This is a genomic window from Streptomyces sp. NPDC058985 (assembly GCF_042740985.1).
Classification (GTDB): domain Bacteria; phylum Actinomycetota; class Actinomycetes; order Streptomycetales; family Streptomycetaceae; genus Streptomyces.
Genome location: NZ_JBHYJX010000015.1, coordinates 1 through 57098, shown reverse-complemented (window position 1 = coordinate 57098; position 57098 = coordinate 1). Strand labels below are relative to the sequence as shown.

General features: G+C 72.6%; 52 protein-coding genes, 1 rRNA gene and 1 pseudogene (1 of these 54 running past the window's edge). 32 read left to right on the top strand and 22 right to left on the bottom strand.

Going from position 1 to position 57098, the window contains the following annotated elements; genetic code table 11:
• Positions 1-441, bottom strand: the 5' end (the start) of a protein-coding gene (locus ACFW01_RS16075) for a DUF5937 family protein (protein WP_384504100.1). The gene continues 666 nt to the left of window position 1, outside the view; 441 of the gene's 1107 nt are visible here — the first part of the coding sequence; its start codon is at positions 439-441; its stop codon lies beyond the left edge, outside the window.
• 180 nt (positions 442-621) lie between these two features.
• Here ACFW01_RS16075 and ACFW01_RS16070 point away from each other — a divergent pair, with 180 nt between their 5' ends.
• Positions 622-837: a hypothetical protein gene (locus ACFW01_RS16070; RefSeq protein WP_234959484.1), complete on the top strand. Its 216-nt coding sequence runs from the start codon at positions 622-624 to the stop codon at positions 835-837.
• 121 nt (positions 838-958) lie between these two features.
• On the opposite strand, the gene ACFW01_RS16065 is transcribed toward ACFW01_RS16070, so the two are convergent.
• A complete protein-coding gene (locus tag ACFW01_RS16065) occupies positions 959-2146 on the bottom strand; it encodes a threonine aldolase family protein (RefSeq protein WP_384504098.1) in 1188 nt (395 codons plus the stop codon).
• 134 nt (positions 2147-2280) lie between these two features.
• Here ACFW01_RS16065 and ACFW01_RS16060 point away from each other — a divergent pair, with 134 nt between their 5' ends.
• The 10 genes from ACFW01_RS16060 (at position 2281) to ACFW01_RS16015 (ending at position 10520) form a co-directional block, all read left to right on the top strand.
• Positions 2281-3495 carry a DUF2520 domain-containing protein gene (locus ACFW01_RS16060; protein ID WP_384504096.1) on the top strand — a complete coding sequence of 405 codons (1215 nt, stop codon included), beginning with the start codon at positions 2281-2283 and terminating at the stop codon, positions 3493-3495.
• A complete protein-coding gene (gene panC, locus ACFW01_RS16055; protein ID WP_234959487.1) occupies positions 3492-4493 on the top strand; it encodes a pantoate--beta-alanine ligase in 1002 nt (333 codons plus the stop codon). Before ACFW01_RS16060 ends, panC begins: the two co-directional genes overlap by 4 nt.
• Entirely contained in the window at positions 4490-6223 is a 1734-nt protein-coding gene (locus ACFW01_RS16050) for an L-aspartate oxidase (RefSeq protein ID WP_384504094.1), read from the top strand. The genes panC and ACFW01_RS16050 overlap by 4 nt, the downstream gene beginning before the upstream one ends.
• A gap of 5 nt (positions 6224-6228) precedes the next feature.
• Positions 6229-7209 (top strand): carboxylating nicotinate-nucleotide diphosphorylase, encoded by a 981-nt coding sequence (nadC, locus tag ACFW01_RS16045; protein WP_384504092.1) that lies wholly within the window; start codon positions 6229-6231, stop codon positions 7207-7209.
• 4 nt (positions 7210-7213) lie between these two features.
• Positions 7214-8011: a type III pantothenate kinase gene (locus ACFW01_RS16040; RefSeq protein ID WP_234959490.1), complete on the top strand. Its 798-nt coding sequence runs from the start codon at positions 7214-7216 to the stop codon at positions 8009-8011.
• A gap of 90 nt (positions 8012-8101) precedes the next feature.
• The gene (locus ACFW01_RS16035; protein ID WP_384504090.1) at positions 8102-8704 is read left to right on the top strand and encodes a hypothetical protein; all 603 of its coding nucleotides are present in this window, start codon (positions 8102-8104) and stop codon (positions 8702-8704) included.
• A 23-nt stretch (positions 8705-8727) separates the two neighbouring features.
• Positions 8728-8907, top strand: coding sequence for a hypothetical protein (locus tag ACFW01_RS16030; RefSeq protein ID WP_384504088.1), 180 nt, complete (start codon positions 8728-8730; stop codon positions 8905-8907).
• A gap of 133 nt (positions 8908-9040) precedes the next feature.
• Complete coding sequence (locus ACFW01_RS16025; RefSeq protein WP_384504187.1) at positions 9041-9460, top strand: BlaI/MecI/CopY family transcriptional regulator; 420 nt, start codon at positions 9041-9043, stop codon at positions 9458-9460.
• Positions 9461-9469: 9 nt separating this feature from the next.
• Positions 9470-9979, top strand: a complete 510-nt coding sequence (locus ACFW01_RS16020; RefSeq protein WP_234959493.1) for an amino-acid N-acetyltransferase — start codon at positions 9470-9472, stop codon at positions 9977-9979.
• Between the two features lie 205 nt (positions 9980-10184).
• The gene (locus tag ACFW01_RS16015) at positions 10185-10520 is read left to right on the top strand and encodes an Lsr2 family protein (protein WP_064729127.1); all 336 of its coding nucleotides are present in this window, start codon (positions 10185-10187) and stop codon (positions 10518-10520) included.
• A gap of 44 nt (positions 10521-10564) precedes the next feature.
• Here the strand turns inward: ACFW01_RS16015 and ACFW01_RS16010 are convergent, their stop codons facing one another.
• Positions 10565-11209, bottom strand: a complete 645-nt coding sequence (locus ACFW01_RS16010) for an SCO3374 family protein (RefSeq protein ID WP_384504086.1) — start codon at positions 11207-11209, stop codon at positions 10565-10567.
• A gap of 430 nt (positions 11210-11639) precedes the next feature.
• On the opposite strand from ACFW01_RS16010, the gene ACFW01_RS16005 reads away from it, so the two are divergent.
• Positions 11640-14165: an ATP-dependent Clp protease ATP-binding subunit gene (locus tag ACFW01_RS16005; RefSeq protein ID WP_125493174.1), complete on the top strand. Its 2526-nt coding sequence runs from the start codon at positions 11640-11642 to the stop codon at positions 14163-14165.
• A gap of 74 nt (positions 14166-14239) precedes the next feature.
• Here ACFW01_RS16005 and ACFW01_RS16000 read toward each other — a convergent pair whose 3' ends face one another.
• From ACFW01_RS16000 to ACFW01_RS15985, 4 genes are all read right to left on the bottom strand, one after another.
• The gene (locus tag ACFW01_RS16000; RefSeq protein WP_384504084.1) at positions 14240-17281 is read right to left on the bottom strand and encodes an NACHT domain-containing protein; all 3042 of its coding nucleotides are present in this window, start codon (positions 17279-17281) and stop codon (positions 14240-14242) included.
• 99 nt (positions 17282-17380) lie between these two features.
• Positions 17381-18052, bottom strand: coding sequence for an HAD family acid phosphatase (locus tag ACFW01_RS15995; protein ID WP_234959496.1), 672 nt, complete (start codon positions 18050-18052; stop codon positions 17381-17383).
• Positions 18053-18185: 133 nt separating this feature from the next.
• On the bottom strand, positions 18186-20744 hold the full coding sequence (locus tag ACFW01_RS15990; RefSeq protein WP_384504082.1) for an NACHT domain-containing protein: 2559 nt from the start codon (positions 20742-20744) through the stop codon (positions 18186-18188).
• A gap of 9 nt (positions 20745-20753) precedes the next feature.
• On the bottom strand, positions 20754-23360 hold the full coding sequence (locus tag ACFW01_RS15985) for an NACHT domain-containing protein (protein ID WP_384504080.1): 2607 nt from the start codon (positions 23358-23360) through the stop codon (positions 20754-20756).
• A 400-nt stretch (positions 23361-23760) separates the two neighbouring features.
• On the opposite strand from ACFW01_RS15985, the gene ACFW01_RS15980 reads away from it, so the two are divergent.
• Positions 23761-24438, top strand: a complete 678-nt coding sequence (locus ACFW01_RS15980) for a M23 family metallopeptidase (protein ID WP_234959499.1) — start codon at positions 23761-23763, stop codon at positions 24436-24438.
• 57 nt (positions 24439-24495) lie between these two features.
• Here the strand turns inward: ACFW01_RS15980 and ACFW01_RS15975 are convergent, their stop codons facing one another.
• The gene (locus ACFW01_RS15975; protein ID WP_234959500.1) at positions 24496-25095 is read right to left on the bottom strand and encodes a TetR/AcrR family transcriptional regulator; all 600 of its coding nucleotides are present in this window, start codon (positions 25093-25095) and stop codon (positions 24496-24498) included.
• A gap of 167 nt (positions 25096-25262) precedes the next feature.
• Here ACFW01_RS15975 and ACFW01_RS15970 point away from each other — a divergent pair, with 167 nt between their 5' ends.
• Positions 25263-26861: an MDR family MFS transporter gene (locus ACFW01_RS15970; RefSeq protein WP_384504078.1), complete on the top strand. Its 1599-nt coding sequence runs from the start codon at positions 25263-25265 to the stop codon at positions 26859-26861.
• Between the two features lie 64 nt (positions 26862-26925).
• Here ACFW01_RS15970 and ACFW01_RS15965 read toward each other — a convergent pair whose 3' ends face one another.
• The gene (locus ACFW01_RS15965) at positions 26926-27363 is read right to left on the bottom strand and encodes an ATP-binding protein (protein WP_384504076.1); all 438 of its coding nucleotides are present in this window, start codon (positions 27361-27363) and stop codon (positions 26926-26928) included.
• A 95-nt stretch (positions 27364-27458) separates the two neighbouring features.
• Between ACFW01_RS15965 and ACFW01_RS15960 the strand changes: the two genes are divergently transcribed.
• Both ACFW01_RS15960 and ACFW01_RS15955 read left to right on the top strand, forming a co-directional pair.
• Positions 27459-28307: a helix-turn-helix domain-containing protein gene (locus ACFW01_RS15960; RefSeq protein WP_384504074.1), complete on the top strand. Its 849-nt coding sequence runs from the start codon at positions 27459-27461 to the stop codon at positions 28305-28307.
• Complete coding sequence (locus ACFW01_RS15955) at positions 28267-28464, top strand: DUF397 domain-containing protein (RefSeq protein WP_384504072.1); 198 nt, start codon at positions 28267-28269, stop codon at positions 28462-28464. Before ACFW01_RS15960 ends, ACFW01_RS15955 begins: the two co-directional genes overlap by 41 nt.
• A 7-nt stretch (positions 28465-28471) precedes the next feature.
• Here ACFW01_RS15955 and ACFW01_RS15950 read toward each other — a convergent pair whose 3' ends face one another.
• Positions 28472-28912, bottom strand: a complete 441-nt coding sequence (locus tag ACFW01_RS15950; protein ID WP_234959504.1) for a GNAT family N-acetyltransferase — start codon at positions 28910-28912, stop codon at positions 28472-28474.
• 35 nt (positions 28913-28947) lie between these two features.
• Between ACFW01_RS15950 and ACFW01_RS15945 the strand changes: the two genes are divergently transcribed.
• Both ACFW01_RS15945 and ACFW01_RS15940 read left to right on the top strand, forming a co-directional pair.
• A complete protein-coding gene (locus ACFW01_RS15945) occupies positions 28948-29388 on the top strand; it encodes a helix-turn-helix transcriptional regulator (RefSeq protein WP_384504070.1) in 441 nt (146 codons plus the stop codon).
• Positions 29389-29456: 68 nt separating this feature from the next.
• Positions 29457-29903, top strand: coding sequence for a VOC family protein (locus ACFW01_RS15940; RefSeq protein WP_234959538.1), 447 nt, complete (start codon positions 29457-29459; stop codon positions 29901-29903).
• Here the strand turns inward: ACFW01_RS15940 and cseC are convergent.
• The 6 genes and pseudogenes from cseC to ACFW01_RS15910 form a co-directional block, all read right to left on the bottom strand.
• On the bottom strand, positions 29900-31489 hold the full coding sequence (gene cseC / locus ACFW01_RS15935) for a two-component system sensor histidine kinase CseC (RefSeq protein WP_384504185.1): 1590 nt from the start codon (positions 31487-31489) through the stop codon (positions 29900-29902). The two genes, ACFW01_RS15940 and cseC, sit on opposite strands and share 4 nt — an antisense overlap.
• On the bottom strand, positions 31378-32082 hold the full coding sequence (cseB, locus tag ACFW01_RS15930; RefSeq protein ID WP_161326591.1) for a two-component system response regulator CseB: 705 nt from the start codon (positions 32080-32082) through the stop codon (positions 31378-31380). Before cseB ends, cseC begins: the two co-directional genes overlap by 112 nt.
• Positions 32083-32261: 179 nt before the next feature.
• Positions 32262-32927: a hypothetical protein gene (locus ACFW01_RS15925; RefSeq protein WP_234959506.1), complete on the bottom strand. Its 666-nt coding sequence runs from the start codon at positions 32925-32927 to the stop codon at positions 32262-32264.
• Positions 32915-33454: a SigE family RNA polymerase sigma factor gene (locus ACFW01_RS15920; protein WP_234959507.1), complete on the bottom strand. Its 540-nt coding sequence runs from the start codon at positions 33452-33454 to the stop codon at positions 32915-32917. The genes ACFW01_RS15925 and ACFW01_RS15920 overlap by 13 nt, the downstream gene beginning before the upstream one ends.
• Before the next feature lie 309 nt (positions 33455-33763).
• The gene (locus tag ACFW01_RS15915; RefSeq protein ID WP_161326593.1) at positions 33764-34696 is read right to left on the bottom strand and encodes an A/G-specific adenine glycosylase; all 933 of its coding nucleotides are present in this window, start codon (positions 34694-34696) and stop codon (positions 33764-33766) included.
• Positions 34697-35113: 417 nt separating this feature from the next.
• A pseudogene (locus ACFW01_RS15910) lies at positions 35114-35617 on the bottom strand (phosphatase PAP2 family protein); the annotation flags it as partial.
• Positions 35618-35791: 174 nt separating this feature from the next.
• Between ACFW01_RS15910 and ACFW01_RS15905 the strand changes: the two are divergent.
• Positions 35792-36634: a hypothetical protein gene (locus tag ACFW01_RS15905; protein WP_234959508.1), complete on the top strand. Its 843-nt coding sequence runs from the start codon at positions 35792-35794 to the stop codon at positions 36632-36634.
• Positions 36635-36683: 49 nt separating this feature from the next.
• Here the strand turns inward: ACFW01_RS15905 and disA are convergent, their stop codons facing one another.
• Positions 36684-37808 carry a DNA integrity scanning diadenylate cyclase DisA gene (gene disA / locus ACFW01_RS15900; protein WP_073726741.1) on the bottom strand — a complete coding sequence of 375 codons (1125 nt, stop codon included), beginning with the start codon at positions 37806-37808 and terminating at the stop codon, positions 36684-36686.
• 81 nt (positions 37809-37889) lie between these two features.
• Entirely contained in the window at positions 37890-39299 is a 1410-nt protein-coding gene (gene radA, locus ACFW01_RS15895; RefSeq protein WP_161326595.1) for a DNA repair protein RadA, read from the bottom strand.
• 175 nt (positions 39300-39474) lie between these two features.
• Here radA and ACFW01_RS15890 point away from each other — a divergent pair, with 175 nt between their 5' ends.
• On the top strand, positions 39475-41226 hold the full coding sequence (locus tag ACFW01_RS15890) for a hypothetical protein (RefSeq protein ID WP_384504066.1): 1752 nt from the start codon (positions 39475-39477) through the stop codon (positions 41224-41226).
• Positions 41227-41304: 78 nt separating this feature from the next.
• Here the strand turns inward: ACFW01_RS15890 and ACFW01_RS15885 are convergent, their stop codons facing one another.
• Complete coding sequence (locus tag ACFW01_RS15885) at positions 41305-42117, bottom strand: hypothetical protein (RefSeq protein WP_384504064.1); 813 nt, start codon at positions 42115-42117, stop codon at positions 41305-41307.
• A 71-nt stretch (positions 42118-42188) separates the two neighbouring features.
• Here ACFW01_RS15885 and ACFW01_RS15880 point away from each other — a divergent pair, with 71 nt between their 5' ends.
• The 4 genes from ACFW01_RS15880 (at position 42189) to ilvD (ending at position 46679) form a co-directional block, all read left to right on the top strand.
• Positions 42189-43121 (top strand): Ppx/GppA phosphatase family protein, encoded by a 933-nt coding sequence (locus ACFW01_RS15880; protein ID WP_234959511.1) that lies wholly within the window; start codon positions 42189-42191, stop codon positions 43119-43121.
• Between the two features lie 129 nt (positions 43122-43250).
• Positions 43251-44096 carry a sugar phosphate isomerase/epimerase gene (locus tag ACFW01_RS15875; protein ID WP_234959512.1) on the top strand — a complete coding sequence of 282 codons (846 nt, stop codon included), beginning with the start codon at positions 43251-43253 and terminating at the stop codon, positions 44094-44096.
• Positions 44093-44704: a TetR family transcriptional regulator gene (locus ACFW01_RS15870; RefSeq protein ID WP_234959513.1), complete on the top strand. Its 612-nt coding sequence runs from the start codon at positions 44093-44095 to the stop codon at positions 44702-44704. Before ACFW01_RS15875 ends, ACFW01_RS15870 begins: the two co-directional genes overlap by 4 nt.
• A gap of 121 nt (positions 44705-44825) precedes the next feature.
• The gene (gene ilvD / locus ACFW01_RS15865) at positions 44826-46679 is read left to right on the top strand and encodes a dihydroxy-acid dehydratase (RefSeq protein ID WP_234959514.1); all 1854 of its coding nucleotides are present in this window, start codon (positions 44826-44828) and stop codon (positions 46677-46679) included.
• Positions 46680-46700: 21 nt separating this feature from the next.
• On the opposite strand, the gene ACFW01_RS15860 is transcribed toward ilvD, so the two are convergent.
• Positions 46701-48839, bottom strand: coding sequence for a PQQ-binding-like beta-propeller repeat protein (locus tag ACFW01_RS15860; RefSeq protein WP_384504061.1), 2139 nt, complete (start codon positions 48837-48839; stop codon positions 46701-46703).
• Positions 48840-49021: 182 nt separating this feature from the next.
• Between ACFW01_RS15860 and ACFW01_RS15855 the strand changes: the two genes are divergently transcribed.
• The 6 genes from ACFW01_RS15855 to proC all read left to right on the top strand — a co-directional run bounded on the left by ACFW01_RS15855 (position 49022) and on the right by proC (position 53415).
• Positions 49022-49351: an SH3 domain-containing protein gene (locus ACFW01_RS15855; RefSeq protein ID WP_234959516.1), complete on the top strand. Its 330-nt coding sequence runs from the start codon at positions 49022-49024 to the stop codon at positions 49349-49351.
• Positions 49352-49394: 43 nt separating this feature from the next.
• Complete coding sequence (locus tag ACFW01_RS15850; protein WP_234959517.1) at positions 49395-49907, top strand: EamA/RhaT family transporter; 513 nt, start codon at positions 49395-49397, stop codon at positions 49905-49907.
• 24 nt (positions 49908-49931) lie between these two features.
• Positions 49932-50729 carry a class I SAM-dependent methyltransferase gene (locus ACFW01_RS15845; RefSeq protein WP_384504058.1) on the top strand — a complete coding sequence of 266 codons (798 nt, stop codon included), beginning with the start codon at positions 49932-49934 and terminating at the stop codon, positions 50727-50729.
• Between the two features lie 32 nt (positions 50730-50761).
• Positions 50762-51574, top strand: coding sequence for an ABC transporter ATP-binding protein (locus tag ACFW01_RS15840; RefSeq protein ID WP_234959519.1), 813 nt, complete (start codon positions 50762-50764; stop codon positions 51572-51574).
• Positions 51571-52362 carry an ABC transporter permease gene (locus ACFW01_RS15835; protein ID WP_234959520.1) on the top strand — a complete coding sequence of 264 codons (792 nt, stop codon included), beginning with the start codon at positions 51571-51573 and terminating at the stop codon, positions 52360-52362. Before ACFW01_RS15840 ends, ACFW01_RS15835 begins: the two co-directional genes overlap by 4 nt.
• A 240-nt stretch (positions 52363-52602) precedes the next feature.
• Positions 52603-53415, top strand: a complete 813-nt coding sequence (gene proC / locus ACFW01_RS15830) for a pyrroline-5-carboxylate reductase (RefSeq protein ID WP_234959521.1) — start codon at positions 52603-52605, stop codon at positions 53413-53415.
• A gap of 5 nt (positions 53416-53420) precedes the next feature.
• On the opposite strand, the gene ACFW01_RS15825 is transcribed toward proC, so the two are convergent.
• Entirely contained in the window at positions 53421-54005 is a 585-nt protein-coding gene (locus ACFW01_RS15825) for a cysteine hydrolase family protein (RefSeq protein ID WP_234959522.1), read from the bottom strand.
• Positions 54006-54097: 92 nt separating this feature from the next.
• Between ACFW01_RS15825 and ACFW01_RS15820 the strand changes: the two genes are divergently transcribed.
• Positions 54098-55126 (top strand): GlxA family transcriptional regulator, encoded by a 1029-nt coding sequence (locus tag ACFW01_RS15820; RefSeq protein ID WP_384504182.1) that lies wholly within the window; start codon positions 54098-54100, stop codon positions 55124-55126.
• Here ACFW01_RS15820 and trpS read toward each other — a convergent pair.
• Positions 55081-56091 (bottom strand): tryptophan--tRNA ligase, encoded by a 1011-nt coding sequence (trpS, locus tag ACFW01_RS15815; protein WP_384504055.1) that lies wholly within the window; start codon positions 56089-56091, stop codon positions 55081-55083. The two genes, ACFW01_RS15820 and trpS, sit on opposite strands and share 46 nt — an antisense overlap.
• An 827-nt stretch (positions 56092-56918) precedes the next feature.
• Here trpS and ACFW01_RS15810 point away from each other — a divergent pair.
• Positions 56919-57098: ribosomal RNA gene (locus ACFW01_RS15810) — 16S ribosomal RNA — on the top strand; the annotation flags it as partial.

Here is a 57098-nt window from a genome sequence, read left to right as displayed (position 1 = left end):
CTGCGGGCCGCGCGCGGCGGCGAGGTCCAGGGCGCGCCGGCGCACCTGGGCGCTGGCGAGCGCGGAGACCCCGTCCGTGCTGTACGGCAGCGCGCAGGTGAACTCCAGGGCCGCGTCCACGAACTGCTCGTCGGACAGCTTGTCCAGCAGGTCGAGGTCCTCGGCGAGGGTGGCGCCGGGCAGCGTGCTGCGGCCCGGCACCCCGGCGAACGGCATGAACAGGTCCGAGAAGGTGGTCCGCCACAGGAAGTCCGCCTCGCACATCCGGTCGGCCAGATGCGAGTCGAGCCGGGCGGTCACGCCCGTGGCCCAGCCCTGCAGACCGGGGTGGTGCCCCGGCTCGGACAGCGCGTGCAGCGCCATGCCCAGCTCGGCCAGGGGAGAGGGCACGACGGCGACCCTCTCCGGCCGCAGCCCCGCGATGTCGATGCGCACGCTCATGCCCCCATGGTGCACGCCGCCACCGACAACGCCGCCGCCGATTGACCGCGCCCGTCAATCGGCGCGACCGCGGGCCGGGACCGGAGCAGGGTGGGGTCACCGGGGCAGCCGCGGAGCCCCCTCCGCGGAGCCCCTCCTCACCGCTGTCTCCGACCCGTCTCCGGGAGAAGGCGATCCGCCATGAGCATCACGCAGCAGTACCTCCTCGACACCTACCGTGCCCGGCAGCTCGGCGAGCCCGCCCCGCCCCCGCCCGGCACCCACGACCGGCAGGTCGTGCGCGAGTGGCGCGAACGCCGCCGGTTCCGGGCCGTACTCGCCGGCCGCCCCGCCCACGGCCGCCTGCGGCGCGCACTGCGCGGGTGGTGGTCCCGGCGGCCACGCGCCCTGGGCTGAGCCGGCCGCCGCCCGGTCGCGCGGTCCGGCCGCGAGGTCCGGCCGCGAGGTGAGCGGCCGTTCTAGACGTGCCCCGCGCGGGCGGTGGCGCCGGGTGTCCCGGGCCGACGTGGTCCGCCGCTCAGTCCGCCAGCCCGGCCACGAAGTCCGCGACCGCCGCCCGCACGTCGTCGGGCGTCCACTCCAGGCCCGCCGTCCCCACGCCGACCTCCGCGACGGCGATCCCGGGCCCGGCGGGGTCCCAGGGCCCGGCGAACAGCAGGACGCCGGTCTCCTCGCCCTGCCGGAGCGCGGCCTCGCCCAGGACCTCGGCGTCGTACGGCAGCCAGACCCGGAACTGGTGGGTGTGCGGCACCTCGGGCTGCACGCGTGCCCACGGGACGCCTGCCGCCGCGAACCCCTCGTGCAGCGCGGCGGCCACCACGCGTGCGTGCGCGACCTGTTCGGGCAGTCGCGGCAGTGTCCGCTCCAGTCCCGCCAGCGCCGACAGGGCGGTGGGGAACTGCTGGAACAGGGCGCCGCCGTAGCGGTGCCGCCACGCGCGCGCCTCCTCCACCAGCGTGCGCGGACCGGCGAGCGCGGCGCCGCCGAAGCCGCCGAGCGACTTGTAGAACGACACGTAGACGCTGTCCGCGAGGCCCGCGATCTCCGCCAGGGGCCGGCCGAAGTGCACGGTGGTCTCCCACAGCCGGGCGCCGTCGAAGTGGACCACCGCGTCCCGCTCCCGCGCCGCGGCGACGACCTCGGTCAGCTCCTCCCAGGCGGGCAGCACGTAACCGGCGTCCCTCAGGGGCAGCTCCAGCATCAGTGCCCCGAAGGGCTCCTCGAAGTCGCGCACCTCCGCCGCGGTCGGCAGCCGGGGCTCACTGGTCACCCGCACCGGCCGCAACCCGCTGACCCGGCTGAACGCGTTCCGCTCGTGCACCTCGGGATGGCTCAGGCCGTGCAGGGCGACCGTCGGGTCGCCGGTGCGGCCGGCCCAGCAGCGCAGGGCCACCTGCTGGGCCATCGTGCCCGTCGGGAAGAAGGCGGCGGCCTCGAGGCCGAGCAGCAGGGCGGTCCGCTCCTCCAGGGCCTCGACGACGCCGTTGCCGTACATGTCCACCGGCTCGTCCAGGTCGTAGAGGTCCTGGACGTCGTCGAGCAGCGCCAGCCGTTCGCGGACGGTCCGCAGGTGGCCGGGGCGGTCCAGCACCCGGCGGGCGGCCCGCTGGACGGCGACCCGCCGCTCCCGCGTCCGCCGGTTCCGCTCCGCCGGGGGCGCCTCCTGCCCGGCCGGTCCGCCACTTTCCTCCACGGTGTCAGTCATGACGGGATCATGCCGGGTACGGGCCGGAAACCCACAGCCTGTGGACAACCGAACGTCCCCCGAACCAATCGCGTTAACATGACGAGAAATCGTCCGGTACCCCGAGCGGACTGGAACGGGAAGGCCGTCCTCGCGTGAACACAACCCCCCAGCCAGATCCCAGGGACCGCCCCGCGCGGCTCACCGTAGGCGTTGTCGGCGCCGGACGCGTGGGCCCCGCGCTGGCCGCGTCCCTCCAGCTCGCCGGGCACCGCCCGGTGGCCGTCTCCGGGGTCTCCGACGCCTCCAGGCGGCGCGCCGCCGCACTCCTGCCCGACGTGCCCCTCATGGCGCCCGCCGAGGTCCTGCAGCGCGCCGAACTGGTCCTGCTGACCGTCCCCGACGACGCCCTGCCCGGCCTGGTGACCGGCCTCGCCGAGACCGGCGCGGTGCGGCCGGGCCAGCTGCTGGTGCACACCTCCGGACGGTACGGCGCGAGGGTCCTGGACCCCGCGCTGCGGGCCGGCGCCCTGCCGCTCGCCCTGCACCCGGCGATGACCTTCACCGGCACTCCCGTGGACGTCCAGCGGCTGGCCGGCTGCTCCTTCGGCGTCACCGCTCCCGAGGAGCTGCGGCTGGCCGCCGAGGCCCTGGTCATCGAGATGGGCGGCGAGCCGGAGTGGATCGCCGAGGACCGGCGCCCGCTCTACCACGCGGCGCTCGCCCTGGGCGCCAACCACCTGGTCACCCTGGTCGCCCAGTCCATGGAGCTGCTGCGCGCGGCCGGCGTGGCGGCCCCCGACCGGATGCTCGGCCCCCTGCTGGGCGCCTCCCTCGACAACGCCCTGCGCTCCGGCGACGCGGCCCTCACCGGCCCCGTCGCGCGCGGCGACGCGGGCACGGTCGCCGCGCACATCGTGGAGCTGCGCGAGCACGCGCCGCAGGCCGTGGCCGGCTACCTGGCGATGGCCCGCGCGACGGCCGACCGCGCGCTGGCCCACGGACTGCTGAAGGCCGAACTGGCCGAGGACCTGCTCGGGGTACTCGCCGAAGCAAGGCCGGGCCCCACCGGCCCCGCGGGACCGACCGGCCCTGACCGCTCCGGGGGACCCGTCGGCTCCGACGGCCGTGAGGGGCCCGCAGGCTCCGACGGCCGAGGAGAATCCGCGGGCCCCCAGCGACCCACCGGGCCCGGCAGCCCCGACGGACCCACCGGGCCCGGCAGCCCCGACGGACCCACCGGGCCCGGCAGCCCCGACGGACCCACCGGCCCCGACGAGAGACCCACCGGCCCCGACCGCCCCGACGGACCCAGCGACCCCGACGAGGGGCCCAGCGGCCCCACCGGCCCCGAGGGAGACGCCCGATGACCACCACCCCGCCCGTCCTGCTGCGCACCGCCGGCGAACTCCACGCGCGTGTGCGGCGCGGCCGCCGGGCCGTCGTGATGACCATGGGCGCCCTGCACGAGGGCCACGCCACCCTGATCCGCACGGCGCGCGATCTGGCCGGCCCGGACGGCGAGGTCGTCGCCACGGTCTTCGTCAACCCGCTCCAGTTCGGCGCCGGCGAGGACCTGGACCGCTACCCGCGCACCCTGGACGCCGACCTGGAGATCGCCGCGCGGGCGGGCGCGGACGCCGTCTTCGCCCCCTCGGCCGACGAGGTCTACCCCGGCGGCGAACCCCAGGTGCGCGTCACCGCCGGCCCGATGGGCGAACGCCTGGAGGGCGCCTCCCGCCCCGGCCACTTCGACGGCATGCTCACCGTCGTCGCCAAGCTGCTCCACCTCACCCGCCCGGACCTCGCCCTGTACGGCCAGAAGGACGCCCAGCAGCTCGCGCTCATCCGCCGCATGGTCCGCGACCTGAACTTCGGCGTGGAGATCATCGGCGTCCCCACGGTGCGCGAGGACGACGGCCTGGCCCTGTCCAGCCGCAACCGCTACCTCTCCGCCCCGGAGCGCCGCACGGCCCTCGCGCTCTCCCAGGCGCTCTTCGCGGGCCTGGACCGGCACGCCGCCCAGGAGGCGCTGTGCGCGCGTGCCCGCGAGGTCCCGGCCACCCGGGCCCGCGCCGAGGCCCTCAGCGCCCTGGGCGAGTCCCGCGCGGCGGCCGACGCCCACGCCGTCGCCACGTCCGCCCCCCGCAGCGCCACGGCCGTCCGGGCCGCCGCCCGCCTGATCCTGGACGACGCCGCCCGCGCCACCCCGCCGCTGGAGCTGGACTACCTCGCCCTCGTCGACCCCGCCGACTTCACCGAGATCGACGACGACCACACCGGCGAGGCGATCCTCGCCGTCGCCGCCCGGGTCGGCGCGACCCGGCTGATCGACAACGTCCCCCTCACCTTCGGAGCCGCCTCGTGACCAGCACAGGCATACGTCTGCACGCCCCCGCGCCCGGCTGGGCCCTCGACGCGGACGTGGTGGTCGTCGGCTCCGGCGTGGCGGGCCTCACCGCGGCCCTGCGCTGCGAGGCGGCCGGACTGCGCACGGTGGTGGTCACCAAGGCCCGCCTCGACGACGGCTCCACCCGCTGGGCCCAGGGCGGCATCGCCGCGGCCCTCGGCGAGGGCGACACCCCCGAGCAGCACCTGGACGACACCCTGGTCGCAGGGGCGGGCCTGTGCGACCCGGAGGCGGTCCGCATCCTGGTCACCGAGGGCCCCGACGCCGTACGCCGCCTCATCGAGACCGGCGCGCACTTCGACGAGTCCACCGAGGGCGGTCTGGCACTCACCCGCGAGGGCGGCCACCACCGCCGCCGCATCGCGCACGCCGGCGGCGACGCCACTGGTGCGGAGATCTCCCGCGCCCTGGTCGAGGCGGTACGCGCGCGTGGACTGCGCACCGTCGAGAACGCCCTGGTGCTCGACCTCCTCACGGACACCGAGGGCCGCACCGCGGGCGTCACCCTGCACGTGATGGGCGAGGGCCAGCACGACGGCGTGGGGGCCGTGCAGGCCCCCGCGGTGGTCCTGGCGACCGGCGGCATGGGGCAGGTCTTCTCGGCGACGACCAACCCGTCCGTCTCGACCGGCGACGGCGTCGCGCTCGCCCTGCGCGCGGGCGCCGAGGTGAGCGACCTCGAATTCGTCCAGTTCCACCCCACGGTCCTCTTCCTCGGCCCGGACGCGGAGGGCCAGCAGCCCCTCGTCTCGGAGGCGGTACGCGGTGAGGGCGCCCACCTGGTGGACGCGGACGGCGTGCGCTTCATGGAGGGGCAGCACGAACTCGCGGAACTCGCCCCCCGGGACATCGTCGCCAAGGGCATCCTGCGCCGCATGCTGGAGGGCGACGCCGAGCACATGTACCTGGACGCCCGGCACTTCGGGGCGGAGATGTGGGAGAGCCGCTTCCCCACGATCCTCGCCGCCTGCCGGTCGCACGGCACCGACCCGGTCACCGAGCCGATCCCGGTCGCCCCGGCCGCCCACTACGCCTCCGGCGGCGTCCGCACCGACGCCGCGGGCCGCACCACGGTCCCCGGCCTCTACGCGTGCGGCGAGGTCGCCTGCACCGGCGTGCACGGCGCCAACCGGCTCGCCTCCAACTCCCTCCTCGAAGGGCTGGTCTACGCCGAGCGCATCGCGGCCGACATCGCGGCGAGCCACGCGGACGACGTTCTCCACGCGCGCGTGCCCGCCCCGCTCCCGCACCCCGCGCACCCGGCGCACCCCCTGCTCCCCCCGGAGTCCCGCCTCGCCATCCAGCGGATCATGACCGAGGGCGCGGGCGTCCTGCGCTCGGCGGACTCCCTCGCCCGGGCCGCCGACCGCCTGGACCACCTCCACACCGAGGCCCGCGAGGCCCTGCGGGACCACGGCAAGACGTCCGAGCCCGGCGTCGACACCTGGGAGGCCACCAACCTCATGTGCGTGGCCCGCGTCCTGGTGGCCGCCGCGGCCCGGCGCGAGGAGACGCGCGGCTGCCACTGGCGCGAGGACCACCCGGACCGCGACGACACCGCCTGGGCCCGCCACATCGTCGTACGCCTGAACCCGGACCGCACCCTCGCCGTGCACACCACGGACACGCCAGAATTCCCCCCGACCGTCCACGGCCGCCGGCCGACGCAGCGTCCCCAGGAGCAGTGAGAGCAGTGAACACCCCCGACCTTCCCCTCGCCTCCTCCGGAGGCTGCGGCGACGGCTGCGCCTGCGGCGCGGAAACCGACGAAGACGCGTACCTGGAGTGCGGCCTCGACCCCGCTCTCGCCGCGCTCCTGCTGGACTCCGGACTGGACCCGGTGGAGGTCGAGGACATCGCGAACCTCGCCGTCCAGGAGGACCTGGCGGGCGGCGTGGACGTGACGACGGTCGCGACCATCCCCGAGGAGGCCGTGGCCACCGGCGACCTCACCGCGCGGGAGGCGGGCACGGTGGCGGGCCTCAGGGTCGCCGAGGCGGTCCTCTCGGTCGTCTGCACGGACGAGTTCGAGGTGGAACGCCACGTCGAGGACGGCGACCGCGTGGAGCCCGGTCAGAAGCTCCTCTCCGTCACCACCCGCACCCGCGACATCCTCACCGCCGAACGCAGCGCGCTGAACCTCCTGTGCCGCATGTCGGGCATCGCGACGGCCACGCGTGCGTGGGCGGACGCTCTGGACGGCACGAAGGCCAAGGTCCGCGACACCCGCAAGACGACGCCCGGCCTGCGCGGCCTCGAGAAGTTCGCCGTCCGCTGCGGCGGCGGCGTCAACCACCGCATGTCCCTGTCGGACGCGGCCCTGGTCAAGGACAACCACGTGGTGGCCGCCGGCGGCGTCGCGCAGGCGTTCCAGGCCGTCCGCGACCGCTTCCCCGAGGTCCCCATCGAGGTCGAGGTCGACACCCTGCACCAGCTCCGCGAGGTGCTGGACGCGGGCGCCGACCTGATCCTGCTGGACAACTTCACCCCGTCCGAGTGCGAGGAGGCGGTCGCCCTGGTGGCCGGCCGGGCGGCCCTGGAGGCCTCGGGCCGCCTGACGCTGACCAACGCCAAGGCGTACGCCGACACCGGCGTCGACTACCTGGCCGTGGGCGCCCTCACGCACAGCTCCCCGATCCTGGACATCGGCCTGGACCTGCGAGCGGCGGAGTAGGGCCATGCTGCTGACGATCGACGTAGGCAACACGCACACCGTCCTGGGCCTCTTCGACGGCGAGGACATCGTCGAGCACTGGCGCATCTCCACGGACTCGCGCCGCACGGCCGACGAGCTGGCGGTCCTCCTCCAGGGCCTGATGGGCATGCACCCGCTCCTCGGCGACGAGCTGGGCGACGGCATCGACGGCATCGCCATCTGCGCGACGGTCCCCTCGGTCCTGCACGAACTGCGCGAGGTCACCCGCCGCTACTACGGCGACGTCCCCGCCGTCCTGGTCGAACCGGGCGTCAAGACCGGCGTCCCCATCCTCACCGACCACCCCAAGGAGGTCGGCGCCGACCGCATCATCAACGCCGTCGCGGCCGTCGAGCTGTACGGCGGCCCGGCGGTCGTCGTGGACTTCGGCACGGCGACGACGTTCGACGCGGTCAGCGCGCGCGGGGAGTACGTCGGCGGGGTCATCGCCCCCGGCATCGAGATCTCGGTCGAGGCACTCGGCGTGAAGGGCGCGCAGCTCCGCAAGATCGAGGTGGCCCGCCCGCGCAGTGTGATCGGCAAGAACACGGTGGAGGCGATGCAGTCGGGCATCGTCTACGGCTTCGCGGGACAGGTGGACGGCGTCGTCAGCCGCATGGCCCGCGAGCTGGCCGACGACCCCGAGGACGTCACGGTCATCGCGACGGGCGGACTCGCGCCGATGGTGCTGGGCGAGGCCTCGGTCATCGACGAGCACGAGCCCTGGCTGACCCTGATCGGCCTCCGGCTGGTCTACGAACGGAACGTGTCCCGTCTGTAGGGGCGCCCGGGGTGTGGCGCGGTGGGCATCCCGCCGCGCCACACCCGTCCCCTATGCCGAGTTTGTCTGATTAGCGCGTATCGTCACCACATGCCCACGCCCTACGGAACCCGCGGCGGCATGGCGTTCGGTGCTCAGGAGCTGTGTGTGCTCCGGCGCGCTCTCGCCCGTGCCCTGAACCCCAGTCCCGTCTCGGCGGAGGAGGCCCAGGACTGCCTCCGCCTCGCAGAGTCGCTCGACGAGGCGATGCGGGAGAGCGCCCGGCTACGTGCCTTCCTGGTGGCCGACCTCGCCCGGTACCGCGCCGCACTCCCCGGCACCGCCACCGGCTACCTCGCACTGCTGGACGAGGCCCTGGGCGCCGGCCACCGCCCCCACGCGGACGATCTGGCCGCCCTCGGTGCCCTGCGCGGCAACCCCACCGCGGCCGCGCTGCTGGCCCGCTGCGCACCCCCGGCGCCCCCCGGCGCCCCCACCGTCAGGCTCCCCGCCGCCCGCACCCACCTGCACGCCCTCCCCGGCGGCCAGCAGCCCGGCAAGCCCGCCCAGAAGCCCGCCCAGAAGCCGGCCCCCCGACCGGCCCCGGCCCCGGCCACCCCGAAACGCCCCGTCCCGACCCCCGGCGAGGTCTTCCCCCGCCGCAAGCCGGCCCCGCCCGCCCCCGGCTCGCGGCACCACCTCGTGGCCGGCTGACTCCCCCTGGCTACCCTGGGTCCATGGACTACGTCTCCGCGCTCCTGCCCCCGGCCGTCATGGCCGTGTTCTTCATCGGCTTGATCCGGGTGATCGTGAAGACCCAGGGCGGCGCCAACAAGGCCAAGGAGGACGCGGCCGTGGACGCCGCCCTCGCCCGGGCGGAGGGCGCCCGGCAGCACTCCCCCCGCGCCGAAGGCTGACCCCACCGCGCGGACGGCTCCCGCACGACCACGGGAGCCGTACGCCCTTTCCACGCCCGTTTGCCCGCAAAACCGCACGTCCGGCACGCGATCGGCCAGATCTCCCACTATCGTTCGGAACGTGCCTCGCCCATTGGGAGAACTCGAAGACGCGGTCATGACGAGGGTGTGGAAGTGGAACCGCCCCGTGACCGTTCGAGAAGTCCTGGAAGACCTCCAGCAGGAACGGTCCATCGCGTACACCACCGTGATGACCGTTCTGGACAATCTCCATCAGAAGGGCTGGGTCCGCCGCGAGTCGGAAGGCCGGGCCTATCGATATGAGGCGGTCTCCACCCGCGCCGCCTACGCCGCCGCGCTGATGAACGACGCGTGGTCGCAGAGTGACAACCCCGCAGCCGCCCTCATCGCCTTCTTCGGCATGATGAGTGAGGAACAGCGGCAGGCACTCAGAGACGCCATCCGCATCGTGCAGGGACCGGAAACCTCCGCGCAGGGACCGGAAACCTCCGCCCCCAACCCCGGCTCGGTACCGGACGGCGGCGAGCGATAGCGTCCCCACATGTCAAATGCCATCACCGTCCGGCGGGCCCGTACCAGGGATGTCCCGGACGTACGCCGGCTCCTCGACGCGTACGTCCGCGACCGTATCCTGCTCGACAAAGCGATGGTGACGCTTTACGAGAGCATCCAGGAGTTCTGGGTCGCGGAACGGGACGACAACGCCGAGGTGGTCGGCTGCGGTGCCCTGCACGTGATGTGGGAAGACCTCGCGGAAGTGCGCACTCTCGCGGTGAAGCCGGGCCTGAAGGGGGCCGGCGTGGGACATCACTTGCTGGGGAAGTTGCTGGACACCGCGCGCTGGCTCGGTGTTCGCCGCGTTTTCTGTCTGACCTTCGAAGTGGACTTCTTCGTCAAGCACGGCTTCGTGGAGATCGGGGAGACGCCGGTCGACGCCGATGTCTACGCGGAGCTGCTGCGTTCCTATGACGAGGGCGTTGCGGAGTTCCTCGGTCTCGAACGAGTGAAACCGAACACCTTGGGTAACAGTCGGATGCTTCTGCATCTGTGATCGCCGGACAGGGCCAGACCCTATGTCCGAAACGCGCATGTTTCCGGCCCGGAGGCGGGCTGCCGGTCTCCGCCGGGGGTTTGTGTTTTTCCGGCAAAAGCGGTTTGCTTTCCGGCGTAGTGCAGTACTGCATATAACAAGGGACGGCGATACGGCGGACGCCGACGGACCTCCGGCCCTCACGTTATCGATGAAAGGAAATCCGGTGGCACAGAAGGTTCAGGTCCTTCTTGTCGATGACCTCGACGGCGGCGAGGCAGACGAGACCGTGACGTTCGCACTTGACGGCAAGACGTACGAGATCGACCTCACCACCGCCAACGCGGACAAGCTCCGTGGTCTTCTCGATGCCTACGTCAAGGGTGGCCGCCGTACCGGAGGCCGTGCCTCGGGCGGTCGCGGCAAGGCGCGCGCCTCTTCCGGTGGCAGCCAGGACACCGCGGCGATCCGCGCCTGGGCGAAGGAGAACGGTTACGAGGTCAACGACCGCGGCCGTGTTCCCGCGATCATCCGCGAGGCGTACGAGAAGGCCAACGGCTGATCACCCGGCCCGCGACACCGCCCGCGTCCTCGCCCGCTCCACCGTCACCGGCCGCGCCCGGCGCCGAGCCGGACCCGGTGGCACTGGGTGGCCAGTGTGCGGACGAGCCGTGCGAGATCCGGGGCGTTTCCGGTGCCCCCGAGGACCGACAGCGTCGGCAGCGAGGTCTCGACCTCGTACCCCGGCTGCGGGGGCCGCAGCCAGCAGGCGGCCCCCCGCGTGCCGTCCCGGCCGGACCCCGGCCCGGTGGCGGGCGCGAGGGGCGCGTCCATGAGGCCGCCCGTGCCCACCGCGGTCAGATCGAGCGGCAGCGAGCCCCACTCCAGCCACTCCAGCAGCCCCGGCACCTCCTCCGCGCCGCCCGCCGCCACGAGCAGCAGCATCCGCTCGCCCCGGACGGCCACCGGGCCCGTCGGTCCGAGCCGCTCCAGCGTCGCGCGACCGGCCTCGGCCGGGACCTCCAGGACGTCGAAGCGGACGCCCACGCGCAGCCGGGGCGGAACTCCGGGCGCCGTCGGCCACCCGAGCACCTCCTCGTACCAGGACCGCACCCCTTCCCACCGCCCGCCGCCCGCCTCCAGCGACCGGCGCGGCGGCGGCACGACGGCGGAAGCCGGGGGGACGGGCGGGGCCAGAGGGCCGGGAGCGGCCGGAGGGACGACGGGTACCGGGGGCAGGGCGCCAACCATGCCAAGCGCAACAGTCGAAAGTACGCTGGAGTTACGCTTGGCGCCGGAACGATTACTCAGAGTGCCGGTGATGGGGGCGTGCGGGGGTGCGGGGAGGTGCGAGGTTGTTCGCCCGTAGCGGAGGGAACCGGTGCACGCGGCATGGAGTGTCAGTCCCAGCGGGTAAGACATCCCTAGTGGGAGGGGGCGACACGCAGTCCGGGCCGTCTCGCGTTCGCCATCGGCGTACTGGCGAGTGGGGTAAGTGCCTGGCCTGCGGGAACATCGTCTCGCACCATCGGGTTGTGGCAGATGTCGGCGTCAGGGGTCAGGAGGCCATCGACGGTGTCGGCAGTTGGAATGAGCGGTCCCCGCTTGCGGGACTAAGCTGCGGAAGGACAGGGAGGGGAAGTTCCCCTTACTGCCTGACCGCTCTGAGGAGCGATTAACGATGTTCGAGAGGTTCACCGACCGCGCGCGGCGGGTTGTCGTCCTGGCTCAGGAAGAAGCCCGGATGCTCAACCACAACTACATCGGCACCGAGCACATCCTCCTGGGCCTGATCCACGAGGGTGAGGGTGTCGCCGCCAAGGCCCTTGAGAGCCTCGGGATTTCGCTCGAGGCGGTCCGCCAGCAGGTGGAGGAGATCATCGGGCAGGGCCAGCAGGCCCCGTCGGGTCACATCCCCTTCACCCCCCGTGCCAAGAAGGTCCTGGAGCTGTCGCTCCGCGAGGCCCTCCAGCTGGGTCACAACTACATCGGCACGGAGCACATCCTGCTCGGCCTGATCCGTGAGGGCGAGGGCGTCGCCGCCCAGGTCCTGGTCAAGCTGGGCGCCGATCTCAACCGGGTGCGGCAGCAGGTCATCCAGCTGCTCTCCGGTTACCAGGGCAAGGAGACCGCCACCGCCGGCGGTCCTGCGGAGGGCACGCCTTCCACGTCCCTGGTCCTCGACCAGTTCGGCCGGAACCTCACCCAGGCCGCTCGTGAGTCCAAGCTCGACCCGGTCATCGGGCGCGAGAAGGAGATCGAGCGGGTCATGCAGGTGCTGTCCCGCCGCACCAAGAACAACCCGGTGCTCATCGGTGAGCCCGGCGTCGGCAAGACCGCCGTCGTCGAGGGCCTCGCGCAGGCCATCGTCAAGGGCGAGGTGCCCGAGACCCTCAAGGACAAGCACCTCTACACCCTGGACCTCGGCGCGCTGGTCGCCGGCTCCCGCTACCGCGGTGACTTCGAGGAGCGCCTGAAGAAGGTGCTCAAGGAGATCCGCACGCGCGGCGACATCATCCTGTTCATCGACGAGCTGCACACGCTGGTCGGTGCGGGTGCCGCCGAGGGCGCCATCGACGCCGCGTCGATCCTGAAGCCGATGCTGGCCCGCGGTGAGCTGCAGACCATCGGTGCGACCACGCTGGACGAGTACCGCAAGCACCTGGAGAAGGACGCGGCCCTGGAGCGCCGCTTCCAGCCCATCCAGGTCGCGGAGCCGTCGCTGCCGCACACGATCGAGATCCTCAAGGGTCTCCGTGACCGGTACGAGGCGCACCACCGCGTCTCGATCACGGACGAGGCCCTGGTGCAGGCGGCCACGCTCGCCGACCGCTACATCTCGGACCGCTTCCTGCCGGACAAGGCGATCGACCTGATCGACGAGGCCGGCTCCCGGATGCGGATCCGCCGGATGACCGCGCCGCCGGACCTGCGCGAGTTCGACGAGAAGATCGCCGGCGTCCGCCGCGACAAGGAGTCCGCGATCGACTCGCAGGACTTCGAGAAGGCCGCGTCCCTGCGCGACAAGGAGAAGCAGCTCCTCGCCGCCAAGGCCAAGCGGGAGAAGGAGTGGAAGGCCGGCGACATGGACGTCGTGGCCGAGGTCGACGGCGAGCTGATCGCCGAGGTCCTCGCGACCGCCACCGGCATCCCGGTCTTCAAGCTCACGGAGGAGGAGTCCTCGCGCCTGCTGCGCATGGAGGACGAGCTCCACAAGCGGGTCATCGGCCAGGTCGACGCCGTCAAGGCGCTGTCCAAGGCGATCCGCCGTACCCGTGCCGGTCTGAAGGACCCGAAGCGTCCGGGTGGCTCGTTCATCTTCGCCGGTCCGTCCGGTGTCGGTAAGACCGAGCTGTCCAAGGCGCTCGCGGAGTTCCTCTTCGGTGACGAGGACGCGCTGATCTCCCTCGACATGTCGGAGTTCAGCGAGAAGCACACGGTGTCGCGTCTCTTCGGTTCGCCCCCCGGCTACGTGGGCTACGAAGAGGGCGGCCAGCTGACCGAGAAGGTCCGCCGCAAGCCGTTCTCCGTCGTCCTCTTCGACGAGGTCGAGAAGGCCCACCCGGACATCTTCAACTCGCTGCTGCAGATCCTGGAGGACGGTCGCCTGACCGACTCCCAGGGCCGGGTCGTGGACTTCAAGAACACGGTCATCATCATGACGACCAACCTCGGCACGCGGGACATCTCCAAGGGCTTCAACCTCGGCTTCGCCGCCGCGGGTGACAAGAAGACCAACTACGAGCGCATGAAGAACAAGGTCCAGGACGAGCTGAAGCAGCACTTCCGGCCCGAGTTCCTCAACCGCGTCGACGACGTGGTCGTCTTCCCGCAGCTCAGCCAGGACGACATCCTGCGGATCGTCGACCTGATGATCGGCAAGGTGGACGAGCGCCTCAAGGACCGGGACATGGGCATCGAGCTCTCCCAGTCCGCCAAGGAGCTGCTGTCCAAGAAGGGCTACGACCCGGTGCTGGGCGCGCGTCCGCTGCGTCGCACGATCCAGCGCGAGGTCGAGGACTCGCTGTCGGAGAAGATCCTCTTCGGCGAGCTGCGCCCGGGCCACATCGTGGTCGTGGACACGGAGGGCGAGGGCGAGTCCCAGACCTTCACGTTCCGCGGCGAGGAGAAGTCGGCACTGCCCGACGTCCCGCCGATCGAGCAGGCGGCCGGCGGCGCGGGGCCGAACCTGAGCAAGGAGGCGTAGCCCTCCGGGGGTGAGCCGGGAAGAGGGCTGCTCCAGGACTCCGGTCCTGGAGCAGCCCTCTTCCGTGTGCCGGGTCAGTCCCCGTCGACGGTGACGTCCGCGCCGGGGAACAGGGCGGCGTACCGGGCGGTGTCGAGGCGTGCGCCGGGGGCCGGCTCGAGGACGACGGTGCGCACGCCCGGCAGGCGGGCGGGCAGGGCGGAAAGGTCCTCGTCCCCCTGGACGGAGGCGAAACAGACTTCGGTGACGTGCGGCAGCGCCGCCGTCGGTCCGAGGCCGTCGGGGAACATCGAGGCGTCCAGACGGATCCTGGACAGCAGGGGGAGCCCCGCGATCTCGCTCCAGTCCGCGGCGGTGAGCGGCACCGTGAGCAGCAGGCTGAGCCACTCAAGGGTGCTGCTCCAGTGCGAGAGGCCCGCGAGGCCGGTGGCGGCGGTGGCGTCCTGGCCGAGCCAGAGAAACTTCAGCGGTGCCGAGACCGGCAGGCACTCGGTCAGTCGCGTGCCGGGAATCCGTTGCGCGACGGAGAGCAGGCTCAGCGAGCCCAGATCCTGGAGACCGGAGAGATCCGGGCACCGGACGATCATGAGCTCTTCGAGGGACAGCGCCGACAGGTGCCCGAGGCCCCGTGCCGACGGACAGCTGATCAGCCCCAGGCATCGCAGGCGGCCCAAGGCGGCCAGCTCGCCGACATCCACCGGGTCCGGGTTGTCCGTGAGGTGCAGTTCCACGACCGTCTCCGGCCGCTCCGTACAGGCCAGGACGTCGGCCATGGTGTGCGCTCCGCGGAAGTCGAGCCGCGCCCAGGGCCGCATACCGGCGACCACCGCGCGCTGGGCGGCCGTCTCGACGGTCAGGAACAAGTCCGTCCGGTCCAGGTGATCCAGTACCTCCGCGGCATACTCCCGCGCCTCGAACCGCCCCCACGTCCCCACCAGCTGCCGGCGTACGTCCAGCGAGGGGTGGCCCCGGAAGCGGCGCAGCACGGTCAGGGCACCGGCCGGCTCGTGCGCCGCCAGCAGCGAGGCCGTCACCGTCACCCCCTGCGCCTCCGCGTCCGAGAGCCCCTCCGGTCCCGGCAGCAGCTCCAGCACCAGCGGCCCCGCCTCCGCCAGGGCCTTCGCGTCCTCCTTCGAGCCCGGGGGGATCAGCACCCCCGCCCGCGCCTCCACCTCGGCCCGCACCATCGGATCCAGGGCGGTCGCGTGCTCCAGGCACGCCAGGGCCAGCAGCGTCAGCCGCGGAGTGCCCTCCGCCAGCAGCCGCCGCAGCAGCACCGCCCGCTCACCGGGACGGGCGTGGGCCACCGCCATGCGGATGACGTCCTCCCAGTGGGGGTCGTACGCGCGGCCCGCGATGACGTCCAGGTGGCCCTCCTCCACCGCGTACCGGGCGCCCAGGTAGTCCTGGAAGGTGCGGTGGACGAAGTCCAGGGTGCCCTCGGCGGGACGGCGGAGCAGGCCGCTGCGGAGGAGCAGTTCCCGCAGGACCGTCGCCGCGTCGCCCCGTCCCGCCGCCGAGGCGACCGAGGGCAGCGCGCGCTCCACGATGCCCTCGGCCGTGGCGACGTCCATCTCCGTGCGCCCGCTCAGCACCAGCGCGTACGCGAGCCGCTGGAGCAGCTCCAGTTGGGCCTCCTCGCCCAGGTCCACGGCCTCCATGCCCCGCTCCCGGTCCCGCCGGGCGAGCAGCATCGTGAGGGCGGCGTCGTACAACTCCTTGCGGCCGGTGGGGAGGTAGCCCCGCCGCTCCCGGTGCAGGGCGCAGATCAGCCCGCACATCAGGGGGTTGGTGGCGAGGCGGGCCAGGTCGCGCTTGGTGTGCAGGGAGTCGAGCAGCGGGGCCTCGTACGCGGGGGCGCGCGCGGCCGTGTGCCAGCGGCGCACGAAGGTCGTGACGTCGGCACGGCGCATCGGGGTCAGGGCCAGTTCCCGGAAGCCCTCGCCGGCCAGCCAGTCGGGGCGTACGGCGCTGGGGCGGGAGGTGAGCAGCCAGCGGTTGCCGGGGTAGGCGCGGATCAGGGCGAGGAGCCAGTCGCGGGTGCGGTGCCGTTCGGCGGCCGGGATCTCGTCCAGGCCGTCGACGAGGACCAGTCCCCGGCCGGCCGTCAGCACCCGCTCGGCCCAGCCCTCGGGCGGGGTGAGCGGGCAGCCCACGGCCGTGAGGAAGGCCGTGGGCGCCGGGAGCGTGCCCGCCCGGACGAGGGTGCGCAGCGGCAGGACGTACGGGACCCGGTCGCCGTCCCGGGCGGCGGTGACCGCCAGCCACTGCACGAGGGTCGTCTTGCCGGAGCCGGCGTCGCCGCGCAGCAGCACGCGGTCGTGGGTGCGCAGGGCGTGCTCGGCGGGGAGCCGGACGGTGCGTTCCGGTTCGCCGCGCTCCCCGGGCAGGGTGGCGGCGTGTTCCTCGTCGCCGGTCGCCTCCAGGCTCAGGTAGGCGACCTCCAGCGGCCACCTGTCGGGGGAGTCGCGCAGGTCGATGCCGTAGATGGTGATGTGGTTGTACTGCTCGGCCGCGTACGGCAGGTACCGGCGCTCGAACGCCGTGTCCCGGGCGTCCGGGCGGGGGACACGGGTGATCAGCTCGTCGACCTTGGCGATCAGCTCCGTCTGGCCGCGGGTCTGCTCCACCAGCGTCCGGGCGACGAATGTGGAGCGCCGGGTGAAGAACTCCAGGATGTGGAGGCAGGCCCACTCGGTCGCGGAGTCGAGGAAGTGGCCCGCGTCGGCGGAGAGGCCGTCCCAGGGCCCGGCGGCCGTCCGCAGCCGGGCGGCGAGTTCCCGGTGCCCCAGCCGCACCGCCTGGACGTCGTCCATGTCCAGGTCGCCGAGGGCCAGCAGCCGCGCGGCCAGGGCGTCGGCGACGGCGGTCTCCTCGTCGCGCGGGAAGGGGCGTTCGCCCGGGGAGTCCAGGGCGTCGCCGACCAGCCGCCCCGCGAGCCCGCGCACCTCCCTCTCGCCCAGGGTGCGCTGCTCGCCCCTGAAGGACACCAGGCGGGTCAGCCGGACCGGCCGGTCGGCCAGTCCGGCGCCGGGGCCGCCGGTGACGAAGAGCTTCTTCACCAGCGGGGCGACCAGGCTGGACGCCAACTTCCCGCCGAGTACGGTCGGTTCCACCTGCGGCCCCCCTGGTCGTTCGACCAGGGGAGCCTATCCGGCGTCAGGACACCGGCGTCAGGACACCGGCGTCAGGACACCGGTGTCAGGACACCGGCGTCAGGACAACTGGCCGTCGTAGTCGGGCAGCTTGAACGTCTTCTCGGCGTGCCCGCCCGACAGGTCGGTGGCGCTGTTGCCGATGTTCGCGATGATCGTGTAGCCCTTCGACTCGATCTTCGCGCGCTGTTCGGTCTTGTACTCGGCGACGTCCCGGAACAGGTCGAGGAAGCCGCGCACGTACAGGCCGGAGGAGTCGTAGCCGGCGTGGTCGAGGTTCCACTCGGTGGGCAGCTCGATGATGCCCGGCCGGGCGGTGACGAAGAACAGCGCGACCCCGCGCTCCTGGGCGTACCGGGCGGCCTCCAGGACCGGGCGGTTGGCGGGCGCCGGGTAGCTGAAGCCGAAGTCGGTCTCCAGGGCGGTGTTGTCGATGTCGAGGACGATCGCCTGCTTCTCGCCCGGCCGGGCGTCGCCGATCCGCTCCTTCAGGTACGGCAGGGCGTTGTCCATCACGGCCCGGCAGTCCCGCTGCCAGGTGTCGTAGTCGACGTCCGCTGCGGCGGCCGTCACGGCGGCGGTCGAGACGGCGGGGGCGGCCGGGGCCTCGGGAGTGGCGGCGCCGGCGGGGGTGACCGCCACGGTGAGCGCCGCCGCGGTGACGGCCACGGTGCCGACGGCCTGCTTCCAGGTACGCCGGGTCTGTCTGGTCTGTCCGGTCTGTTCGGTCATGGGGGGTTGGATTCCTCTCATGCCTGCGCGGATGCCTGACGGCACCAAAGTTGTCGCGTGCATGCTTGCCCCAGCAAGTGGCCGGACGGCAACGATTGGGTTACTGGGCAGTAGTCAGGGTTCTGGGCTGCGACTACGCGGTGATCTCCACCCCGTCCGGCACGTTCCGCACCCGCGGCAGCCGCGGATTGACCCGCAGGACCCGCAGCTGCGGGAAGTGGGAGAGCCAGGAGACGTCCGTGTCCGGCAGCTCCGCGTTGAGCCACAGGTGGGTCAGCCGGTCGGGCGGCAGACCCTCCGTCAGCTCCTCCGCGCGCATCACGCCGGCCACCTGGACGCGCGCCCGCCCGCCGAGAGCGCGCAGCGCCGCCAGCTCGGCGGTGTCGGCGACCGGGAAGTACAGGCCGTCCGGGTCCAGGTGGGCGATGATCTCCTGGGCGTACCGCTCGGTGTCGAAGTTCCGCCAGCCCCGGGCGAGTTCGGTGCGCACCGCCAGCGCGGAACGGGACCGGAGGCGGACCAGGTAGTCGATGGCCGCGTCGTCCTCGACCCGGGTCGCGGTGAGCGCGAGCAGCAGCGCCTGCCGGTCGTCGGGGACCTGCCCCGGGTCGGGCAGCAGCTCCAGGACGATGGGGCCGACCCAGCCGAGACCGCGCGCGGCCAGTTCGGTGGTCGGGCGGACCAGGTTCTTCGTCCGGTCGTGGACGAGCTGCTGGACGGCCGGGTCGAGTTCGGTGACGTGCTCCAGGCAGGCCGCGGCCATCAGCCTGCGGTGATTGATCTGCGGGCGGCGCAGCCCGGGCGCGGGGGCGAGCAGCCGCTCCAGGAACTGCGCGCACTCCTCGGGGCGGGCATGCGCGGCGGACATCCGGATGACCTCCTCCCACTCGGCCCGGTGGGCGTGGTCCACCAGTGTGGGGAACCGGCCGCGCGCCACGATCTCCTTCGCCGCCAGGTAGTCCTGGAAGGTGCGGTGGACGAAGTCGACGGACTCGCCGGAGCGTTCGCGCAGCAGGCCGGTGCGGTGCAGCAGATGCCGGAAGATCTTCGCGCCGTCGCCCTGGGCGCGGGCGGCGGGCATCGCGGGCAGCGCGGCGTCCAGGATGCCGACCGCCCGCTCTTCGGTCAGCTCCGAGGCGTCCTCCTCCAGCATCGCGTGCGCCAGCTTCTGGAGCAGCCGCTCCCGGGTGCTCTGCTGGAGCCGCACGTCATCGGCGTACAGCACGTCCCGTTCGGGGTCGCGGCGCTGCAGCAGCATCTCCAGGGCGGCGTCGTACAGCTCTTTGCGGCCGCTCGGGAGGGAGCCGGCCCGGTCCCGGTTCAGGGCGCATATCAGGCCGCACATCAGGGGGTTGGTGGCGAGCTGGCGCAGCTCGCGGTAGATCCGTACGGAGTGCAGGAGCCGCTGCTCGTACTCGTCCAGCGTGCCCCGCTCGCGGGGGCCCGGCGTCCGGCTCTGCTCGTCCAGCCGGGCCGCCGAGTGCCAGTCCCGGACGAACCGCGTCACCTGGTCCCGCGACATGGGCGCCAGCGACAGCTCGACGAAGTCCTCCTCGGCCAGCCCGCCGCCCGAGAGCCAGCCCTCCGAGACGGCGGAGGGGCGGGAGGTGACCAGGCAGCCGTTGCCGGAGAAGACGCGCAGCAGCCGCCTGAGCCGGTCGCGCAGTTCGCCGCGCGCCTTCTCGGGCGCCTCGTCGATGCCGTCGACCAGCAGCAGCGCCCGCCCGGCGAGCAGGGTGCGCACCACCCAGCCCTCCGGCGCCCGGTCGGCGAGCGGGTGCCGCACCGCGTGCAGGAAGTCGTCCGGCGCCGGGAACCCCTCGCGGGCGAAGCGGCGTACGGGCAGCACGAAGGGGACCCGGGCGCCCTGCCGGGCGGCGGCCACGGCCAGCCACTGCACCAGGGTCGTCTTGCCCGAGCCCGCGCCGCCGCGCAGCAGCACCCGCTCGTGGTCCTCCAGGGCCCGGTCCGCGAGCAGCACCGTGCGCTGCTCGTCGCCCGTGGCGCCCGCGGCGCCGCTGCGTTCCTCCGCCTCCAGACTCAGGTAGGTCTCCTCCAGCGGCCAACGGTCGGGCGCGTTGGGGAAGTCCACGCCGACGATGGTCAGCCAGCCGTGCCGCCGCGCCACCCACTGCGCGTACTCGGTCTCGAACGCGGCGTCCTCCTCGGACCGTTCGGGCTGCCGGGCCGCCGCCTCGGCGTCCCCCAGGTCGACCAGCTGCGCGATCCGGCTGGCCCGGCCCGGCAGGTGCCGCTGGAGGTAGGGGGAGCGGCGTACCAGATGGTGCAGGACGTGCAGGCAGACCGAGACGAGCAGCGCGTCGTGGAACCAGGCGGCGTCCGGCGACAGTTCGCGGTCCGCGCCCTGCACCGCGGCCCGCAGCCGACGCGCGTAGTCCTGCGGGCCCATCCGCACCGCGTCGGCGTCGGTGACGTCGACCCGGGCGATGGCGAGCAGGGTACGGGCCAGGACGTCGACGACCGGGGCCAGTTCGGCGGTGGGCGCGGTGTGCCGTTCGGCGGCGAGGTGCACCAGGTCGGCGGCGGCGCGGTGGACGTCGTCCGCGGGGCCCTGCCAGGTGGTGAGGGCGGGCACCGGTTCGGGCCCCTCGGGCGGCCGGCCGGGGACGCGGAAGAGTCCGCCGACGAGGGGCGCGGCGAGGTCGGACGGGGTGTGGACGACGGTATCCATGGATGCGGGTCACCCCTGGTGGTGGATGGAGGACGGCTGCCGGTCGGACTCCCAGGTGATCTCCAGGCCGGCCGGCAGCTCGCGGGCCACGGACGCGTCCACGTCGCCTGCCGTCACATGGACGGTGTCCAGCGCGGGGAAGGCCGACAGCCAGGCCAGCCCCTCGACCGGGTGCGGAGCCTGAAGCGCCAGGTACGTGAGGCGCTCCGGCACGATCAGCGCGGTCAGGTCCTCGATGCGGTAGGCGCCGCGCACCACGATCCGCTCCCAGCCGCCCAGCGCGCGCAGTGCGCGCAGGTCGTCGAGGGTGGACACCTGGACGGGCCACTGCTCCCGCAGGTGGGCGAGGATCTCGCGGGCGTACGACTCCCGCTCGAAGCGGTGCCAGGAGTCGGCCAGGATCACCTGGACGTCCCGGCCGGGATGGTCCCGGAAGCGGGTCAGGAAGTGCAGCGCGGCCTCGCTGCCCACCTCCACTGCGGTGCCGACCACGATGGCGGCGGTGAGGTCGTCGATGCCCTCCGGGCCCGGGAGCAGCGCGAGCACCAGGTCGCCGCCCCGGCGCGCGATCTCTCCGGCCAGCTCGAAGGTGGACGGCGGGACGAGCGCGGCCAGTTGCTCCTCCACCAGCCGCCGTGTCCCGGGCTCCACCTCGGCCGCGTACCGCAGCCCGGCCGCCGCCAGCAGCGTGCCGCGCGGTGTGCCCTCCTCGGTCAGCCGGCGCAGCATGTGCTCCGCCTCCTTGGGCCGGGCGTGCGCGACGGCGAGCAGGATGACGTCCTCCCACGCGTCGTCGCCCGCGTGGTTGACCAGCAGGTCGAAGTCCAGGTCCTGCACGGCCAGCCGGGCGCCCAGATAGTCCTGGAAGGTGCGGTGGAGGAAGTCCACCCTGCCCTCGGCGGGCTCGCGCAGCAGTCCGGAGCGCAGCAGCAGGGCGCGGTAGACGTCCTCCTCACCGGCCCCGTCCAGGTCGAGCGCGGGCAGCGCGCCGGCGATGAGCTGGAGCGCCTCGGCCCGGTCCATCTCGAGGCGGCTGTTGCGGATCAGCCACCAGGCCAGCTTCTGCAGCAGCTGCACCTGGATCGCGTACGCCAGCCGGATCCCGTCGGGGTCGTGCAGCTCGCGTTCCCGGTCCCGGCGTTCGAGCAGCATGGTCAGCGCGGCCTCGTACAGGGACCTGCGGTCCTGCGGGAGGAAGCCGCGCCGGTCGCGGTGGAGGGCGCAGAGCATGCCGCACATGAGCGGGTTGGTGGCCAGCCGGGTCAGCTCCGAGGTGGTCCGCACCGACCGCAGCAGCGCCTCGCCGACCGACGCCTCGGCACCGGCCGCGCGGTGCCAGCGCCGTACGAAGGTGGCGACGTCGTCCTGCGACATCCGGGCCAGCACGCGCTCGCCGAAACCCTCGGCGGCCAGCCACTCCTCCGGTACGGCCGAGGGGCGCGAGGTGACCAGCCACAGGTTGCCGGGGTAGGCCCGCACCAGCTCCCGCAGCCAGCGCCGGGCGGCGGCGCGGCGCTCACCGGCGATCTCGTCGATGCCGTCGACCAGCAGCACCCCGCGCTGTGCGCGCAGGACCCGCTCCACCCACCCCGGCGGCTGCTCCCCGGCGACGGGACAGCCGACGGCCCGCAGGAAGTCGCCGGGGAAGGGCAGCTCGGCCCCGGGCCGCACGATCCGGCGCATCGGCAGTACGAATGGCACCCGCCCGATGAGGTGGGTCAGCCCGTGGTCGTAGACGCGGCTCGCGGTCGTCACCGCGAGCCACTGCACCAGGGTCGTCTTGCCGGATCCGGCGACGCCGCGCAGGAAGACCTGGTCCTGGCCGGCGAGGACCTGCTCGGCGGCCACGGTCGGGTGCTGCCCGTCGTGGTGTCCGTTGCGGTGCCCGTCCCGCGCCGCCTGCGGCCGGGTCGCCTCCAGGCTCAGGTACGCCGTGTCCAGCGGCCACTCCCGGGTACCGGCGTCCAGCCCGTAGATGGTGAGGGTGCCGTAGCGGGCGGTGACGTGATCCGCGTAACGCGCCTCGAACCCGGCGTCCTCGGCCGACTGGGACGGCAGCCGCTCCAGCAGGACGTCGACGCCCTGGACGAGCCGGGCGAGCTGCCGGGTCTGCACGGTCTGCTGCCGGGCCACATAGGTGGAGCGCTGGGTGAGGAAGTTCAGGATGTGCAGCGCGGCGGTGTGCAGCAGCCGCTCGTAGAGCAGCAGGCCGTCTTCGCTCAGTCCGTACGGCGACAGCGGCACGTCCGTGCGCAGCGCGCGGGCGAAGCGCTCCGGCCCGAGCCCGACGGCCTCGTAGTCCTCGACGGTGATCTCGCCGAGCCGGGCGAGGGTGCGGGCCAGGGCGTCCTTGACGGCGGCCGCCTCCCCCTCCCCGACGGGTTCCTCGCCGGGGCCGGCCGCCGCCAGCGCCCGCCGGACCAGCTCCTGGGCGATCCGGTCGACGTCCTTGGGGGTGACGGTCCGCTTCTCCCCCCGGAACGACACCAGCTCCGATATCCGCACCGGCCGGTCCACCAGCCCCGCCCCGGGCCCGTCCCGTACGAAGAGCCTGCGGACGAGCGGAGCGACCGCACTGGACGCGACACGTGCCCCGAGTGCTGTGACGTCGACCATGTTGCGAGCCTAGGTGAACGCCCTTGTACAGGTGGTGGGTTAAGCGGACCGGGAGTAGCCCGGGTCACATTCACCGGCCTTTCGATCATGGCCGCCGGTGACATGGCGCACAGGCCCTTGGGCCCTTACTACGGGGAATAGTGGAAGCCGCGAGAACTGCGAAATCGGACATAACGGTCCACGGCGCTCGGCGGCCGCCGGGCGCCTGAGCTGGTTTTGTCCGGAATGGCTGCTCTGTCAAGAGTAGTGAAGTATCGCGCTCAAGTACTAAATAACGTCGTAGGTCACACCTTTGTGCGGTTCGGGTCCGCCGGGTTACCAAGGTTGAGCCCGGCCGACGAGCGCCCTGTGCGTCTCGCTCGGAGGGGCTTTCCTCTGTACCCGTCCCCATGAGGTTCGAATGTTTCCGCGTGTCACGTCCCGTTCTTCCCGTACGACCCTTCGCACCCGCGCCGCGGTGATGGCCGCCGGCCTCGGAGCCTCGGTCGCACTGGGAGCCGGGGTCGCGGCCGCCACCGGCACCACGGCGGCCTCCACCTCCTCCACCACGGCGAGCGCCGTCGAGGCCCAGGCCGCGGCGCAGGCCAAGGCGGCGAAGGCCGAGAAGGCGAGCGCCAAGCAGGCCACCGCCAAGAAGACGGCCGCCAAGAAGAAGGCCGCCTCCTGGGTGGACCCGGTGAAGAAGTACAAGCTCACCGCCAGCTTCGCCCAGAACGGCGGCATGTGGGCCAGCAAGCACAGCGGCCAGGACTTCGCCGTCCCGGTCGGCACCAACGTCGTCGCCACGCACGGCGGCACCGTGGTCAAGGCCGGCGGCAACGGCGCCGGTGACGGCCCCGCCTACGGCAACGCGATCGTCATCAAGCACGGCAACGGCACGTACTCCCAGTACGCCCACCTGTCCAAGGTGAACGTGAAGATAGGCCAGGTCGTGAAGACCGGCCAGTCGATCGCCAAGTCCGGCAACACCGGTAACTCCAGCGGCCCGCACCTGCACTTCGAGATCCGCACGACCGCCAACTACGGTTCGGCCGTCGACCCGGTCTCGTTCCTGCGGGACAAGGGCGTGACCGTCTGACGGCCAACCGTCCGACGGTGACCGGCCGGCGGTGACCGGCCGGGACCCGGGTCCGGATCAGGAGCCCCCGGCTCCCCGGTGTGCCTGGGTCACCAGATCGGTGGCGACCTCGAGAACGGCAGCGCGCTGTTCCTCGGGGTCGCCTTCGAGGTCCCGGAGTACGAACATCCCGGCGTGCAGCGTGAACAGCGCACTCACACAGCGGACCTGGTCGACCAGGTCCGCTTCCGGGTCGATGAGGATGTCGCGCAGGCCGAACATGCGGGTCTTGAACAGCTCGCCGATGCGCAGGTCGCGCACGGTCGCCTGGTTCTCCTGCATGAAGCGGAACAGCGGCGCCGCGCCCGACAGCGCCTCGCTGTAGCGGCGGATGATCTCCTGCTTCGTCTCCAGGGTGTGCGGCTGCTCCCGCCCCCAGGCGATCAGGTCCTCCAGCGGCCGCGAGAGGTCCTCGAAGATGCTGACCAGGATCTCTTCCTTGGTCTTGAAGTGGTAGTACAGCGCGGCCTTGGTGACGTCCAGGGTCTCGGCGATCTCGCGCAGCGAGGTCTTCTCGTACCCCTGCTCGGCGAAGAGTCCGAGGGCCACGTCCTGGATGCGCTGGCGGGTGTCCCCGCGGCGTCGCTGCTGCCTGGTGCCGTTCATCGTGCCGCCCATTCTCCCGCGCACCTCCTGTTCAGCGCACTCTGCCCGCTCCGCGCCCTTTCCGAAAAACTTACTTGACGCCCGGCTAGTTACGCGACTACCTTCCCGAGTGTAGTCAACTTGCCGGGCGGCAAGTAAGTGGGACCGGAGAGCAGCGGTAGCTGGGGGAAGTGGGAGCGATGGCGGAGACACCACAGGCGGGGACCGGTGAGGCCGGTGCCGGCAAGCAGCCGAGGAGCGTGCGGGTGGTCCTGCTCGCCCTCATGATCGCGATGATGCTCGCGATGCTCGACAACATGATCATCGGCACCGCGATGCCGACGATCGTGGGCGAGCTGGGCGGTCTGGAACACCTCTCCTGGGTGGTCACCGCCTACACCCTCGCGACCGCGGCCTCGACCCCGCTGTGGGGCAAGCTCGGCGACATGTACGGGCGCAAGGGCTCGTTCATGACCTCGATCGTGATCTTCCTGGCCGGCTCCGCGCTCAGCGGCATGGCCCAGGACATGGGCCAGCTCATCGGATTCCGCGCCGTCCAGGGCCTGGGTGCCGGCGGTCTGATGGTCGGCGTCATGGCCATCATCGGCGACCTGATACCGCCCAGGGAGCGCGGCAAGTACCAGGGCATGATGGCCGGCGTCATGGCGCTGGCGATGATCGGCGGACCGCTGGTCGGCGGCACCATCACCGACCACTGGGGCTGGCGCTGGTCCTTCTACATCAACCTGCCGCTCGGCGCGATCGCGCTGGTGGCCGTCAGCGCCGTCCTGCACCTGCCGAAGAAGCGCAGCCAGGCGCGGATCGACTACCTGGGCGCCGCGCTGCTGACCATCGGCATCACGGCCATCGTGCTCGTCACCACCTGGGGCGGCACCGAGTACGCCTGGACCTCCGCGCGGATCATGGAGCTGATCGGCATCGGCGTCGCCGCGCTGGTCGGGTTCGTGTTCTGGCAGACCAGGGCGGCCGAGCCGATCGTGCCGCTGCACATCTTCCGCAGCCGCAACTTCACGCTGATGTCGGTCATCGGCTTCATCGTCGGCTTCGTGATGTTCGGCGCCACCCTCTTCCTGCCGCTGTACCAGCAGTCGGTGCAGGGCGCGTCCGCGACCAACTCCGGGCTGCTGCTCCTGCCGATGCTGGGCGCGATGCTCGTCACGTCGATGGTGGCGGGACGGGTCACCACGAACACCGGCCGCTACAAGATCTTCCCGGTGCTGGGCGGCGCGCTGATGACGGTGGGCCTCTTCCTGCTGTCGACCATGGACACCGACACCACCCGCTTCACCTCCGGGGTGTACATGGCCGTCGTCGGTCTCGGCATGGGCTGCCTGATGCAGATCACGATGCTGGTGGCGCAGAACAGCGTGGAGATGAAGGACATGGGCGTCGCGTCCTCGTCCACCACCCTCTTCCGCACCCTCGGCTCCTCCTTCGGCGTCGCGATCATGGGCGCCCTGTTCAACCACCGCGTCCAGGACGTGATGGCGGAGCGGGCGGGGGCGCTGGGCTCCAAGGTGACCGAGAGTTCGGCACAGCTGGACGCGGCGAGCCTGGCCAAGCTGCCGGAGGCGGCCCGCGACGCCTACCAGCACGCGGTGTCCTCCGGCACGCACGGCGCGTTCCTGCTGGGCGCGGTGGTGGCGGTCGTGGCCCTGGTCGCGGCGGTCTTCGTGGAGGAGGTCCCGCTGAAGGGCGCGGGCCCGCAGGCGGCGGACGCGCCGGGCGACGGTGAGGGCGGCGCTGCGGCGAAGGCGCCGGTGACCGAGGCGGTCTGACCGCGGGCCGGCCCGCCACCTCCCCCTGACCAGGCCCCCGGGTGGTTTCGACCACCCGGGGGCCCTATGTCGTACGCCTGGCTTCCGCCTTGCCGACGCACTCGAACCACACCGTCTTGCCCCGCCCGTCCGCGTACGGCGTGACGCCCCACCGGTCGGTCACCGCGGCGACGATCACCAGCCCGCGCCCGCCCTCGCCCAGCGTGTCGGCGGCCGCCGGAACCGGCAGCTCCGGGCAGTCGTCGGCGACCTCGACCCGTACGGCGTCCGGCTGAAGCAGAAAGCACACGCGGCAACGACGGCCGGGCACGTGCCGTACGACGTTGGCGACCAGCTCCGTGAGGGCAAGCTCGGCGGCGTCGGACACCTCGGCCGGCCCGGAGCGCACGAGGTACAGCCGCAGGACTCGGCGCAGATGGCGGGCCGAGTGCGCACCCATGGCGAACTCGGCGCGGTACTGGCTCTCAACGTCCGCCGCACGCGGACCGGTTACGTGATTCACGCCACAACCCTGCGACGCGGTGCGTACGCTCGACTACGCACAGAAACGAACGCCGAGAGGTGTTGCCGTCCGCAGTCCCGGAGCGAGGTGCCGCAGTGGCCAACATCCAGTCCCTCGACCCGACCGCGTCCCCGCTCGACTACTACGGCTGGGAGCTGCGCCGCCAGCGCGAGGCCCACGGCCTCCGGCAGGGCCAGCTCGGCGACATCATCTTCTGCACCGGCTCACTGGTCGGCCAGATCGAGACCACGAAGAAGGTCCCGACACGGGACTTCTCCGAGCGGGTGGACGCCGCGCTGGGCACGGACGGTCTGTTCTCGCGGCTGATCGGCCTGGTGCTGCGCAGCCAACTCCCGACGTGGTTCCAGCCGTACGCGGAGATGGAGGCGAAGGCGGCGTACATCTCGACGTACCAGGCGCAGTTGGTCTACGGGCTGTTGCAGACGGAGGAGTACGCGCGGGCGGTGCTCGCCACCGGCATGCCGGACGATCTGGAGGGCTTGTTGGCCGCCCGGATGGAACGTCAGCGCATCCTGGAGCGTGAGCGGCCGCCGCTGGCTTGGGTGGTGCTGGACGAGGCCGTCCTGCACCGCCCCATCGGTGGTCACGAGGTCATGCGCCGCCAACTGGCCCGACTGTTGGAATTCGCCGGTCACCGCTGGATGCACGTCCAGGTGCTGCCGAACGAGGCGGGGGCTCACGCCAGTCTTGCTGGTTCGTTCAACGGCCTCCGCTTCGACGACAACCCGGACATCGTCTACACAGAGGACATCATCTCCGGTCACATGACGGCCAATCCGGAGACCGTCAGGGAAGCCGCTCTCCGTTACGCTCGCTTGCAGGCCGCTGCCCTCTCCGTGGAGGATTCGGCGGAACTGATCATCCGGGTGATGGAGGAACGCTATGGACACGGCTCCCAGCCAGAGGAACAGTCAGTGGCGTAAGTCCAGTTACAGCGGAAACACCGGCGGCGACTGCGTCGAGGTAGCTGACAACTGCCCCACCGGCGCCGTCCCCGTGCGCGACAGCAAGAACCCGACCGGCCCGGTCGTGACCGTCGGCGCCCCCGCCTGGCACTCCTTCATCGAAGGACTGCGCTAGCCGGCCGTCATCGCGGCGTGCGCACCATGAACACGTCCACCGGATCCTCGGCCTCCACGCTGAATCCGTGCCGTTCGTACAGCCGCCGTGCCGGGCTGCCCCGCAGCACGTTCAGCCGGACCAGTGTGCCCTCGCGGTCGCACCGCTCCAGCAGCCCGCGCAGCACGGCCGTACCGATGCCGCCGCCCTGCATCCGCGGCGCCAGATAGAAGTGCTCCAGCCAGTGGGCACCCTCGGCCGGCCGCAGCGACACGCATCCGGCGAACGCGCCGCCCACCTCGATCACCTGGGTGTGCGCCGGGACGAACCCGTCCCGCAGTCGCTGCCGCACCCGCCGCGCGTCGTACCGCCCGAGCCGCTCCAGATCCGCCCGCAGCACCACGGCCCGCAACTCGGCCACCGGCTCGACGTCCGCCGCCGAAGCCGGCCGTATTCCCCAGTCCGCCATGATCGTCAGACTACTGGGCCGGTGGCATCCGGCCGATGTCGGTGCCCCGTGCCACCATCGGCCCCATGGACAAGCTGCGCCAGCTGCGGCTGGCGAAGGACGCCATGGACCGGGACTGGGCCGACCCGGACCTGGACCTGGACGCGGTCGCGGCCCACGCCGGGTACTCGCGGTACCACTTCCTTCGCGCCTTCAAGGAGACGTACGGCGAGACGCCCGGCCAGTACCTCACCCGCCGTCGCATCGAGCGCGCCGAGGACATGCTGCGCACCGCCAACCTGTCCGTGACCGAGATCTGCCACCTGGTCGGCTTCAGCAGCCTGGGCACCTTCTCCAGCCGGTTCAAGGCCAGGACCGGGCTGACCCCGAGCGAGTACCGGACCAAGCACGTGGGCCGGGGGACCGCCCTCATACCGGGCTGCTATGTCATGCACTGGGCGGGCGGGGTGCGGCGCAATTCCGGAGAAGCGGGCTGAGGGCGAGGCTGCCTACCGTGGCAGGGCAAGCGCAAGCGAAACCGGCCACGCAACAGCAGGAGAACGCCATGATCAAGGGCCTCGCCATCGCGACCGTCTGGGTCCTCGACCAGGAGCGGGCCAAGCGGTTCTACACCGAGAAGCTGGGCCTGGAGGTCCGCACCGACATGACCATGGGCGAGGGCGGGATGCGCTGGCTCACCGTCGGATCGCCGGACCAGCCGGACGTGGAGCTGACGCTCATGCTCCCGAACGGCCCGGCGATGGACCCCGAGTCCGCCGAGATGATCCGGAAGCTGGTGGCCAAGGGCGCGCTCGGCGCCGGCGTGCTGACCACCGACGACATCCACGGCGACTACAAGAAGCTCAAGGACCGCGGGGTGGAATTCCTCCAGGAGCCGCAGGAGCGCCCGTACGGCACCGAGGCGCTCTTCCGGGACGACTCCGGCAACTGGTTCTCCTTCACCCAGCCCCGCGAGGGCGGCCTCGACCTGGACCAGGACTTCGCCTGCTAGCCGTGGCCGGGGGCCGTCCGGTCCGGCAGCATCGGGTAGCTCCCCGTGTTGGTCGGCGCGTGCTCCGGCAGCCACAGGACCGCGACCGCGCCCTCGGCCGGGACGTGGTCGGGTGCCCCGGCGGGACGGACGTTGCGGAAGGTGAGGCGGGCGCCCAGGACGCGGGCCTGACCGGCCGCGATGGTCAGCCCGAGCCCGTGCCCGCGCCCGGCCCGGTCCGTGCTGCCGGTGCGGAAGCGGCTCGGGCCCTCGGCGAGCAGGTGCTCGGGGAAGCCCGGCCCGTGGTCGCGGACCCGGATCACCCGGCCCTCGACGCTGACCTGGACCGGTGAGCGGCCGTGCCGGGCGGCGTTGGCGAGCAGGTTGAACAGCACCCGCTCCAGGCGGCGCGGGTCGGTCGTCACCTCCGACTCGTGGATCACCCGCACCTCCACGGCCGGGTCCTTCGCCGCCACCCGCCGGGTCACGAAGTCGCCCAGCATCAGATCCTGGAGTTCGGCCCGCTCCGAGGCCCCGTCGAGCCGGGCCACCTCCAGGACGTCCTCGACGAGCGTGCGCATCGCCTTCGCCCGGTCCAGGACCAGCTCGGTCGGCCGGCCAGGCGGCAGCAGCTCGGCCGCGGTGAGCAGCCCGGTCACCGGGGTCCGCAGCTCGTGCGCGATGTCCGCGGTGACCCGCCGCTCGGCCTCCAGCCGCTTCTGCAGCGCGTCCGCCATCGCGTCCACCGCGCTCGCGAGGTCGTCGGTCTCGTCCCGGACGACCCCGCCGATGGCGTCCCGGACGCGCACGTCCGGCTCCCCGTTGGCGACCTGGTTCGCGGCCGCCGCCGCGTCCCGCAGCCGCCGCGACAGCTGGCGCCCGATGAGCACGCCGAGCGCGCTGCCGCCGAGGACCACCGCGATGGAGCCGATGACGAGGGCCTGGTCGAGATCGGTGAGGATGTCCGCGCTGCGGTCGGTGAAACCGGAGTGCAGGGACATCACGTGCCCGTCCTTGAGCGGCACCGCGGCCCAGATGTCCGTCACCCCGTCGGCCCGCTCGGAGACGTACGTCGCCCGCTGCCCGGCCTCCACCCTGCGGCGCAGCTCCACCGGCAGCTCGGGATCGTCGATCTTGGCGTTGGGGAAGTTCTGCCGCCCCGACAGCTCGTAGTTGCGCTGGGCGATCAGGATCCGGTCGTCCGCGAGGTCACGGGCGTTGTCCAGCATCGACACCCGGGCCGCGTTGTGCACGACCAGGCTCAGGACGACCGCCACCAGCGCGCCGACCAGCGCGATCGCCGCGCTGAGCTTCCAGCGCAGCCCGGTGCGGATGCCACGCGCGCGCAGGCCGCGCGGACGTGTGCCGTGCGGGCCCGGCCCGTGCGTACCGGCCCCGTGCGTACCGCTGTCCGGCCCCGTGCGGCCGTCCGCGCGCCCCGGAGGCGAGGCGGTCCGGCGTCGGAAGAACCCCCGCATATCCCTGTGTCCCCGCCTCAGGCCTTCAACTTGTAGCCGAAGCCGCGGACCGTCTCGATCCGGTCCTGGCCGATCTTGGTGCGCAGCCGCTGCACGTGCACGTCGACGACGCGGGTGTCCCCGCCCCAGCCGTAGTCCCAGACCCGTTCCAGCAGCTTGTCGCGCGAGAGCACCGTCCCCGGCGCCGAGGAGAACTCCAGCAGCAGCCGCATCTCCGTCGGGGTGAGCGCCACCGGCCGTCCGGCCCGGCGCACCTCCATGCCCTCGGTGTCCACCTCCAGCTCGCCGAAGGTGAGGACGCCCCCGGTGTCCGCGTGGTCCGCCGCGTCCCCCCGGTCCCCGCCGCCGGCGTGGCCGAAGCGCCGCAGCACCGCCCGGATCCGGGCGACAAGGACGGCCCCGTCGAAGGGCTTGGTGACGTAGTCGTCGGCACCGGCCTCCAGACCCAGGACGACGTCGATGGAGTCCGCCCGCGCCGACAGCATGATCACCGGCACCGTGGACTCGTCCCGGATCCGGCGGCACAGGCTCACCCCGTCCAGCCCCGGGACCATGACGTCGAGCAGTGCGATGTCGGGCCGGTCGGTCCGGAAGGACTCCAGGCCGGACAGCCCGTCGGGCATCGCGGTGACCGCGAAGCCGTCCCGCTCCAGGGCGAGCTGGGTGGCCTCGCGGATGACGTCGTCGTCCTCGACGAACAGGACGTGGGTCTGGTCTGCCATCCCGGTGCTCTCAGTCCTCGTTGTGATGGGTCGGGTGCGGTCGCCGGACGCGGGTGCGGTCACGGACGCCCACGGCGACGGACGCCCACTGGACGCCCACTGGGAGGGACGCCCCGGCCGCGCACCGCGTTCACCCGGTCATCGCGGCGAGCGGCCCGATCGGTGCACGCCCGCCGGTCTCAGCCGTCCGCGTCCGGGACCGGAGTCGGCGCGTTGCCCGCGGCGTTGCTGTAGTCGTTGTGGGTGCGGTACTGCTCGGCGAACCGGCCCGACGCCCAGCGGTACGTGATGACGTTCTCGCCGGACGGACTGGACACCGGGTCGCCCCGCTCGTACACCTGCTTGGTCACCACCAGGTCGCCGCGGTCGATCTCCGCGTAGACCGGAGGCTCCTCGGTCTTGAACACATTCTGGTACGCGCCGTCCTCCTCGCGGTACACGTAACTGCCCACACCCACCGCGTCACCGCACGTCAGGACGTTGACCACGACGTCCTCCGCGGTGCCGCCGGTCAGCTCGCCGTACGACACGTCGACGGGGTACTCGTCGGCGACGCACGGCTTCAGTTCGTGCTTGACCTCTTCGGAGACCTTGGGGTCCGACTTGACCAGCCGCACCGCGTCCACCCGGTCGGGGACCTTCGAGGGGGAGGCGGCCGGCGAGGAGGAGGCGGCGCCGCCCACCGCGTCCGCGTGGGCCGCGCCCTCGTCGCGGGTGCCGGTGCCGCCGGCCGCGCAGCCGGACAGGCACACGCCGAGGGCGACGAACACGGCCACCGCCGCACTCGTCGCCTGCGTGTCCCTCCGGGTCCCCCCGGGTGATCGACCGACGGTCAGGCCGCGCAACGCTCCCGCTCCTCACGCTCCAGCGCCCGTGCGTCCAGATCGCGGGCGACCAACTCCTCACGGAGCCGGGCGAGCGCCCGGTGCAGCGTGCTCTTGACCGTGCCGGCCGACATGCCGAGGGCGGCGGCGGTCTCCTCCGTGGACATCTGCTCCCAGTGTCGCAGCACCACGACGCTGCGCTGCTTCGGGGCGAGCACCTTCATGACGTCCATCAGCAGGGCGCGGTCCGCGTGCTGCTCGGTGGAGTCGTCCACGCGGGACTCGGGGAGCTGCTCGGTGGGCACCTCCTCCAGCTTCCGCGCCCGCCACCACTCGGTCCGCGTGTTGATCATGACCCGGCGCAGGTAGGCGTCGGCCAGCCGCTTGTCCTCGATGGTCGACCAGCGGCGGTACGTCCGCGCCAGCGCGGTCTGCAGCAGGTCCTGGGCGTCGACCGGATCCGGGACCAGACGCCGGGCACTGCGCAGCAGCGCGTCCTGCCGCGTCCGGACGTACTCCTCGAACTCGAGCACCTCACCCATGGTCAACCGCCTTCCGATCCCCGTACTCCGCCGGTGTGGTCACCGTCGGCCCACTGCCTGTGGTCCCTGGTCCTGCCGTGCCCGCCGGGCACAGAAACGAAGGTAGGGAAGCGTTGTCACGGCGCTGTGCGGAGCAGCCTGCGACGAACACTCGGCTGTCCGTCGGTTGTGTAACGGAAGTAGGAACCGGGTAAATCAGCGCGTCACTTGATGAAGGTAAGTAGCGATATGTCCGTTACCACGGCTGTAACCGGGGCCGACGTGGCCGGTGTTTCCGTGACACCGGCACCGCCGCCCCTGTGACCCCGCTGTCCGTCAGCTCAGCGGCAGCCGGTAGAGCCCGTCCGCCAGCGGCTCCACCAGACCGTCGGACACCAGGCCGTCCAGGGCGCGGGCCCGCTGGACCGGCTCGTGCCACACCTGGTCGAGGGCCGACTGCGGCACCGGCCCGGACGCCTCCCGCAGCACCGCGAGCAGCCGGCCGCGCACCTGCCGGTCGGTGCCCGCGTACGTCTGGCCGCGGCGCGGCGGTCCGTCGTGCGCGGGCTTGCCGGCCAGCCGCCAGGCGCACTGCCCGGCGATCGGGCAGCGCTGGCACGACTCGTTCTTCGCGGTGCATACCAGCGCGCCCAGCTCCATGGAGGCGGCGGCCCACCGGGCGGCCCGCGTCTCCTGCTCCGGCAGCAGCGCACGCGCCAGCTTCCGCTCGGCGGCGGTGGTGGCGTTCGGTGGGTACTGCACGCCGGTGACCGCGCGGGCGAAGACCCGGCGCACGTTGGTGTCCAGTACGGGGTGCCGCTGGCCGTAGGCGAAGGAGGCGACCGCGGCGGCCGTGTACTCGCCGATGCCGGGCAGCGCCAGCAACTGGGCGTGGTCCGCCGGTACGTCGCCGCCGTGCCGTTCCGTTATGGCCGCGGCGGCACCGTGCAGTCGCAGGGCGCGGCGCGGGTAGCCGAGCCGGCCCCAGGCGCGGACCGCCTCGCCGGGCGCCTCGGCGGCGAGGTCGGCGGGGCGCGGCCAGCGCGCCAGCCACTGCTCGTAGACGGGCTGGACGCGGCTCACCGGCGTCTGCTGGAGCATGAACTCACTGACCATCACGCCCCACGCGCCGGCCTCCGGGCGCCGCCACGGCAGGTCGCGGGCGTGCTCGGCGAACCAGTCGATGACGGGGGCGTGCAACGGCACGCCGGACGAGGCGGCGGCGGGGTCGGAGGGGCCGCTGTGCGAGGACTTCGTGGGCGCAGTCATGACCCTCCGATCCTGCCACGACGAGACCACCGCGCGGGTGCAGCGCCACCCCGTCGCGTCCACGACACCTGACGATCGGCAGGGGCGCCGCCCCCTCCGCCGCTTGTAGCGTCGGCCCATGGAAGGTACGCGTCCGGCCGCCGACGCCGGGATATCCGCCGCCGGAGCCGTCGGCGCCCCGGCGGACGCGCACCTGCGCGCCCCCCTCGCGCCCGGCTCGCACGCCCCCGGCTCGCGCTCCGTACGGCTCGCCCCCGTCGGTCGCGGCGCGCTGTTCTGGTGCGGCCGTTGCGAGGCGGCGTACGCGCCCGGCGGCACGGCACCCGGCCCGGTCAGCCACCGCACCGCCGGCGCCGACGAGCCCCGCATCGCCTCGGCCGGCCGCGTCGCCGGACGTATGCCGAGCCGTACGGCCACGGCCGCGACGACCGCGCCGAGCAGCAGCCCGGCGACGACGTCGTGCGGGTGGTGGACGCCGACGAAGACCCGGGAGAAGGCCATCAGCAGGGCGAGCGGTACCGTCACCCGGACCGCGGTCCACCGGACCAGGGCCAGGGCGACGGCCGCCCCGCCCGCGATCGTGGCGTGGTTGCTCGGGAAGGACCAGTCACCGGCCGGCGGGCACGGTGCCGGCGAGGGCACCGCCCCGGCGACCGCCCGGCACGGACGCTCCTCCTCCACAACGGACTTGAGCAGTTCACTGCACACATACGCGACAGCCGTGGCCACAGGTGCAAGGACCGCGATCGCGAACGCCCGTGGGTCGCCGCGCCGCGACCGCCACCAGGCGACGACGAACAGCGCGCCGAACACCAGGATGCCCGCCTCCGTCCCCACCTCCGCCGTGTGCTGGACCCACCTCGGGGTGTCCTGGGCGAAGCCGGTGATGTCGCGGTAGAGATCGTCATCCTCGAAGGTCATGCTCACGGACGGTAGGCGGCTGCGCGAAACGGTCACACCCTGCGATCGACACGTGCGACACCTGACGATCGGCAGGGGTCCGGGGCGGTCTCCGGGATGATGATCCGTAAAAGTTGCGGGCCTGAACGGCGGGTGGGACAGGGGAACGCGCGGATCTCTCGTACAGTTTGCGCCGTGGGATCTCTGCGCAATCCGGTCGGGCCGCTTCCCTCCTCCATCTACTGGCGACGGAGGGCCGTACTGCTGTCCCTGTTCGCCCTGTTGGCGCTGCTGATCACGTGGATCGTGGTCTCCGGCGGCGGGGGCGGCGGCAAGGGACGCGACGACGGAGCGGACGGCAAGAACCCGGCCCCGTCGATCACGCCGGGACCCTCGGGATCCGGGCCCGCGATCAGTGAGGCCCCGGGCGGCCGCGACGAGTCGGGAAGCACGGACTCCGGTGGTACGGGGGCGGGTTCGGGTTCCGGCGGCGGCGAGGACGGCTCGGGCGAGGGCTCTGGTTCCGGCGAGGACGCCGACAATCCCGGCAGCGCCGGTGGCGGGGGCTCCGGGGGCGGGGCGGCGACGGGCGTCGGCGCGGGAGACGCGCTGCCGGGCGGTTCCGCCCTGCCCAACTGCACCCCGGGCGCGGTGAAGTTCAGCCTGCGCAGCGTTCGCAACAGCTACACGCCCGGACAGACCCCCGCCTTCGAACTGACCGCGCGGAACACCTCCGGCGGCGACTGCAAGGTCGATCTGGGCCCCGAACACGCGGTGTTCACCATCACCCCGGCCAGCGGCGACGACGTCTACTGGGCCTCGGACGACTGCGTCGAGGACAAGAGCAAGGCCAGCCTCCAGTACCGGGTGGCCGCGAACAGCGGCATCACCTACACCGTGAAGTGGGACCGCAAGCCGAGCGCCCCCGAGTGCGGTACGCCCCCGGCGGGCTCGGCCAAGGCGGGGACGTACCTGGTGGAGGCCAAGGCGCCCGGCTTCGAGAAGGTCCGGACGTCCTTCGTGCTGAAGAGCGACTGACGCAAGGCCGACGCTCCAATTCAGACGCACGCCCTCAGAAGTAACGCCCTCAGACGTACCGCTCGAGGATCGACGACTCCGCGAGCCGCGACAGCCCCTCACGCACGCTGCGCGCCCGCGCCTCGCCGACACCGTCCACCGTCTGGAGGTCGTCCACGCTGGCGGCGAGCAGCTTCTGCAGGCCGCCGAAGTGCTCCACCAGCCGGTCGATGATCGCGCCCGGCAGCCGCGGCACCTTCGCCAGCAGCCGGAACCCGCGCGGCGACACCGCCGAGTCCAGCGTCTCGGGGGACCCGGTGTATCCCAGCGCCCGGGCCACCGTGGACAGTTCGAGCAGCTCGGCATGGCTGAGCTTGTCCAGCTCGGCGAGCGCCTCGTCGACCGTACGGGACCGCTTGGCGGTCGGCTCGGGCACGTAGTCCCGCACGACCAGCTCGCGCTCCGGCTCCACGCCGGCGATCAACTCGTCCAGCTGAAGCGCCAGCAGCCGCCCGTCCGTGCCCAGCTCCACCACGTACTCGGCGATCTCGGTGGCGATCCGGCGCACCATCTCCAGCCGCTGGGCGACCGCCGACACGTCCCGGACGGTCACCAGGTCCTCGATCTCCAGCGCGGAGAGCGTGCCGGCGACCTCGTCGAGCCGGAGCTTGTAGCGCTCCAGGGTGGCCAGCGCCTGGTTGGCCCGGGACAGGATCGCCGCGGAGTCCTCCAGGACGCGCCGCTGCCCGTCGACATAGAGGGCGATGAGCCGCATGGACTGCGAGACGGAGACGACGGGGAATCCGACCTGCTTGCTGACCCGGTCCGCCGTACGGTGCCGGGTGCCGGTCTCCTCGGTCGGAATGGTCGGGTCGGGCAGCAGCTGCACGCCCGCCCGCAGGATCTTCGACAGGTCCGAGGAGAGCACGATCCCGCCGTCGAGCTTGCACAGCTCGCGCAGCCGGGTCGCCGTGAACTCGACGTCCAGGACGAAGCCGCCCGTACACATCGACTCGACGGTCTTGTCCGACCCCAGCACCATCAGACCGCCGGTGTTGCCGCGAAGGACCCGTTCCAGGCCGTCCCGCAGCAGCGTGCCGGGCGCCACGGCGCTCAGCGAGGCGCGCATCAGGCCATCGGCACCGGCACTCCCACCGGACTTTCCGGGAGCTGCTGCCCGGTCGTTGGCTGCCACTGCACTCCTCCGGTCGCAGGTTCTTCTGGTGCGCCCGTGTCGCACACTCGGTCGTACGGACGGGCGAGACCAGGGCAAAGTCTACCGGCGGTCCTCCTCCTCCCGTGGGGCGTCTCGCCGACGCGAGCGGGGAAGCACCCGCAGGGCGTCCCCTATGTCCGCGACTTCCAGGACCTTCATGCCGTCGGGAACCCTGCCGGGGTCGCTCGGTACCAGGGCGTGCGTGAAGCCCAGCCGGTGCGCCTCGGAGAGCCGGCGCTGCACGCCCGTGACCCGTCTCACCTCTCCGGCGAGGCCGACCTCACCGATCGCGACGAGGTTCTTGGGCAGCGGGGTGTCACTGGCCGCACTGGCCAGCGCGAGCGCGACGGCGAGGTCGGCGGCCGGCTCGGACAGCTTCACGCCGCCCACGGTCGCGCTGTAGATGTCCCTCTTCCCCAGGGCACTGATCCGACCGCGCTGCTCCAGCACCGCCAGCATCATGGAGACCCGGGACGTCTCCAGCCCCGAGGTCGTACGCCGGGGCGACGGGATCTGGGAATCCACGGTCAGCGCCTGCACCTCGGCCACCAGCGGCCGGCGGCCCTCCAGCGTGACGGTCAGACAGGTACCCGGCACGGGTTCGGCACGCCGGGTGAGGAAGAGACCGCTGGGGTCGGCGAGCCCGGTGATCCCCTCGTCGTGCAGCTCGAAACAGCCGACCTCGTCGGTCGTCCCGTACCGGTTCTTCACCCCCCGCACCAGCCGCAGCCGCGCATGCCGGTCACCCTCGAAGTGCAGGACCACGTCCACCAGGTGCTCCAGCAGCCGCGGCCCGGCGATGGCGCCGTCCTTGGTGACGTGCCCCACGAGCAGGGTGGACATCCCGCGCTCCTTGGAGGCGCGGATCAGGGCCCCCGCCACCTCCCGCACCTGCGCCATGCCGCCGGGGGCGCCGTCGATCTCGGGAGAGGCGACGGTCTGCACCGAGTCCAGGATCAGCAGCGACGGCTTGACCGCGTCCAGATGCCCCAGCACCGCCGCCAGATCGGTCTCGGCGGCGAGGTAGAGATGATCGTCGATCGCGTCGATCCGGTCGGCCCGAAGCCGCACCTGACTCGCCGACTCCTCGCCCGTGACGTACAGCGTCCGGTGCTCGTCGCTCGCGGACTTCGCCGCCACGTCCAGCAGCAGGGTGGACTTCCCGACCCCGGGCTCACCCGCGACCAGCACCACGGCCCCGGGCACCAGCCCGCCGCCCAGTACCCGGTCCAGCTCCGGCACGCCGGTCGACCGCGCGGTCGCCTGCCGCCCGTCGACCTCACCGATCGGCACCGCGGAGGTGGTCACGCGCCCTGGCGACGTCGTCCGCACGGCGGGCGCGCCGTACTCCTCGACGGTGCCCCAGGCCTGGCATTCGGGACAGCGGCCGAGCCATTTGGCCGTCTGCCAGCCGCACTCGGTGCAGCGGAAGGACGGCCGTTCCTTGGTGGACTTCGCACGGGCAGCCATGCACGAACCGTAACGGCCCCCACTGACACCCCGACGCGGGCGCGGTCGCGGAGGCACCCCGCCCGCCGGAACAACCGCCTCCTGTCCCCTTATGAGGGATCGTTTCACCCGTACGGATTAAAAGTGGCCAACGCGCCAGTTCGCGCCACCCATAGCCCCCTACGGTCGCCGGGTGATGAGGAGCAGTCCGGAGACCACGACCCGCACGACCGGCGCACACCGAGCGCACCGGGAGGCGCGTGACCGCGCCGCGGCGCGTTCCCTGGCGCAGCGGCCGCCCGCGCGCCACGCCGCGTACGACGCCTATCTGGACGGCCTGTTCACGTACTGCCTGTCCGTGCTCTGCGACCACACCGCCGCGACCGCCGCCCTGGGCGACGTCCTCGCGCTCGCCCAGCGCCGCGGCAACCGCGGTCCCGGTTCCGCCCAGGACCGCAGGGCGTGGCTGTACGCCCTGGCCCGCTGGGCCTGCCTCCGCAGGCTGACCGAGGCGAAGCAGAAACGTCAGAGCAGTCATGCGGCAGGCCGCCCCACGAGCACGCGCGACACCAGCACCGAGGCGACGGCCACCGACACCGCCCACACCGGCGACGACGACGAGACCCGGCAACGGCACCGCGCCGAACTCGCCCAGCTGGCCTGGCCGGAGGCCGCCGGCACCACCCCCGAGCAGCGCGAGGCCCTGGAACTCGCCGTCCGCCACCGCCTGGCGCCCCACGAGGTCGCCGCGGTCCTCGGCATGGACCTGGCCGCCACCCGGGAACTCCTCGCCTCCGCCGCCTGCGAGGTCGAACGCACCCGCGCCGCCCTGGCCGTCGTGGAGACCGGCACCTGCACCGGCGTCGCGCGCCTCACCGGCGACAACCGGTACGTGCTCAGCGCCGCCCTGCGCCGCGAACTGGTCCGGCACGTGGACGACTGCCCCCGCTGCCGCCGCACGGCGGAACGCGCGATCCCCGGCCGCTGGCCCGGCACCAGCGTCACTCCGGCCGAACTCCCCGTCCTGGAGGCCCCCCGCACCGCGCTGCACGTCGCCATGGCGCACGTCCCGCGAGCCCGGATCGCCGCCCCCCGCTTCGACCGCCGCGGCTTCCCCATGGACCCCAAGGACCGCGCCGCCCGCCGGGACCGGATGCGCGCGCGTGCCGTCACCACCACCGTCGTCGCCACCGTCGTGGCGGCTCCCGTGCTCGCTCTGTGGGCGGCCTACCGCGGCACCCCCGTCGTGGAGGGCGAGGACGGCCGCTCGTCCAGCGCCAGCGAGGCACAGAGCCCCGACGGCCTGGACGGCGACTCCACCGGCGGCGGCTACGAGAACGCGGGCAACGCCAGCACCACCCCCGGCACCGGCTTCGAGGAGAACGGCGAGTCCGACGTCTCCGTGGAGGTCGTCGGCGTCTCCGGCGCGGGCGAGAAGAGCACCCTGAGCGTCACGGCCGGCCACGACGGCGACACCACGCTGGTCACCCTGACCGCGACCGGCGACGCCCCGGTCCGCTGGTCCGCCTCCGTCGGGGCGTCCTGGCTCTACCTGAGCCAGTCCTCCGGCACCCTCGACCCCGGCGAGTCCCGCACGGTCCGGGTGTACGTCGACCACCTGCGCGAGCCGTCCGGCCACTGGACCGCCCGCGTGGCGGTGTCGCCCGTCGGCGCGGTCGTCTCGATCAAGGGGTACGGCACCGCGCCCGGCCCCTCCCGCCCGGGCCCGCGCCCCAGCACCCCGGACCACTCGCCGTCCCCGTCCGTCCCGGACCCGGACCCGTCGCCGTCGGCCTCGCAGCCCGACCCGGACCCGACACCCACCGAGGACCCGTCACCGACACCGCCCGACCCGGACCCGACGCCGACCGGCCCGTCCCCGACGGGCGGCACCGGCTCCTCGCCCCTGCCGGGCGGCACCGGCGCCCCGAGCCCGTCCACCTCATAGGACGCACTCCTGGGATGAACTCCTGGACGAACTCCTGGACGAACTCCTGGGACGCACGAGGCGCGGCGTGCGCGGCACTCAGCGAGCGGGATCCGCCGGATGCGGTGCCACCAGCGGCAACTGCGAGGCCAGCCGCTCCTCGCACAGCTCGACCAGCCGGTCGTACCCCGCCTTGCCCATCAGCTCGATCAGCTCGGGGCGGTACGAGACGTACACCGGGTCGCCCGCGCCGTGCGCCGAGGTCGCCGAGGTGCACCACCAGTGCAGGTCGTGCCCGCCGGGACCCCAGCCGCGCCGGTCGTACTCACCGATCGACACCTGGAGCACGCGCGTGTCGTCGGGCCGGTCGATCCACTCGTACGTCCGCCGCACCGGCAGCTGCCAGCACACGTCCGGCTTGGTCTCCAGCGGCTCCCGGCCCTCCTTCAGGGCCAGGATGTGCAGCGAGCAGCCCGCGCCCCCGGCGAAACCGGGCCGGTTCTGGAAGATGCACGAGCCCTGGAAGGGACGGGTCTGCCGGGAGCCCTCCTCGTCCTCGGAGGTCCAGCCGTCCCGCGTGCCCTCGGCGTGGTGCTGCCAGATGTCCGGCGTGAGCCGCGCCACGTGCTCGGCGACCCGCCGCTCGTCGTCCTCGTCGGAGAAGTGTGCGCCCAGCGAGCAGCACCCGTCGTCCGCGCGGCCCGCCTGGATGCCCTGGCAGCCGCTGCCGAAGATGCAGTTCCAGCGGGAGGTCAGCCATGTCAGGTCGCACCGGAAGACCTGCTCGTCGTCCGCCGGATCGGGGAACTCCACCCACGCCCGGGCGAAGTCAAGGCCCTTCTCGTCGCCCATTACGCGCCTCTTGTCCTTCTTGGCCGACTTTTCAGCCTTCGCCTTTTTCGTCTTTGGCACGGCTCCAGGGTAAGACGCCGAAGCCGGATGACGGCACCGCCGCCCGCCCCGCTGGCAGTAGCGTTCCGTACATGAGACTCGGTGTCCTCGACGTGGGTTCGAACACGGTGCACCTGCTGGTGGTGGACGCGCACCCCGGCGCCCGCCCCCTGCCCGCCCACTCGCACAAGGTGGATCTCCGCCTCGCCCAGCTCCTCGACGAGGACGGCGCCATCGGCCCCGAAGGCGTCGACAAGCTGGTCGCGGTCGTCCTCGACGCGCTCCAGGCGGCCGAGGACAAGGGCGTCGAGGAGATCCTCCCGTTCGCCACCTCCGCCGTACGCGAGGCGACCAACGCCGACGACGTCCTCGCCCGGGTACGGGCCGAGACCGACGTCGAGCTGACGGTCCTCAGCGGCGCGGAGGAGGCGCGGCTCACCTTCCTCGCCGTCCGCCGCTGGTTCGGCTGGTCCGCGGGCAAGCTGCTGGTCCTGGACATCGGCGGCGGCTCCCTGGAGATCGCCTACGGCATGGACGAGGAACCGGACACGGCCGCGTCGCTGCCGCTGGGCGCGGGCCGCCTCACGGCCGGCTGGCTGCCCGGCGACCCGCCCGACCCGGACGCCGTCAGGGCGCTGCGCCGGCACGTCCGTACGGAGATCGCCCGGACGGTCGGCGAGTTCAGCCGCTCCGGCACGCCCGACCACGTGGTCGCCACGTCCAAGACCTTCCGGCAGCTGGCCCGCATCGCGGGCGCCGCCCGCTCCGCCGAGGGCCTCTACGTCCAGCGCGAGCTGAAACGCGCCTCCCTGGAGGCATGGGTCCCGCGCCTGGCCGCCATGACCGCCGCCGAGCGCGCCGAACTCCCCGGCGTCTCCGAGGGCCGCGCGAACCAGCTCCTGGCCGGCGCCCTGGTCGCCGAGGCGGCGATGGACCTCTTCCGCGTGGAGAACCTGGAAATCTGCCCGTGGGCCCTGCGGGAGGGCGTGATCCTGAGGCGACTGGATCACATGGTCCAGCCATGACGCGCCCCCATGGGGCGCGGGGAACGGCGCGAGTAACCACAAACGCTCCCGCACCCGCCCTATGGCGATCACCACAACGGCGATCGGGCGGACAACACCCTCCAACCCGCACCCCGTAACCTGACCCCCGTGGCAGAACCCAGGGACGCAGTCCGAATCCCGGACGCGAAGGTCGCCCTGTCGACGGCATCCGTCTACCCGGAGTCGACGGCGACGGCCTTCGAGATCGCCGCACGCCTCGGCTACGACGGCGTCGAGGTGATGGTCTGGACCGATCCGGTCAGCCAGGACATCGACGCGCTGCGCAGACTCAGCGACTACCACCGCGTGCCGATACTGGCCGTGCACGCCCCGTGCCTGCTCATCACCCAGCGCGTCTGGTCCACCGACCCCTGGGTCAAGCTCCAGCGCGCCCGCGCGGCCGCCGAGCGGCTCGGCGCGAGCACCGTGGTGGTCCACCCGCCGTTCCGCTGGCAGCGCCAGTACGCGCGGGACTTCGTCAACGGCATCTGGCGGATGGCGGACGAGACGGACGTCCGCTTCGCCGTCGAGAACATGTACCCCTGGCGCTACCGCGACCGCGAGATGCAGGCGTACGCCCCCGACTGGGACGTGACGAAGGACGACTACCGCCACTTCACGATCGACCTCAGCCACGCCTCGACCTCCCGCACCGACGCCCTCGACATGGCCGGCCGCATGGGCGACCGCCTGGGCCACGTCCACCTCGCCGACGGCAAGGGCTCCGCCAAGGACGAGCACCTGGTCCCCGGCCGGGGCGACCAGCCCTGCGCCGAGCTGCTGGAAGGGCTCGCGGACACCGGCTTCGACGGCCATGTCGTCATCGAGGTCAACACCCGGCGCGCGATGTCCGGCGCCGAACGTGAGGCCGATCTCGCCGAGGCCCTGGCCTTCGCCCGCCTGCACCTGGCGTCGGCGTCGTCGGGCTCCGCGACGAAGGCGGGCGGGCGGTGAGCGACACCGGAGGGACCACCCGCCGCCGCGGCCGCCCGCCGCGCACCGAGTCCGCCGACACCCGCGACCGCATCCTCACCACGGCCCGCGAGGAGTTCTCGGAGCACGGCTACCAGAAGACGTCCGTGAGGGGCATCGCCAAGGCGGCCGGGGTGGACGCGGCCCTCGTCCACCACTACTTCGGGACCAAGGAGCAGATCTTCGAGGCGGCGATCGAGGTCGCCTTCGCGCCCGCCCTGGAGGCACCGACCGCGATCGTCGACGCGCCGCTCGACCGGGTGGGCGAGCAGCTCACCCGCTTCATCATCGGCGTCTGGGAGAACCCCACGACCCGCAAGCCGGTGCTGGCCATCGTCCGCTCCGCGGTGAACAACGACACCGCCGCCGCCGTCTTCCGCCGGCTGATCGTCGCGCAGGTGATGCAGCGCGTCGCCGCCCGCCTGGACGCCCCGGACGCGGAACTCCGCGTCGAGCTGGCCGCGGCCCAGCTCGTCGGCTGCGCGATGCTCCGCTACGTGATCAAGGTGGAGCCGCTCGCCTCCGCCGACCCGGAGCAGATCGTCGCGCGGCTCGCCCCGGTCGTACAGGGCCACCTCACGGGCCCCTGAGCCCCCGCCCGGCACGCCGTGCGCGAGACGGGCGTCCCGCATTCCGGACACCCTGTCCCGACCCCTGGATGACGGGCGTACGCTCGACGGCAGTCATAACTCTCCGAAGGAGCGAGCGACGATGCCCGAACTGAGGTCCCGCACAGTCACCCACGGCCGCAACATGGCGGGCGCCCGCGCCCTTATGCGTGCCTCCGGTGTACCCGGCGCGGACATCGGGCGGAAGCCGGTCATCGCCGTCGCCAACAGCTTCACGGAGTTCGTGCCGGGCCACACGCACCTCGCCCCCGTCGGCCGCATCGTCAGCGAGGCGGTCGTCGCGGCCGGCGGCATCCCGCGCGAGTTCAACACGATCGCCGTGGACGACGGCATCGCCATGGGCCACGGCGGCATGCTCTACTCGCTCCCCTCCCGCGACCTGATCGCGGACAGCGTGGAGTACATGGTCGAGGCCCACTGCGCCGACGCCCTGATCTGCATCTCCAACTGCGACAAGATCACCCCGGGCATGCTCAACGCGGCGCTGCGCCTGAACATCCCGACGGTCTTCGTCTCCGGCGGCCCGATGGAGTCCGGCCGCGCCACCCTGGTGGACGGCACCGTCCGCACGCTGGACCTGGTCGACGCGATGTCGGAGGCGGTCAACGACAAGATCTCCGACGAGGACATCCTCCGGATCGAGGAGAACGCCTGTCCCACCTGCGGCTCCTGCTCCGGCATGTTCACCGCCAACTCGATGAACTGCCTGACCGAGGCCATCGGCCTCTCCCTCCCCGGCAACGGCTCGGTGCTGGCCACCCACACCGCCCGCAAGGCGCTCTACGAGAACGCCGCCCGCACGGTCCTCGACCTGACCCGCCGCTACTACGAGCAGGACGACGACTCGGTCCTGCCGCGCAACATCGCCACCCCCGCGGCCTTCGGGAACGCCATGGCGCTGGACATCGCGATGGGCGGCTCCACCAACACGATCCTGCACCTGCTGGCCGCCGCCCAGGAGGCGGAGGTCTCCTACGGCCTCGCCGAGATGGACGCCCTCTCGCGCCACGTCCCCTGCCTCGCCAAGGTCGCGCCCAACGTCGCCAAGGACCGCACGTACTACATGGAGGACGTGCACCGCGCGGGCGGCATCCCCGCCCTCCTCGGCGAACTGCACCGCGGCGGCCTGCTCAACGAGGACGTCCACTCCGTGCACAGCCCCTCCCTGGCCGACTGGCTGAAGACCTGGGACGTGCGCGGCGGCTCCCCCTCGCAGGAGGCCGTGGAACTGTGGCACGCGGCCCCCGGCTGCAAACGCTCCGCCGAGGCCTTCTCCCAGTCCGAGCGCTGGGACTCCCTGGACGACGACGCCGAGGGCGGCTGCATCCGCTCCGTCGAGCACGCCTACTCCAAGGACGGCGGCCTGGCGGTGCTGCGCGGCAACCTCGCCGTCGACGGCTGCGTGGTGAAGACGGCGGGCGTCGACGAGTCGATCTGGACCTTCGAGGGCCCGGCGGTGGTCTGCGAGTCGCAGGAGGAGGCCGTCCAGAAGATCCTCACCCAGCAGGTCAAGGAGGGCGACGTCGTCGTCATCCGCTACGAGGGTCCCAAGGGCGGCCCCGGCATGCAGGAGATGCTCTACCCGACCTCGTACCTGAAGGGCCGCGGACTCGGGAAGGCCTGCGCGCTGGTCACCGACGGCCGCTTCTCCGGCGGCACCTCGGGCCTGTCCATCGGCCACGCCTCCCCGGAGGCGGCGGCCGGCGGCACGATCGCCCTCGTCGAGGACGGCGACCGCGTCCGCATCGACATCCCGAACCGCTCCATCGAGCTGCTCGTGGACGACGCCGAACTGGCCCGCCGCGACCAGGCCCTGAACGGCGTGTACGCCCCGAAGAACCGCGACCGCAAGGTCTCCGCGGCCCTGAGGGCGTACGCCGCGATGGCGACCAGCGCGGACAAGGGCGCGGTCCGCGACGTGTCCAAGCTGGGCTGACACCGCCCGCGGACCCCGCCCCTACCAGGAGGCGGGGTCCCGTCCGTCCACGCCGAACACGGTCCCGTCGGGCGCGGCGGCGTAGACGTGCCCGCCCGCGACCAGCGGCGCGGGCAGCGAGGCCGGGACCCGGTCGGAGTCGGCGCCGAGCCGCGTCCGGGTCTGACCGAGGAGCTTGCCCTCGTGGGCGTCGACACCGAGGAGCCGCCCGTCGGGCGCGGTGACGTACACGTGCCGGCCGTCGGAGACGGGTGCCGACCCCCGGCTCACCCCGGTCTCCAGCCGCCACTTCTGCTTCCCGGCCGCCATGTCGACGGCCACCACCGAACCGCCCGCGCCCGCGAGGTGGACGGTGTCCCCGTGCACGCCGACCGCCGCCTGCTCGACCGGTATCGGCAGGTCCGCCCGGCGGGTCTCCCCGGTGGCGGGCGTGTAGCGGACCACGGCCTTCACGTCGCCGTGGGTCGCTGCCTCGGGGACGAGGTACACGGACCCCTCCGCCGCGCCCACGAGCGCCAGCGTGCCCTCCAGTTCCGCCTCCCACCGCACGTCCCCGCTCGCCGGGTCCACCGCGGTGACCCGGGTGCGGGCCCCGTCCGCCGACTCGCTCGTCGCGTAGGCCGCCGGCCGCCGCTCCCCGGCGAACGAGGTGAAGTACGGCACGGACTGACCGGGGATCCGGTGCGACCAACGGGTCCGCCCCGAGGCGCTGTCCACGCCGGTGACCATTCCGTCGGCGCGGGTGAGCAGCAGCATGCCGCCGACGCACCGCAGTCCGTCGTACGCGGGCATGTCCTCCTCCCACACCGTCTCGCCGGTGGCCGGGTCGAGCGCCTCCAGCGGGCGGCCCAGCAGACCGACCTCGGGCTGCACGAGCCCGCCGGACAGGACCGGCGGTTCGCCGCGCACGGTCTCCTCGACGGCGTGCCGCCACAGGATGGTGCCGTCGGCCGGATCGACGGCGAAGACCAGGCCGGGCCGCGCGCACAGCAGCCGCCGCTCCGCGTAGGAGCACTGGGGCATGCCACCGCTCTTCGGGGCGGACGCCGTCTCCCACGCGCCGAAGCCACCCGGCGCACTCTGCGCGCTCTGTCCGGCGGGCGTCCTGGACGCGGGTTCGCCGTCACCGAACACCTGGACCGCGCCGAGCCCGCCGAGCACGGTGAGACAGAGCGCACCGGCCACCAGCGCCGCCCGCTTCCCCAGCCGCCGCACGGCCGGCTCGGCGGGAGCGTCCGGTGGATCGGCGGAAGTGTCCGGTGCCTCGGCGGGCACCGGGGCCGGCGGTTGCGCCTCCCGCTGCGCCGGTATGAACACCTGCGTGTCGTACTCCGCCGACACCGACCGCAACTGCCGCATCAGCTCGTCCGGCGTGGGCCGGTCCTCGGGCTCCTTGGCGAGACACCGCAGCACCAGCGGCGCCAGCGTCTCCGGCACGCCGGTCAGGTCGGGCTCGTCGTGCACGACCTGATAGGCGACGACGTACGGACTGTCGGAGTCGAAGGGCCCCCGCCCGGTCGCCGCGTGCACCATCAGCGACCCGAGGGCGAACACGTCGGCCGCGGGTCCCACGTCCCGGGGCCGCCGGAACTGCTCGGGCGCCATGAACGGCGGCGTCCCGATCAACTTGCCCGTCTCGGTGCGCAGTTCGCTGTCCTTGGGCCGGGAAATGCCGAAGTCGATGACCTTCGGGCCGTCCTCGGCGAGCAGCACGTTGCTCGGTTTCAGGTCCCGGTGCACGACGCCGACCCGGTGGATGTCCCGCAGCGCCTCGGCGAGCCCGGCCATCAGCCGGCGCAACTGGGCCTCGTCCATGGGCCCGTTCCGCTTCACCTGCTCGGAGAGCGTGGGCCCGGGGATGTAGAGGGTGGCCATCCAGGGCCGTCCGGCCTCCGGATCGGCGTCCACGACCGGCGCCGTGAAGGCTCCGCTGACCCGCCGGGCCGCCGCCACCTCCTGCCGGAAACGCCCCCTGAACTCGGGATCCCTGGCATACGAGGCGTGGACGACCTTCACCGCGACCCGCATCCCCGAGGTGCCGCGGGCCAGGTGGACGACGCCCATGCCGCCGGAGCCCAGGCACGACTCCAACAGGTAGTGACCGGCGTACTCCGGAAGTTCCGCTTCCGCGTCCGCTCCGGCGTTCCGCTGCGGCGCCATGGATCCACCCCCGTGCTGTTCGTTCGCGCGAGCGACGCTCGGAGCCTAGTCGATGGGGCGTACGGGACAGAGGCGGCGGGCCGCCCCGCGTGTGCGAGTTGCGAACTGGTGTTTCATGGCTTGTTCTTGGGGTATCAACGGGTCCCCATGAACGGCGTGGGGCACAACGGGGGAGGATTTCCATGTCTGTCGACCAGGTTCCGGCCATAGGGGACGGCGAGGACGAGAAGGCGGCGCCGGGCGCCGTGACCACGACGGCCGCGGCCCGGCGCGGCTACCCGGTCGCACCGGGCTACCGGCTGAACGTCCGCAGCGGCCCCGGCACCGGCTACGCGATCGTGCGCACCCTGCCCGAGGGCGCCAGCGTCTCGATCAGCTGCCAGACCCCGGGCACCCGGGTCTCCGGCCCGTACGGCACCTCGAACATCTGGGACGGCATCGGCAGCGGCCAGTACGTCTCCGACGCCTACGTGCGCACCGGCAGCGACGGGTACGTCGCCCCGCGCTGCTGATCCCACCCGGAGCCCGCGGCACCCCCGGCGCCATAATCGACCCGTGAGCGCAGAGAACGGCAAGAACGGCATCCCGGAGACCCCCGCGGGCTCCACACCCGGCCCCCGCCCCGAACCCCTCCGGTTCTACGGCACGACCTGGGTGAACCACGACGGCGGCTACGGCGCCCGGCGGGCGGGCCTCGCCGTGGGCTCCCTCGCCGCGGCGGCCGCCGCCTGCTTCGTGCTCCGCATCGCCTACGACGGCCTCCGGATCGCCGACATCGGCAGCTTCGTCTCGCTGCTGATGGTCGTGATGTTCGCGATCTGCAGCGCCCTGGCCTTCCGCCACACCTGGTCCGGCTTCACCGGCCGGCCCGACCCCGACCGCCAGGCCCAGATGCGCGGCCTGCTGGCCATCGGCTTCGTCGGCTCCCTCCTCGCCTACTTCTTCCGCACCCTCGCCGAGGCCCCCGGCGAGAAACTGCACCGCGAGGAGTACGAGAAGGCCCGCACGGAGTACGAGAAGCGCGCCACCCGCCGCTCGGGCAACCCGAAGAAGCGCCGCCGCAAGTAGCGGGAACGCGGCCACCATGGCCGTATGACGACACCCGTGACCCCCGGGGAAGCCACCCCGTCCGACCGAGGCGTCCGCGCCCACTCCTTCAACGCCGCCGCGGCCCAGTACGCCGCGAACCGCCCCTCGTACCCGCCCGCCCTCCTCGACGCCCTGGAGGAGCTGGCCGGCCGCCCCCTGAAGGGCTCCCGCGTCGTGGACGTCGGCGCCGGTACGGGCATCGCCACCGCCCTCCTGCACGCGCGCGGCGCCGACGTGGTCGCCGTGGAGCCCGGCGCCGGCATGGCCGCCGAGTTCCGCCGCACCCTCCCCGACGTGCCGATCGTCCAGGGCAACGGCAACGCCCTGCCCCTCGCCGGCCACCACGCCGACTTCCTCACCTACGCCCAGGCCTGGCACTGGACCGACCCCGCCCTGGCGATCCCGGAGGCGCTGCGCGTCCTGCGCCGGGGCGGCGCGCTCGCGCTCTGGTGGAACACCGACGCCCTCGACGTCCCGTGGATCGAGGCGGCCGCCCGCCGCATCGAGAACCACTTCGACATCGACGCCTCCGCCGAGCGACGCAACGTCGACGCCCGCGCCGCCGACCCCACCGACAGCCTCGCCTTCGCCCGCCGCGAGATCCGCTGGAGCCGCCGCATCCCCCTCGACACCCACCTGGCCAACCTGGGCAGCCACTCGGTCTTCCTCACCCACGGCGCGGCACACAGCGCGGCCTTCCTCGCCGAGGAGCGCCGCCACCTCCTGGCCGCCTTCCCGGACGGCGTCGTCGAGGAGACGTACGACGTCCGGCTCCTCCTCGCGAAGGCCCCGGCGGCTTGACGGCACGGGCGACCGGGAGGAGTATTCATCACATGATGAATTACACCTCCCGGCCACCCGGAACAGAAGGCGGCGACCCCGCCCCGCCCGCCGTCCGCGCCGAGGACCTCACCGTCGTCCGCGGCTCCCGCACCGTCCTGCGCGCCCTCGGCTTCACCGTCCCGCGCGGCCGGATCACCGGCCTCCTCGGCCCCTCCGGCTGCGGCAAGTCGACCCTCATGCGCGCCATCGCCGGCACCCAGGCCAAGGCCACCGGCACCCTCGACGTCCTGGGCCGCCCGGCAGGCCACCCCGCCCTGCGCACCCGCATCGGCTACGTCACCCAGGCCCCCTCCGTCTTCGACGACCTGACCGTCCGCCAGAACCTCGACTACTTCGCCGCGATCCTCGCCCCCGGCCGCGCCCTGGCCGACCGACGCCGCGACGACGTCACCCGCGTCGTCGCCGAAGTCGACCTCACCACCCACGCCGACGCCCTCGCCGGCAACCTCTCCGGCGGCCAGCGCAGCCGCGTCTCCCTCGCCGTCGCCCTCCTCGGCGCCCCCGAAATCCTGGTCCTCGACGAACCGACGGTCGGCCTCGACCCCGTCCTCCGCCGCGACCTGTGGACCCTCTTCCACTCCCTCGCCGCCGACCGCGGCACCACCCTCCTCGTCTCCTCCCACGTCATGGACGAGGCCGAGCGCTGCCACCGCCTCCTCCTCATGCGCGAGGGCCAAATCCTCGCCGAGGACACCCCCGACGCCCTGCGCACCCGCACCGGCTCGGAGACCGTCGAGGAGGCCTTCCTGCACCTGGTCGACGAGGCCACCACGGCCGCCCGCACGAAGGAGACCACCCCATGACCACCTCCGCCGCCCCCGCGCCCACCCTCACCCCGGCCCCCACCCGCGCCCTGAGCCTCACCCGCACCACTGCCACCGCGACCCGCGTCCTGCGCCAGCTCGGCCACGACCCCCGCACCATCGCGCTCCTGCTCCTGATCCCCTGCGTGATGCTGTTCCTGCTCCGCTACGTCTTCGACGGCAGCCCCCGCACCTTCGACAACATCGGCGCCTCACTCCTCGGGATCTTCCCGCTGATCACGATGTTCCTGGTGACGTCCATCGCCACCCTGCGCGAGCGCACCTCCGGCACCCTCGAACGCCTCCTCGCCATGCCGCTCGGCAAGGCCGACCTCATCGCCGGCTACGCCCTCGCCTTCGGCACCCTCGCCATCGTCCAGTCGGCCCTCGCGACCGGCCTCGCGGTCTGGTTCCTCGGCCTGGACGTCACGGGCAGCCCCTGGCTGCTCCTCCTCGTGGCCCTGCTGGACGCCCTCCTGGGCACCGCACTCGGCCTCTTCGTCTCGGCCTTCGCGGCCTCCGAGTTCCAGGCGGTGCAGTTCATGCCGGCAGTGATCTTCCCCCAGCTCCTCCTCTGCGGCCTCTTCACCCCGCGCGACGACATGCACCCCGCCCTGGAGGCCATCTCCGACGTCCTGCCCATGTCCTACGCGGTCGACGGCATGAACGAGGTCCTCCGCCACACCGACATGACCGCGGCCTTCGTACGCGACGCGGCGATCGTCGCGGGCTGCGCCCTCCTGGTCCTGGCCCTGGGCGCGGCGACTCTGAAACGCCGGACGGCATAGGTCAGCCCGTCCGGCGTTTGAGGACGAGGCCGTCCAGGCCGAAAGCGGGGGTCTGGGGGCGCAGCCCCCAGGGACGGGACGGGAAGGGGCGGCGGGGGCGAAACCACTCGACGGCACCCACCACCGACGTCCCGCGGACTGGACACGACGCCCCCACCCACCCCCGCGAATGCGAGGATGACGAAGACGGACGACACACCTCAGACACCTGAGACAGGGCACCGGAGGGCACCGAAAGCCATGACCCAGAAAGTCGCAGTCCTCGGCACCGGCAAGATCGGCGAAGCCCTGCTCAGCGGCATGATCGGAGCCGGCTGGTCACCCGCCGACCTCCTGGTCACCGCCCGCCGCCAGGAGCGCGCCGACGAACTCCGCACCCGCTACGGCGTCACCCCCGTCACCAACGCCGAGGCCGCCAAGACCGCCGACACCCTCATCCTCACGGTCAAGCCGCAGGACATGGGCACGCTCCTCGACGAACTCGCCCCGCACGTCCCCGCCGACCGCTTGGTCATCAGCGGCGCGGCGGGCATCCCCACCGGCTTCTTCGAGGAGCGCCTGGCCACCGGCACCCCTGTGGTCCGCGTCATGACGAACACCCCGGCCCTCGTCGACGAGGCCATGTCCGTCATCTCCGCCGGCACCCACGCCACCGCCGGCCACCTCGCCCACGCGGAGGAGATCTTCGGCGCCGTGGGCAAGACCCTCCGCGTCCCCGAGTCCCAGCAGGACGCCTGCACCGCCCTCTCCGGCTCCGGCCCGGCGTACTTCTTCTACCTGGTCGAAGCCATGACCGACGCCGGCATCCTCCTCGGCCTGCCCCGCGACAAGGCCCACGACCTGATCGTCCAGTCCGCGATCGGCGCCGCGAAGATGCTCCGCGACAGCGGCGAGCACCCGGTCAAACTCCGCGAGAACGTCACGTCCCCCGCCGGCACCACCATCAACGCCATCCGCGAACTGGAGAGCCACGGCGTCCGCGCCGCCCTCATCGCCGCCCTGGAAGCAGCCCGCGACCGCAGCCGCGAACTGGCCTCCGGCACCAAGGACTGACGGGCTCACTTCGCCGCGCTCAGCACCTCCTCGGTCGTCACCACCCGCGCGAACCCGCCCCCGTGCAGCGACACCGCCGTCGCCCGCGCCAGCTCGTCCGCGCTCTGCCGCCAGCCGAAGGGCCCCTCCAGACCGAAGGTGTACGTCGCGTCGAAGGCGACCACGACCTCGTACCCGAGGTTCCCGCCCATCCGCGCCGTCGTCTCGACGCACATGTTCGTCTGGATCCCGGCCACCACGATCTGCGAGATCCCCGCGTCCCGCAGCCAGGCCCCCAGATCCGGCGTCCCGAGGAACGCAGAGTTCACACTCTTCGTCACCAGCAGCTCGGCCCCGCCGCCGCTGCCGCGCCGCCGCTCGACGTACTCCTTGAACCCGTTCCCCTCGTACCCGGCCCGCAACGGCGACCCCGGCGTGACCGAGTCGTGCCGCACGAACACGACCGGCCGCCCGCTCGCCTGCCACCCGTCGATGAGCGCGGCGATGTTGTCGTCCGCCGACGGATTGTTGCGCGTACCCCAGTAGCCGGCCTCCTCGAATCCCTGCTGTACGTCCACGACGACCAGTGCTGCGTTCTGAGCGATGTCCATGCCCCGATCGTGCCGCCCGGCAGCACCTCACCCCAGAGGTCGAAAAGCCACCGATCGATGGTTTACTGCCACCCATGCCACGCATGCCATCCATGGCACCCGAAGCCGCACCCGAGGCCGCACCCGAGGCCGCGCCCCCGCCCCGGCCCTACCGCGTTGCCCTGGTGGCCTTCCCCGGCATCCGGGCCTTCGACGTCTCCGTCATCACCGAGGTCTGGGGCACCGACCGCACCGACCGCGGCGCCCCCGCCTTCGACCTGCGCCGGGTCGCCGCCGACCGCGAGGCGGCCGTACCCATGCGCGGCGGCCTCGCCCTCCACCCCGACCGCGCCCTCGGCTGGCTGGACCGCGCCGACCTGGTCGTGGTCCCGGGCCTCGACGACCACCTCACCCCGGCGCCCGCCCCCGTCCTCGACGCCCTCCGCCGCGCCCACGCCCGCGGCACCACCGTCGCCGCCCTGTGCGGCGGCGCCTTCACCCTCGCCCAGGCCGGCCTGCTCGACGGGCGCCGGGCCATCACCCACTGGCGGCTGATCGACCTCCTGCGGACCCACCACCCCCGCGTCACCGTGGTCCCCGACGCCCTCTTCATCGAGGACGACAACATCTGGACCGCCGCCGGCACCGCGGCCGGCATCGACCTCTGCCTCCACCTGGTCCGCCTGGCCCACGGCGCCGAAGCCGCCGCCACCATCGCCCGCTCGATGGTCACCGCCCCGTTCCGCACCGGCACCCAGGCCCAGTTCATCGAGCGGCCCACGCCCCGGGCCGACCGCGACGCCGACACCCTCGCCGCCGTCCGCGAGCACGCCCTGCGCCACCTCCACGAGCCGCTCACGGTCGCCGACCTGGCCGCCCGCGCCGGCATGTCCCCGCGCTCCTTCGCCCGTCACTTCACGGCCGAGACCGGCACCACCCCCCTGCGCTGGCTCCTCGACCAGCGCCTCGCCGCCGCCCAGCGGCTCCTCGAACGCACCGACCTGCCCATGCCCGAGGTCGCCCGCCGGGCGGGCTTCGGCAGCGAGGTCACGATGCGCCAGCACTTCGCATCGCGCCTCGCCACCAGCCCCCGCGCCTACCGGTCCGCGTTCACGGGCGGCAACAGCCCGATCGCCCGGTAGGCCGCGTCCACGGTCGGCCGCGCCATGCCCCGCGCCTTCTCCGCGCCCGCCCGCAGCACGGCCTCGACGTAACCGGGATCGGCGCACAGCTCCTGATGCCGCCGCTGCACGGGCCGCAGCACCTCGACGACGGCCTCCGCAGTGTCCTTCTTCAGTGCCCCGTACGAGTCGTACGCCTCAGCCAGGTCAGCCGGCTCACCACCCACGCAGGCGGCGAGGATCTCCAGCAGATTCGCGAGCCCCGGCCGCTCGTCCCGGTCGTACACGACCTCGCGCCCGCTGTCGGTCACCGCCCGCATGACCTTCTTCCGCACCACGTCCGGCTCGTCCAGCAGATAGACGATCCCGGGCCCGACGTCGTCGCTCTTCCCCATCTTCGAGGCCGGCTCCTGCAGATTCATCACCCGGGCCGCCACCGCCGGATTCGTGGCCCGCGGCACCACGAAGGTGTGCCCGTACCGCTGGTTGAACCGCACCGCGAGATCCCGCGCCAGCTCGACGTGCTGCGTCTGGTCGTGCCCGACCGGCACCTCGTCCGTCCCGTACGCCAGGATGTCGGCCGCCATCAGCACGGGATACGTCAGCAGCGACAGCCGCACACTCCCGCCCCGATCCCGCTCCCGCGCGGCCTTCTCCTTGTACTGGATCATCCGCCGCATCTCCCCGTCGGTCGCGACGCACTCCAGTACGTACGACAGCCGGGCGTGCTCGTCCACATGACTCTGTACGAACACGGTGCACAGGCCCGGGTCCAGCCCCGCCGCCAGCAACAGCGACGCCGACTGCCGGCTCAGTCTGCGCACCCGCGCCGGATCGTGGTCCACGGTCAGCGCGTGCAGGTCCACGACGCAGAACAGCGCGTCGGACCGGTGCTGGTCCACGGCGGCCCACCGCCGCATGGCTCCCAGGTAGTTCCCCAGCGTCAGGTGCCCCGTCGGCTTGACCCCACTGAAGACCCGCGTCATCTCTCCACCTCCTGGTCAGGGCCGCCGCCACCCGCCGGCCGCCCCTCCTGGAGGGAGATACGAGAACGGCCGCCGAAGCGGCGGCCGTTGAGTGCATACGTGAGTACGGCCGCCGTCAGGCGGCCCACCAGAGCTGGCTACACGTACGCGTCGTCATGGGCCTCACAGTACGCCCACGGCTGCCGCCCGACCCGGATTTGACACGTCCGACCCGCACTCGTAGTGTTCTCCGAGTTGTCCGACGTGAGCGCCGACTCCGGTCGGTCCCCGGACAGCGATTCCGCAGGTACCCACCACACTTCGACGAACAGTCGCAATGTCGGTGCGCGTATTTACGGAATGAGGAATCCACGTTCGAAAGGACGCGGCCCCCGATTGGCTCGGGAGCCGGGGAATCCGCTAGAGTCTCACCTCGTCGGAACGGCCCGAGGGCCGGGAAGACAACCCCCTCTGACGGGGAATCAGAGTCCGAAAGGATCTGATAGAGTCGGAACCGCCGGAAAGGGAAACGCGAAAGCGGGAACCTGGAAAGCACCGAGGAAATCGGATCGGAAAGATCTGATAGAGTCGGAAACGCAAGACCGAAGGGAAGCGCCCGGAGGAAAGCCGCGAGACAGTGTCTCGGGTGAGTACAAAGGAAGCGTCCGTTCCTTGAGAACTCAACAGCGTGCCAAAAGTCAACGCCAGATATGTTGATACCTCCGGCCTGACCGGTTCATCCGGTGAGGTTGAGGTTCCTTTGAAATACACAGCGAGGACGCTGTGAACGGTCGGATTATTCCTCCGACTGTTCCGCTCTCGTGGTGTCACCCGATTACGGGTAAACATTCACGGAGAGTTTGATCCTGGCTCAGGACGAACGCTGGCGGCGTGCTTAACACATGCAAGTCGAACGATGAACCACTTCGGTGGGGATTAGTGGCGAACGGGTGAGTAACACGTGGGCAATCTGCCCTGCACTCTGGGACAAGCCCTGGAAACGGGGTCTAATACCGGATACTGAACCT

Bases quoted from the DNA above. Each gene is read 5' to 3' on its own strand.
- ACFW01_RS16070 (WP_234959484.1), top strand. From the start codon at position 622: ATGAGCATCACGCAGCAGTACCTCCTCGACACCTACCGTGCCCGGCAG.
- ACFW01_RS16065 (WP_384504098.1), bottom strand. From the start codon at position 2,146: ATGACTGACACCGTGGAGGAAAGTGGCGGACCGGCCGGGCAGGAGGCG.
- panC (WP_234959487.1), top strand. From the start codon at position 3,492: ATGACCACCACCCCGCCCGTCCTGCTGCGCACCGCCGGCGAACTCCAC.
- ACFW01_RS16040 (WP_234959490.1), top strand. From the start codon at position 7,214: ATGCTGCTGACGATCGACGTAGGCAACACGCACACCGTCCTGGGCCTC.
- ACFW01_RS16035 (WP_384504090.1), top strand. From the start codon at position 8,102: ATGCCCACGCCCTACGGAACCCGCGGCGGCATGGCGTTCGGTGCTCAG.
- ACFW01_RS16030 (WP_384504088.1), top strand. From the start codon at position 8,728: ATGGACTACGTCTCCGCGCTCCTGCCCCCGGCCGTCATGGCCGTGTTC.
- ACFW01_RS16020 (WP_234959493.1), top strand. From the start codon at position 9,470: ATGTCAAATGCCATCACCGTCCGGCGGGCCCGTACCAGGGATGTCCCG.
- ACFW01_RS16010 (WP_384504086.1), bottom strand. From the start codon at position 11,209: ATGGTTGGCGCCCTGCCCCCGGTACCCGTCGTCCCTCCGGCCGCTCCC.
- ACFW01_RS16005 (WP_125493174.1), top strand. From the start codon at position 11,640: ATGTTCGAGAGGTTCACCGACCGCGCGCGGCGGGTTGTCGTCCTGGCT.
- ACFW01_RS15995 (WP_234959496.1), bottom strand. From the start codon at position 18,052: ATGACCGAACAGACCGGACAGACCAGACAGACCCGGCGTACCTGGAAG.
- ACFW01_RS15990 (WP_384504082.1), bottom strand. From the start codon at position 20,744: ATGGATACCGTCGTCCACACCCCGTCCGACCTCGCCGCGCCCCTCGTC.
- ACFW01_RS15985 (WP_384504080.1), bottom strand. From the start codon at position 23,360: ATGGTCGACGTCACAGCACTCGGGGCACGTGTCGCGTCCAGTGCGGTC.
- ACFW01_RS15980 (WP_234959499.1), top strand. From the start codon at position 23,761: ATGTTTCCGCGTGTCACGTCCCGTTCTTCCCGTACGACCCTTCGCACC.
- ACFW01_RS15975 (WP_234959500.1), bottom strand. From the start codon at position 25,095: ATGGGCGGCACGATGAACGGCACCAGGCAGCAGCGACGCCGCGGGGAC.
- ACFW01_RS15970 (WP_384504078.1), top strand. From the start codon at position 25,263: ATGGCGGAGACACCACAGGCGGGGACCGGTGAGGCCGGTGCCGGCAAG.
- ACFW01_RS15955 (WP_384504072.1), top strand. From the start codon at position 28,267: ATGGACACGGCTCCCAGCCAGAGGAACAGTCAGTGGCGTAAGTCCAGT.
- ACFW01_RS15950 (WP_234959504.1), bottom strand. From the start codon at position 28,912: ATGGCGGACTGGGGAATACGGCCGGCTTCGGCGGCGGACGTCGAGCCG.
- ACFW01_RS15945 (WP_384504070.1), top strand. From the start codon at position 28,948: ATGTCGGTGCCCCGTGCCACCATCGGCCCCATGGACAAGCTGCGCCAG.
- ACFW01_RS15940 (WP_234959538.1), top strand. From the start codon at position 29,457: ATGATCAAGGGCCTCGCCATCGCGACCGTCTGGGTCCTCGACCAGGAG.
- cseB (WP_161326591.1), bottom strand. From the start codon at position 32,082: ATGGCAGACCAGACCCACGTCCTGTTCGTCGAGGACGACGACGTCATC.
- ACFW01_RS15915 (WP_161326593.1), bottom strand. From the start codon at position 34,696: ATGACTGCGCCCACGAAGTCCTCGCACAGCGGCCCCTCCGACCCCGCC.
- radA (WP_161326595.1), bottom strand. From the start codon at position 39,299: ATGGCTGCCCGTGCGAAGTCCACCAAGGAACGGCCGTCCTTCCGCTGC.
- ACFW01_RS15890 (WP_384504066.1), top strand. From the start codon at position 39,475: ATGAGGAGCAGTCCGGAGACCACGACCCGCACGACCGGCGCACACCGA.
- ACFW01_RS15880 (WP_234959511.1), top strand. From the start codon at position 42,189: ATGAGACTCGGTGTCCTCGACGTGGGTTCGAACACGGTGCACCTGCTG.
- ilvD (WP_234959514.1), top strand. From the start codon at position 44,826: ATGCCCGAACTGAGGTCCCGCACAGTCACCCACGGCCGCAACATGGCG.
- ACFW01_RS15860 (WP_384504061.1), bottom strand. From the start codon at position 48,839: ATGGCGCCGCAGCGGAACGCCGGAGCGGACGCGGAAGCGGAACTTCCG.
- ACFW01_RS15855 (WP_234959516.1), top strand. From the start codon at position 49,022: ATGTCTGTCGACCAGGTTCCGGCCATAGGGGACGGCGAGGACGAGAAG.
- ACFW01_RS15845 (WP_384504058.1), top strand. From the start codon at position 49,932: ATGACGACACCCGTGACCCCCGGGGAAGCCACCCCGTCCGACCGAGGC.
- ACFW01_RS15840 (WP_234959519.1), top strand. From the start codon at position 50,762: ATGATGAATTACACCTCCCGGCCACCCGGAACAGAAGGCGGCGACCCC.
- ACFW01_RS15835 (WP_234959520.1), top strand. From the start codon at position 51,571: ATGACCACCTCCGCCGCCCCCGCGCCCACCCTCACCCCGGCCCCCACC.
- proC (WP_234959521.1), top strand. From the start codon at position 52,603: ATGACCCAGAAAGTCGCAGTCCTCGGCACCGGCAAGATCGGCGAAGCC.
- ACFW01_RS15825 (WP_234959522.1), bottom strand. From the start codon at position 54,005: ATGGACATCGCTCAGAACGCAGCACTGGTCGTCGTGGACGTACAGCAG.
- ACFW01_RS15820 (WP_384504182.1), top strand. From the start codon at position 54,098: ATGGCACCCGAAGCCGCACCCGAGGCCGCACCCGAGGCCGCGCCCCCG.
- trpS (WP_384504055.1), bottom strand. From the start codon at position 56,091: ATGACGCGGGTCTTCAGTGGGGTCAAGCCGACGGGGCACCTGACGCTG.